This is a genomic window from Paracoccus cavernae (assembly GCF_042430175.1).
Lineage (GTDB): Bacteria > Pseudomonadota > Alphaproteobacteria > Rhodobacterales > Rhodobacteraceae > Paracoccus > Paracoccus cavernae.
This window is the reverse complement of the sequence record NZ_JBHMDZ010000001.1, coordinates 443544-499711: the sequence shown is the minus strand read 5'-3', so window position 1 is coordinate 499711 and position 56168 is coordinate 443544. Positions and strand designations below refer to the sequence as shown.

General features: G+C 64.6%; 53 protein-coding genes (2 of these 53 cut by a window edge). 40 read left to right on the top strand and 13 right to left on the bottom strand.

Features of this window, described 5'->3' with window-relative positions; all coding sequences use genetic code 11:
- Positions 1-103 carry the beginning of a VOC family protein gene (locus ACFFUC_RS02465; protein ID WP_377683187.1) on the bottom strand. 773 nt of this gene lie to the left of the window's left edge, so only the first 103 of its 876 coding nucleotides appear in the window; the start codon lies at positions 101-103; its stop codon lies beyond the left edge, outside the window.
- A gap of 12 nt (positions 104-115) precedes the next feature.
- Positions 116-823: an SDR family oxidoreductase gene (locus ACFFUC_RS02460; RefSeq protein WP_377683186.1), complete on the bottom strand. Its 708-nt coding sequence runs from the start codon at positions 821-823 to the stop codon at positions 116-118.
- Between the two features lie 230 nt (positions 824-1053).
- On the opposite strand from ACFFUC_RS02460, the gene ACFFUC_RS02455 reads away from it, so the two are divergent.
- From ACFFUC_RS02455 to ACFFUC_RS02420, 8 genes are all read left to right on the top strand, one after another.
- Positions 1054-2649, top strand: a complete 1596-nt coding sequence (locus tag ACFFUC_RS02455; protein WP_377683185.1) for an ABC transporter substrate-binding protein — start codon at positions 1054-1056, stop codon at positions 2647-2649.
- 79 nt (positions 2650-2728) lie between these two features.
- Positions 2729-3718 (top strand): ABC transporter permease, encoded by a 990-nt coding sequence (locus ACFFUC_RS02450; protein WP_377683183.1) that lies wholly within the window; start codon positions 2729-2731, stop codon positions 3716-3718.
- Positions 3715-4590: an ABC transporter permease gene (locus ACFFUC_RS02445; protein ID WP_377683181.1), complete on the top strand. Its 876-nt coding sequence runs from the start codon at positions 3715-3717 to the stop codon at positions 4588-4590. Before ACFFUC_RS02450 ends, ACFFUC_RS02445 begins: the two co-directional genes overlap by 4 nt.
- On the top strand, positions 4587-6230 hold the full coding sequence (locus ACFFUC_RS02440; RefSeq protein WP_377683179.1) for an ABC transporter ATP-binding protein: 1644 nt from the start codon (positions 4587-4589) through the stop codon (positions 6228-6230). Before ACFFUC_RS02445 ends, ACFFUC_RS02440 begins: the two co-directional genes overlap by 4 nt.
- A 24-nt stretch (positions 6231-6254) precedes the next feature.
- Positions 6255-7559 carry an NAD(P)/FAD-dependent oxidoreductase gene (locus ACFFUC_RS02435; RefSeq protein WP_377683177.1) on the top strand — a complete coding sequence of 435 codons (1305 nt, stop codon included), beginning with the start codon at positions 6255-6257 and terminating at the stop codon, positions 7557-7559.
- Between the two features lie 51 nt (positions 7560-7610).
- Positions 7611-8105 (top strand): L-2-amino-thiazoline-4-carboxylic acid hydrolase, encoded by a 495-nt coding sequence (locus ACFFUC_RS02430; protein ID WP_377683175.1) that lies wholly within the window; start codon positions 7611-7613, stop codon positions 8103-8105.
- Between the two features lie 16 nt (positions 8106-8121).
- Positions 8122-9294, top strand: coding sequence for a M20 aminoacylase family protein (locus ACFFUC_RS02425; protein WP_377683173.1), 1173 nt, complete (start codon positions 8122-8124; stop codon positions 9292-9294).
- Between the two features lie 104 nt (positions 9295-9398).
- Positions 9399-10535: a PLP-dependent cysteine synthase family protein gene (locus ACFFUC_RS02420; protein WP_377683172.1), complete on the top strand. Its 1137-nt coding sequence runs from the start codon at positions 9399-9401 to the stop codon at positions 10533-10535.
- Positions 10536-10538: 3 nt separating this feature from the next.
- Here ACFFUC_RS02420 and epmA read toward each other — a convergent pair whose 3' ends face one another.
- Positions 10539-11606, bottom strand: coding sequence for an EF-P lysine aminoacylase EpmA (epmA, locus tag ACFFUC_RS02415; protein WP_377683170.1), 1068 nt, complete (start codon positions 11604-11606; stop codon positions 10539-10541).
- Between the two features lie 116 nt (positions 11607-11722).
- Between epmA and efp the strand changes: the two genes are divergently transcribed.
- Together efp and ACFFUC_RS02405 are read left to right on the top strand one after the other, a co-directional pair.
- Entirely contained in the window at positions 11723-12289 is a 567-nt protein-coding gene (efp, locus tag ACFFUC_RS02410; protein ID WP_377683168.1) for an elongation factor P, read from the top strand.
- 138 nt (positions 12290-12427) lie between these two features.
- A complete protein-coding gene (locus ACFFUC_RS02405; protein WP_377683167.1) occupies positions 12428-12820 on the top strand; it encodes a VOC family protein in 393 nt (130 codons plus the stop codon).
- Here ACFFUC_RS02405 and ACFFUC_RS02400 read toward each other — a convergent pair.
- Together ACFFUC_RS02400 and ACFFUC_RS02395 are read right to left on the bottom strand one after the other, a co-directional pair.
- Complete coding sequence (locus tag ACFFUC_RS02400; RefSeq protein ID WP_377683165.1) at positions 12817-14208, bottom strand: sensor histidine kinase; 1392 nt, start codon at positions 14206-14208, stop codon at positions 12817-12819. The two genes, ACFFUC_RS02405 and ACFFUC_RS02400, sit on opposite strands and share 4 nt — an antisense overlap.
- Positions 14205-14876, bottom strand: coding sequence for a response regulator transcription factor (locus tag ACFFUC_RS02395; RefSeq protein WP_377683163.1), 672 nt, complete (start codon positions 14874-14876; stop codon positions 14205-14207). Before ACFFUC_RS02395 ends, ACFFUC_RS02400 begins: the two co-directional genes overlap by 4 nt.
- Positions 14877-14925: 49 nt before the next feature.
- On the opposite strand from ACFFUC_RS02395, the gene ACFFUC_RS02390 reads away from it, so the two are divergent.
- The 5 genes from ACFFUC_RS02390 to ilvD all read left to right on the top strand — a co-directional run bounded on the left by ACFFUC_RS02390 (position 14926) and on the right by ilvD (position 21382).
- Positions 14926-16062 (top strand): ABC transporter substrate-binding protein, encoded by a 1137-nt coding sequence (locus ACFFUC_RS02390; protein ID WP_377683161.1) that lies wholly within the window; start codon positions 14926-14928, stop codon positions 16060-16062.
- A 240-nt stretch (positions 16063-16302) separates the two neighbouring features.
- A complete protein-coding gene (locus ACFFUC_RS02385; RefSeq protein ID WP_377683159.1) occupies positions 16303-17250 on the top strand; it encodes a tripartite tricarboxylate transporter substrate binding protein in 948 nt (315 codons plus the stop codon).
- A complete protein-coding gene (locus ACFFUC_RS02380; protein WP_377683157.1) occupies positions 17247-17726 on the top strand; it encodes a tripartite tricarboxylate transporter TctB family protein in 480 nt (159 codons plus the stop codon). Before ACFFUC_RS02385 ends, ACFFUC_RS02380 begins: the two co-directional genes overlap by 4 nt.
- A gap of 10 nt (positions 17727-17736) precedes the next feature.
- Positions 17737-19254 carry a tripartite tricarboxylate transporter permease gene (locus ACFFUC_RS02375; protein WP_377683155.1) on the top strand — a complete coding sequence of 506 codons (1518 nt, stop codon included), beginning with the start codon at positions 17737-17739 and terminating at the stop codon, positions 19252-19254.
- Positions 19255-19543: 289 nt separating this feature from the next.
- Positions 19544-21382, top strand: a complete 1839-nt coding sequence (ilvD, locus tag ACFFUC_RS02370; protein ID WP_377683153.1) for a dihydroxy-acid dehydratase — start codon at positions 19544-19546, stop codon at positions 21380-21382.
- A gap of 148 nt (positions 21383-21530) precedes the next feature.
- On the opposite strand, the gene ACFFUC_RS02365 is transcribed toward ilvD, so the two are convergent.
- Positions 21531-21827: a hypothetical protein gene (locus tag ACFFUC_RS02365; protein WP_377683151.1), complete on the bottom strand. Its 297-nt coding sequence runs from the start codon at positions 21825-21827 to the stop codon at positions 21531-21533.
- A 123-nt stretch (positions 21828-21950) separates the two neighbouring features.
- On the opposite strand from ACFFUC_RS02365, the gene ACFFUC_RS02360 reads away from it, so the two are divergent.
- From ACFFUC_RS02360 to pdxY, 9 genes are all read left to right on the top strand, one after another.
- The gene (locus tag ACFFUC_RS02360; RefSeq protein ID WP_377683149.1) at positions 21951-22835 is read left to right on the top strand and encodes a LysR family transcriptional regulator; all 885 of its coding nucleotides are present in this window, start codon (positions 21951-21953) and stop codon (positions 22833-22835) included.
- Between the two features lie 196 nt (positions 22836-23031).
- A complete protein-coding gene (locus tag ACFFUC_RS02355) occupies positions 23032-23994 on the top strand; it encodes an AAA family ATPase (RefSeq protein ID WP_377683147.1) in 963 nt (320 codons plus the stop codon).
- Between the two features lie 4 nt (positions 23995-23998).
- Positions 23999-24886: a DUF58 domain-containing protein gene (locus ACFFUC_RS02350; protein ID WP_377683145.1), complete on the top strand. Its 888-nt coding sequence runs from the start codon at positions 23999-24001 to the stop codon at positions 24884-24886.
- Positions 24873-25253 carry a hypothetical protein gene (locus tag ACFFUC_RS02345; RefSeq protein WP_377683143.1) on the top strand — a complete coding sequence of 127 codons (381 nt, stop codon included), beginning with the start codon at positions 24873-24875 and terminating at the stop codon, positions 25251-25253. The genes ACFFUC_RS02350 and ACFFUC_RS02345 overlap by 14 nt, the downstream gene beginning before the upstream one ends.
- Positions 25250-26176: a VWA domain-containing protein gene (locus ACFFUC_RS02340; RefSeq protein ID WP_377683141.1), complete on the top strand. Its 927-nt coding sequence runs from the start codon at positions 25250-25252 to the stop codon at positions 26174-26176. Before ACFFUC_RS02345 ends, ACFFUC_RS02340 begins: the two co-directional genes overlap by 4 nt.
- On the top strand, positions 26173-27054 hold the full coding sequence (locus ACFFUC_RS02335; protein ID WP_377683139.1) for a VWA domain-containing protein: 882 nt from the start codon (positions 26173-26175) through the stop codon (positions 27052-27054). The genes ACFFUC_RS02340 and ACFFUC_RS02335 overlap by 4 nt, the downstream gene beginning before the upstream one ends.
- Positions 27051-27677 (top strand): hypothetical protein, encoded by a 627-nt coding sequence (locus tag ACFFUC_RS02330; RefSeq protein WP_377683137.1) that lies wholly within the window; start codon positions 27051-27053, stop codon positions 27675-27677. The genes ACFFUC_RS02335 and ACFFUC_RS02330 overlap by 4 nt, the downstream gene beginning before the upstream one ends.
- Complete coding sequence (locus ACFFUC_RS02325; protein WP_377683135.1) at positions 27671-28918, top strand: hypothetical protein; 1248 nt, start codon at positions 27671-27673, stop codon at positions 28916-28918. Before ACFFUC_RS02330 ends, ACFFUC_RS02325 begins: the two co-directional genes overlap by 7 nt.
- 135 nt (positions 28919-29053) lie before the next feature.
- Positions 29054-29893, top strand: a complete 840-nt coding sequence (gene pdxY, locus ACFFUC_RS02320) for a pyridoxal kinase (protein WP_377683133.1) — start codon at positions 29054-29056, stop codon at positions 29891-29893.
- Positions 29894-29942: 49 nt separating this feature from the next.
- Here the strand turns inward: pdxY and ACFFUC_RS02315 are convergent, their stop codons facing one another.
- On the bottom strand, positions 29943-30419 hold the full coding sequence (locus ACFFUC_RS02315) for an Lrp/AsnC family transcriptional regulator (protein ID WP_377683131.1): 477 nt from the start codon (positions 30417-30419) through the stop codon (positions 29943-29945).
- On the opposite strand from ACFFUC_RS02315, the gene ACFFUC_RS02310 reads away from it, so the two are divergent.
- The 6 genes from ACFFUC_RS02310 to ACFFUC_RS02285 all read left to right on the top strand — a co-directional run bounded on the left by ACFFUC_RS02310 (position 30397) and on the right by ACFFUC_RS02285 (position 37327).
- Positions 30397-30834, top strand: coding sequence for a hypothetical protein (locus ACFFUC_RS02310; RefSeq protein ID WP_377683129.1), 438 nt, complete (start codon positions 30397-30399; stop codon positions 30832-30834). The genes ACFFUC_RS02315 and ACFFUC_RS02310 overlap by 23 nt on opposite strands.
- 122 nt (positions 30835-30956) lie before the next feature.
- Entirely contained in the window at positions 30957-32210 is a 1254-nt protein-coding gene (locus ACFFUC_RS02305; protein WP_377683127.1) for a 3-methyl-2-oxobutanoate dehydrogenase (2-methylpropanoyl-transferring) subunit alpha, read from the top strand.
- Between the two features lie 3 nt (positions 32211-32213).
- The gene (locus ACFFUC_RS02300; RefSeq protein WP_377683124.1) at positions 32214-33230 is read left to right on the top strand and encodes an alpha-ketoacid dehydrogenase subunit beta; all 1017 of its coding nucleotides are present in this window, start codon (positions 32214-32216) and stop codon (positions 33228-33230) included.
- Between the two features lies 1 nt (position 33231).
- Complete coding sequence (locus tag ACFFUC_RS02295; RefSeq protein ID WP_377683122.1) at positions 33232-34527, top strand: dihydrolipoamide acetyltransferase family protein; 1296 nt, start codon at positions 33232-33234, stop codon at positions 34525-34527.
- A gap of 1 nt (position 34528) precedes the next feature.
- Positions 34529-35917, top strand: coding sequence for a dihydrolipoyl dehydrogenase (gene lpdA / locus ACFFUC_RS02290; protein WP_377683121.1), 1389 nt, complete (start codon positions 34529-34531; stop codon positions 35915-35917).
- A 96-nt stretch (positions 35918-36013) separates the two neighbouring features.
- Positions 36014-37327: an alpha/beta fold hydrolase gene (locus ACFFUC_RS02285; RefSeq protein ID WP_377683119.1), complete on the top strand. Its 1314-nt coding sequence runs from the start codon at positions 36014-36016 to the stop codon at positions 37325-37327.
- On the opposite strand, the gene ACFFUC_RS02280 is transcribed toward ACFFUC_RS02285, so the two are convergent.
- Positions 37324-38745, bottom strand: a complete 1422-nt coding sequence (locus ACFFUC_RS02280; RefSeq protein WP_377683117.1) for a cyclopropane fatty acid synthase — start codon at positions 38743-38745, stop codon at positions 37324-37326. The genes ACFFUC_RS02285 and ACFFUC_RS02280 overlap by 4 nt on opposite strands.
- Before the next feature lie 439 nt (positions 38746-39184).
- Here ACFFUC_RS02280 and ACFFUC_RS02275 point away from each other — a divergent pair, with 439 nt between their 5' ends.
- The 5 genes from ACFFUC_RS02275 to ACFFUC_RS02255 all read left to right on the top strand — a co-directional run bounded on the left by ACFFUC_RS02275 (position 39185) and on the right by ACFFUC_RS02255 (position 45930).
- Entirely contained in the window at positions 39185-41221 is a 2037-nt protein-coding gene (locus ACFFUC_RS02275; protein ID WP_377683606.1) for an oxidoreductase, read from the top strand.
- A gap of 151 nt (positions 41222-41372) precedes the next feature.
- Positions 41373-42320 carry a calcium-binding protein gene (locus ACFFUC_RS02270; RefSeq protein WP_377683116.1) on the top strand — a complete coding sequence of 316 codons (948 nt, stop codon included), beginning with the start codon at positions 41373-41375 and terminating at the stop codon, positions 42318-42320.
- A 199-nt stretch (positions 42321-42519) separates the two neighbouring features.
- Complete coding sequence (gene rpsO, locus ACFFUC_RS02265) at positions 42520-42789, top strand: 30S ribosomal protein S15 (RefSeq protein ID WP_377683114.1); 270 nt, start codon at positions 42520-42522, stop codon at positions 42787-42789.
- Positions 42790-42891: 102 nt separating this feature from the next.
- On the top strand, positions 42892-45033 hold the full coding sequence (pnp, locus tag ACFFUC_RS02260) for a polyribonucleotide nucleotidyltransferase (protein WP_377683112.1): 2142 nt from the start codon (positions 42892-42894) through the stop codon (positions 45031-45033).
- A gap of 159 nt (positions 45034-45192) precedes the next feature.
- Positions 45193-45930, top strand: a complete 738-nt coding sequence (locus tag ACFFUC_RS02255; protein WP_377683110.1) for a glycosyltransferase family 25 protein — start codon at positions 45193-45195, stop codon at positions 45928-45930.
- A 54-nt stretch (positions 45931-45984) separates the two neighbouring features.
- Here ACFFUC_RS02255 and ACFFUC_RS02250 read toward each other — a convergent pair whose 3' ends face one another.
- Positions 45985-46647 carry a peroxiredoxin gene (locus ACFFUC_RS02250; RefSeq protein WP_377683108.1) on the bottom strand — a complete coding sequence of 221 codons (663 nt, stop codon included), beginning with the start codon at positions 46645-46647 and terminating at the stop codon, positions 45985-45987.
- A 156-nt stretch (positions 46648-46803) separates the two neighbouring features.
- On the opposite strand from ACFFUC_RS02250, the gene ACFFUC_RS02245 reads away from it, so the two are divergent.
- Together ACFFUC_RS02245 and kduD are read left to right on the top strand one after the other, a co-directional pair.
- On the top strand, positions 46804-48255 hold the full coding sequence (locus tag ACFFUC_RS02245) for an aldehyde dehydrogenase family protein (RefSeq protein ID WP_377683107.1): 1452 nt from the start codon (positions 46804-46806) through the stop codon (positions 48253-48255).
- 95 nt (positions 48256-48350) lie between these two features.
- Positions 48351-49073: a 2-dehydro-3-deoxy-D-gluconate 5-dehydrogenase KduD gene (gene kduD / locus ACFFUC_RS02240; RefSeq protein WP_377683106.1), complete on the top strand. Its 723-nt coding sequence runs from the start codon at positions 48351-48353 to the stop codon at positions 49071-49073.
- A 70-nt stretch (positions 49074-49143) separates the two neighbouring features.
- Here the strand turns inward: kduD and ACFFUC_RS02235 are convergent, their stop codons facing one another.
- From ACFFUC_RS02235 to ACFFUC_RS02220, 4 genes are read right to left on the bottom strand one after another with little or no spacing between them, the layout of a single operon-like run.
- Complete coding sequence (locus tag ACFFUC_RS02235) at positions 49144-49878, bottom strand: SDR family NAD(P)-dependent oxidoreductase (RefSeq protein WP_377683105.1); 735 nt, start codon at positions 49876-49878, stop codon at positions 49144-49146.
- Complete coding sequence (gene denD / locus ACFFUC_RS02230; protein ID WP_377683103.1) at positions 49875-50849, bottom strand: D-erythronate dehydrogenase; 975 nt, start codon at positions 50847-50849, stop codon at positions 49875-49877. Before denD ends, ACFFUC_RS02235 begins: the two co-directional genes overlap by 4 nt.
- A gap of 42 nt (positions 50850-50891) precedes the next feature.
- Positions 50892-52037, bottom strand: coding sequence for a fumarylacetoacetate hydrolase family protein (locus ACFFUC_RS02225; RefSeq protein ID WP_377683102.1), 1146 nt, complete (start codon positions 52035-52037; stop codon positions 50892-50894).
- Positions 52037-52948: a dihydrodipicolinate synthase family protein gene (locus ACFFUC_RS02220; RefSeq protein ID WP_377683100.1), complete on the bottom strand. Its 912-nt coding sequence runs from the start codon at positions 52946-52948 to the stop codon at positions 52037-52039. Before ACFFUC_RS02220 ends, ACFFUC_RS02225 begins: the two co-directional genes overlap by 1 nt.
- A gap of 252 nt (positions 52949-53200) precedes the next feature.
- Between ACFFUC_RS02220 and ACFFUC_RS02215 the strand changes: the two genes are divergently transcribed.
- The 3 genes in view from ACFFUC_RS02215 to ACFFUC_RS02205 are tightly spaced (at most 33 nt apart) and all read left to right on the top strand, a layout consistent with a single transcriptional unit that may run on beyond the window.
- On the top strand, positions 53201-54982 hold the full coding sequence (locus tag ACFFUC_RS02215) for an IlvD/Edd family dehydratase (protein WP_377683098.1): 1782 nt from the start codon (positions 53201-53203) through the stop codon (positions 54980-54982).
- 33 nt (positions 54983-55015) lie between these two features.
- A complete protein-coding gene (locus tag ACFFUC_RS02210; RefSeq protein ID WP_377683096.1) occupies positions 55016-55753 on the top strand; it encodes an SDR family oxidoreductase in 738 nt (245 codons plus the stop codon).
- Positions 55754-55767: 14 nt separating this feature from the next.
- Positions 55768-56168, top strand: the 5' portion of a protein-coding gene (locus ACFFUC_RS02205) for an SDR family oxidoreductase (protein WP_377683094.1). It continues 361 nt past the right edge of the window; only the first 401 of its 762 coding nucleotides appear in the window; its start codon is at positions 55768-55770; its stop codon lies off the right edge, out of view.

The following is a 56168-nucleotide window of genomic DNA, read 5'->3' as shown; positions in this document are numbered from 1 at the left end:
GCGGCGAGAGTGTAAAGCCCAGCTTGCGGTAATGGGCTGCGCTTTGGTCGAGGTCCTCGACCAGAAGGAAGACGTGATCGACGCCCGAAACGGGATGGGTCATGGCAGGGTCCTTTCAGTTGGCGGCAGCACGCAGGACCGGTGCCAGCGTGATTTCATGGATGGCGATATTGGGATTGGCTTGGGCGACATGCAGCGCGAGGTCGGCCATGTCTTCGGGTTGTATCATGTATGCCGCGCTCTCGGGATCAAAGCCCGGCCGGCGCAGCAAAAGCGGGGTTGCCACTTCTCCGGGGTGGAGCGCGGTCGAGCGGATCCCGTTCGCGCCTTCTTGCGCGTTCAGGCTGGCGCTGAGGTCGGTCAGCGCATGTTTCGACGCGCCATAGGGCACGCCCGCGACCGGCGCGTGGAATCGGCCCGCCCAGGAGGAGGTATGGATGATGACCCCGTCGCGTTGTGCCCGCATGTAAGGCAGCACCGCCGCAATAACATTGATCGCGCCTTTGATATTGGTATCGAGGATCGCATCCCATTCCGAGAACAGGATATCGTCCCAGCGCCGGTGTGGGGTATTTAATCCCGCATTGTTGCAAAGAACGGCAATTCCGTTCCGCCAACCGGCAATTTCCTGGGCAGTTTTCACTATTCCCTCGCGGTCGAGCACATCCATCGCAAAAGCTTTGGATATACCACCTTTGGCGGAGATACGGTCGCAGATTTCTTGCAGCGCATCGCCCGATCGGGCACTGACTGCGACATTATATCCCGCCTCGGCGAAGCGCATTGCCATGGCCGCGCCGATGCCCGAACCGGCGCCGGTCACCCATACTGTTCTGCTTTCGGTTGAACTTTTGGATGAATTTCCCATCATTTGCTTCCAAAGTAGTATGAATTATTCAACATCGGCAAAATAAGCGGATGAGGACACACAGTAATTGGCTTTATCGTAGAAGTTTATTATTGACTTATCTAGGATTAATGTAAGCAAATCGATCGCAGAAATCCGAGACAGGGGCTAACCCTGTGCGAATGAATCGGTGGGAGAAGTCTCGAATGCTGAATGCAAAAGCTCGGTCCGTGGTGATCGGCGCGATGGTCTCGGCGGTGGCGCTGGCAGCGCCTGCCCTGGCTCAGGAAGAGGTCAAACGCGGAGGAACCGCGCTGATCCACATGAATACCGAGCAGGGCGTTCTCAACCCCGCCTTGCGCGCCTCGACCGGTGTCTACCAGATCACCGGCAAGTTCATGGAACCGCTGATCGACCGCACCTATGACGGCTATGTCGGTGTGCTCGCGACCGAGTGGTCCTCGTCCGAGGACGGCAAGACGATCACCTTCAAGTTGCGCGACGGTGTGCGCTGGCATGACGGCCAGACCTTCAGCTGTGACGATGTCGCCTTTTCGGCGATGGAGCTGTGGAAGCCGATCCTGAACTATTCCTCGACGCTGCAGGCCAATCTGGAATCGGTGGATTGCCCCGATCCGCTGACCGCCGTCTTCAATTACTCCAAGCCGATGCCGCTTGAATTGCTGGTCGCGGCGATGCCCGATCTTGGTCATCCCGTGCCCAAGCATCTTTACGAGGGCACCGATTATCTCAAGAACCCCTATAACCAGGCTCCGGTCGGGACGGGTCCGTTCAAATTCCAGGAATACGAGCGCGGCCAATATATCATCGGCGTGCGCAACGAGGATTACTGGCGCGGGGCTGATTATCCCTATCTCGACCGCGTTGTCTGGCGCTTCATCCCCGATAAGGCGGCGGCTGCCGCGGCATTGGAAGCGGGCGAGCTGCACGAATCCGGTTTCATCGGCATTTCGATGGCGGATATGGAGCGTCTTGGCAAAGAGCCGCAATTCGACATGGGCCCCAAGGGCTTTGAAAGCAACGTCGCCCATTCGACCATCGAGTTCAACCAGCGCAACCCGATCCTTGCCGATCTGCGCGTGCGTCAGGCGATCTATCACGGCCTCGATATCGACTTCGCGATCAAGACCATCATGCGCGGCTATGCCAAGCCGGGCCGCGGTCCGATCCCGAGCGTCGGCGGCGCGAATTACACCGACGACGTCCAGACCTATCCCTACGACATCGAGAAGGCCAAGGCGCTTCTGGACGAGGCGGGCTATCCGGCCGGCCCCGACGGGATCCGTTTCAAACTGCGCCACCGTCCCGCACCTTGGGGTGAATATACCCAGCTCTGGTCGGAATATTTCGCGCAGGCGATGAAAGAGATCGGCATTCAGGTCGAGCTCATCACCAACGATGCGCCGGGCTTCCTGAACGGCGTCTACCGCGACCACGACTTCGACACCGCGAACGGCTGGCACCAGTTCCGTTCGGACCCTGCGGTTTCGACGACCGTCTGGCTGCGTTCGGGCATTCCGGCGGGTTCGGCATGGACCAACCAGTTCGGCTATGAAAGCGCCGAGATGGACAAGCTGATCGACGATGCTGCGGCAGAGCTCGATCCGGCGAAACGTGCCGATCTTTACCACCAGATCCAGAAGCTCGAGATGCAGGAGCTGCCGGTCATCTTCGCGATCGAGCATCCCTTCCTCGGCATCACCAACAAGAAGATGATGAACCACCACAATACGCCGCGGTGGGATTCTTCGAGCTGGTATGATCTCTGGATCAACGAATAAAAACGGTCGCAAGGCATAACGGCGGGGCGGTTTCACGATCGCCCCGACCCAATCAAGAAGAAGCGGAGTCCGAGGCAAGATGAGCCTGCACTTACCCCCGATCCTGACCTTCACCCTGAGACGGGTCATTCAGGCAATCCCCGTCATCTTGCTGATCATGGTCGGCAGCTTCCTTCTGATCAAACTGGCGCCCGGCGATACGGTGGACGCCCTTGTCGGCGATATGGGGGGCGCGGACGCCGCCTATGTCGAAAGGCTGCGGCTGGAATACGGGCTCGACCAGCCCGTCTATGTGCAGCTCTGGTCCTATCTGACCAAGCTCGCGACGCTCGATTTCGGCTGGTCCTATGTCTACGAGCAGCCGGTGCTGACGGTGCTGATGTCGCGGCTCGGCACGACGCTCTTGCTGATGGTCACCTCGCTCAGCGCGGCTTTCGTCTTCGGTGTGGCGCTTGGCGCCTTTGCGGCGCGGCGGGCCTATTCGCTGACAGACAACGTGATCTCCACGTTGGGGCTGGTGTTTTACGCCATGCCGTCCTTCTTCCTCAGCCTGCTGATGATCCTCGTTTTCTCGGTCAAGCTGGGCTGGCTGCCGGTCGGCGGCATCAAGGATGTCGCGGCTTTCCATACCGGCTGGGCCAATGTCGTCGATATCGCGGTCCATCTGATCATGCCGGCGGCGGCGCTGTCGCTGATCTATCTGGCTTTCTACATGCGGTTGATGCGGACCTCGGTGCTCGAGGTCATGGACCTTGATTTCGTGCGTACCGCGCGTGCCAAAGGGGCCAGCGGGCCGCGTCTGATGTTCCACCACATCATGCGCAACGCGCTTTTGCCGGTGGTGACGCTTTTGGGCCTGCAGTTCTCGACCGTGCTCGGCGGTTCGGTGGTGATCGAGACGATCTTCTCGCTGCCGGGCCTTGGCCAGCTTGCCTATACTTCGGTGATCAAGCGCGACCTCAATACGCTGATGGGGATCATCTTCCTGTGTTCGATCCTCGTGGTGATCGTGAACATCCTGACCGATATGGTCTACGCATGGCTGGACCCGAGGATCGAGTTGAAATGAGCCTGACCGATACCAACCAACTGCCGGCGCAGGTCTCGCGCGCAACCGTGATCTGGCGCCGCTTCAGCCGCAACCGAGCGGCGGTGCTGGGGCTGATCCTTTTCATCGCGGTCGTCGTCATGGCCATTCTGGCGGGCGTCATCGCGCCCGGTGATCCGCTGCGCCGCGTCGGCGATCCGCTGACATGGCCGATGGTGGACCCGAACGCGCCTTTGGGCACCGACCAGCTGGGCCGCGACATCCTTGCGGGGATCATGCATGGCGCGCGGATTTCCTTGATGATCGGGGTGGTGGCGACGCTGATCTCGATCACGATCGGCGTGCTGATCGGCGCGGTCGCGGGCTATTTCGGCGGCTGGATCGACGATATCCTGATGCGCGTGACCGAGGCCTTCCAGACCATCCCCAACTTCGTGCTGCTGCTCGCGCTTGTGGCGATCTTCGGCTCGACCATCGAAAACATCGTTATCGCGATCGGGGTGGTGTCCTGGACCGCGCCCGCGCGCATGGTGCGGGCGGAATTCCTGACCCTGCGCCAGCGCGAATTCGTCGATGCGGCGCGCAATCTGGGCGTGGGCACTGGCTCGATCATCTTCCGCGAGATCCTGCCCAACGCCTTGCCGCCGGTCGTGGTCTTCGCCTCCGTCGTCATGGCGACCTCGATCCTGATGGAAAGCGCCTTGGCCTTTCTGGGGCTCGGCGATCCCAACTACGCTAGCTGGGGCAATATGATCGGGCAGGGCCGCGCCGTCCTGCGCACCGATTGGTACTGCTCGGTCATTCCGGGCGTGGCGATCCTGCTGACCGTCCTCTCCTTCAGCCTGATGGGCGAAGGGCTGAACGATGCGCTGAACCCGAGGCAGAAGAAATGACCGACGCACCGAAAAAGCCGCTTCTGGAAATCGAGAACCTGCGCATCTCCCTGCCCAAAGGCGGCGACCGTCCCTTTGCGCTCGAAGGGCTGAACCTGACCGTCAACGAAGGCGAGATCGTCTGCCTTGTCGGCGAGAGCGGCTCGGGGAAATCGCTGGCGGCGGGGGCAGTGATGCGGCTTCTGCCCGAGCCCGCGGTCCATATCTCGCAAGGCTCGATCCGGCTGGACGGGCAGGACATCTATGCGTTGTCCGAGCGCGAGATGCGCGATCTGCGCGGCGACCGGCTGTCGATGATCTTTCAGGAGCCGATGACCGCGCTCAATCCGCAAAAGACCGTGGGCTGGCAGATCGACGAGGTTTTGCGCCTCCACAGCGATCTCGACCGCAAGGCGCGCCGCGCCCGCGTTCTGGAGATTCTGGGCGATGTGCATATCCCCGATCCGGAATCGGCGTATAACGCCTATCCGCACCAGATTTCCGGTGGCCAACGCCAGCGCGTCATGATCGCGATGTCCTTGGTGATGAACCCGCGCCTGATCATCGCCGACGAGCCGACGACCGCGCTGGATGTGACGACGCAAAAGCAAATCCTCAAGCTGATCAAGGATCTGCAAAAGACCAACCGCACCGGCATCCTCTTCATCACCCACGACTTCGGCGTGGTGGCCGAGATCGCCGACCGCATCGCGGTCCTGCGTCTGGGCGAGCTGGTGGAACAAGGCCCGGCCGAGCAGATCCTGAACAACCCTCAGCATCCTTATACCAAGGCGCTGATCGGCGCGGTTCCGGCCCTGACGCCGCCGCCCGAAAAGGCGCTGTCGGATGCGCCGGTGGTCCTTAGGGCCGAACATCTGGTGAAAACCTTCGCGGCGCGCGGCGGTTTGCTTTCGGGCAAGCGCAAGGCAGTCGCGGCGGTCAAGGACCTGAGCTTCGAGCTGCGCCGTGGCGAGACGCTTGGCGTTGTCGGCGAGAGCGGCTCGGGCAAGACCACGGTGTCGCGCATCGTCACGCGCCTGCTGGAAGCCGATAGCGGCAAGGTGCTGATCGACGGGCGCGATCTGATGGCGGCCTCGAAATCCGAGATGCGGGCCTTGCGCAAGGATATCCAGATGGTCTTCCAGGACCCGATGGCATCCCTGAATCCGCGCAAACGGGTGATCGACCTGATCGCCCAAGGCCCGATTGTTCACGGCGTGCCCAAGGCCGAAGCCCATGCCCGCGCCCGCGAGCTTTTGAAGCTGGTCGAGCTGACCCCCGCCGCCGCCGACCGTTTCCCGCATGAATTCTCGGGCGGCCAGCGCCAGCGCATCGGCATCGCCCGCGCCATCGCGATGGAGCCACGTGTGATCGTTGCGGACGAACCTGTCTCGGCGCTGGATGTCTCGGTTCAGGCGCAGGTGCTCAAGCTTCTGGCCGATCTGCGCGACCGCTTGCAGCTGTCCTTGCTGTTCGTGACCCATGACCTGCGCGTTGCGGCCCAGCTGTGCGACAAAGTCATCGTCATGCAGAAGGGCGAAATCGTCGAGGCCGGCCCGACCGCCCGCATTTTTGCCGCGCCCCAACACCCCTATACGCAGGCTTTGCTCTCTTCGATCCCCGGACGGGATTGGGAGCCGCCAAAGCTGACCGCGGCCTGAGCGGCCCGAAGAAGGACGAAGATGATGACCGAGGTGGTCTTTCCGAAATCGATCTGGGCCGCGACCGCGCCCGCCCGCACACCGGCCCCCGCGCTGGATCATGACCGCGAGGCCGATACCGTCGTGATCGGCGGCGGCTTTACCGGCCTGTCTGCCGCGCTCGAACTGGCGCGGGCCGGTCAGGATGTCGTCGTGCTGGAAGGGCAGGCGGTCGGCTGGGGTGCCTCGGGGCGCAACAACGGCCAAGTCATCCCGACCATGACCGCCGCCGAGCCCGAGGCGATCGCCACGCGCTACGGACCGGCGGGCGAGCGTTTCGCCAAGCTGATCGGCAATTCGGCCTCGGTTCTGTTCGACATCATCCGCCGCGAGGATATCGCCGCCGAGGCCGAGCAGAACGGCTGGTTCCAGCCCGCCCATTCGCCGGGCCGCACCGCTTTGTCCAAGCGCCGCGTGGCTGCTTGGCAGAAATTCGGCTTTCCGGCGGAATATCTCGACCGCGAGGCGACCTCGGCGCTGCTCGGCACCGATTTCTGGTATGGTGGGATGCTGAACCCGACCGGCGGTCATATCAACCCGCTGGCCTTGGCGCGGGGGCTGGCGAAAGCCGCCGAAAGCCATGGCGCGACCATCTATGAGACGACGCCCGTCGCCGCTTGGATGCGCGAGGGCGAGCATTGGGTCGTGACCGCGCAGAACGGCCACAAAATCCGCGCGCGCCACATGATCTTGGCCACGAACGCCTATACCGGCGAGCTGGTCCCCGGCCTTGCGCGCCGCCTGTCCCATACGATCGTGCCGGTCCTGTCGTGGCAAATGGCGACGCCGGTTCTGTCCGACGACCTGCGCGCGACCATCCTGCCGGGCCGTCAGGCGGTCTCGGACACGCGCGGCGACCTGCGCTTTTTCCGCTATGACGCGCGCAACCGCCTGATCACGGGCGGCGTGGTGATCGGTAACCATAATGTCGCCGAACGAGTCGCCAAAAAGGCCGCGAACAACCTGATCGAGGCCTATCCCGCGCTGAAAGGCACCGAGATGACGCATGTCTGGTCGGGCTATATCGGCATGACATGGGACCGTTTCCCGCGCGTCCACCAGCTTGGGCCGGACGCATGGACATGGATCGGCTGCAACGGTCGCGGCGTGGCGCTTGGCGTGTCCTTGGGCCGCGAGATGGCGCGCGCCGTCTCGGGCCATGCGCTGGATACGCTGGCGCTGCCGGTCTCGGACCCCAAACCCTTGCCCTTCCATGCGATCGCACGCCGGATCGCGCCGAATTATCTGGCATGGCTGCGCCGCAAGGATCAGGTCGAGATGAAATCCTGACCCCATGCCCGCAGCCCTGAACCACCCTTTGCACAGCCGAAAGCCAATGCGATGACCAACCAGCTTCCCATTCTCGAACGCCGCCGGATCGAGGCGATGATCCTCAAGAACGTCCATCAGGTGATCGAGGAACGTTCCGGCACCGCCGAGGCCGATGCCGTTCTGGGCGAGGCGGTAACGCGCTCGGCCATCGATCAGGGCAAATCCTTTGCCGACGAGCTGGGCCGTACGCCCGATCTTCAGGATTTCGCCGATATTCTGCCCTTGTGGACGCATGGCGGATCGCTTGAAATCGAGACGCTGAACGCCTCGAAAGACCAGCTCGAATTCAACGTCACGCGCTGCCGCTATGCGGAAATGTACCGCGAGATGGGGCTGGGCCGGATCGGGCATCTGCTGTCGTGCAACCGCGACGGCGATTTCTGCATCGGCTATAATCCCGATATGGAACTGACCCGCACCCAGACCATCATGAGCGGCGCGAGCCATTGCGATTTCCGCTACAAGCTGCAGCCCGCGCAAGATGCCGCTGCGGAAGAAAAATAAGAAAAGGACCCGAACCATGCCCGTCGAGAACTGGATTGCCGATCATCTGGACCGTCTGGTGGCGTTCCGCCATGACCTCCACCGCAACCCCGAACTGCTTTACGACTTGCCGCGCACCGCGAACAAAGTGGCCGAGGCCCTGCGCGCGGCGGGTGTCGACGAGGTTCACGAAGGCATCGGCAAGACCGGCGTCGTCGGCGTGATCCGCGGCAAGACCAACACCTCGGGCCGCGCGATCGGGCTGCGCGCCGATATGGATGCGCTGCCGATCATCGAGGCGACGGGCAAGCCCTATGCCTCGGAAATCCCCGGCAAGATGCATGCCTGCGGCCATGACGGCCATACGACCATGCTGCTTGGTGCCGCGATCGGTCTGGCCGAAAGCCGCAACTTCGACGGCACGGTCATCGTGATCTTCCAGCCTGCCGAAGAGGGCGGCGCCGGTGCGCGCGCCATGATCGAGGACGGTCTCTTCAAGCGCTTCCCCGTTCAGGAAGTCTACGGCATGCACAACCGCCCGAACCTTGCGGTCGGCGAATTCACCATCTCGGCCGGTCCGATCATGGGCTCCGTCGACATGTTCGAGATCGAGATCGAAGGCGTCGGCGGCCATGCGGCCTCGCCCCATGCGACCGTCGATCCGATGCCGGTTGCCGCTGCCCTGATCCAGGCGGTGCAGACGATTGTCGCGCGCAATGTCGATCCGCTGGATTCGGCGGCGGTCTCGATTACCACGGTCCACGGCGGCGATGCCTTCAACGTCATCCCCCAGACCCTGCGCATCACCGGCACCGTGCGCACCCTGCGCGAAGAAGTCCGCGATCTGGTCGAGGAACGCCTGACCCGTCTGGTCGAGACCCTGCCCGCCGCTTTCGGCGCGACGGGCCGCATCGACTATGGCCGCCACTATCCGGTGACCGTGAACCATGCCGCAGAGACCGAGCTGGCCGCCTTGGCTGCCGAATCCGTGGCCGGTGTCGGCAAGGTCAGCCGCGACATGCCCGCGACTTTGGGCGGCGAGGATTTTTCCTTCATGCTCAACGAAGTGCCGGGCGCGATGATCAATATCGGCAACGGCCCGAGCGCGGGGCTCCACCATCCCGCCTATGACTTCAACGATGACGTCATCGCTTGGGGCACCTCGTATTGGAGCCAGCTGGTCCGCGACCGTCTGCCCACGACGAACTGAGACCGGCCCGTCCCTGCCGCACGGATAGCGGCGGCACGGCCCATTCTTTCCGCTTCCCGCGTCGCCTTGATGCGGGAAGCGCCATGATTTCAGAAGGCGCGAACATGTCGGATCACAAGATGCAAACCCTTCATGCCGAGGCGAGCCAGCTGCCGCCCCTGCCGGAATGTCGGGAGCGCGAATGGGCGCGCAAGGCGGTGCGGCTGTTGCAGGGCGACGGCTACCGCTCGGCGGATACCCATCTGGTCAAGCCGATGTTCGCGGGGCTTCGCGGGATCTCGGTCTATCTCAAGGATGAAAGCACCCATCCGACCGGCAGCCTCAAGCACCGGCTGGCGCGCTCGCTGTTCCTTTACGGGATCTGCAACGGCAAGATCCGGCAGGGCACCACGTTGATCGAGGCATCCTCGGGTTCGACCGCCGTCTCCGAGGCCTATTTCGCGCGGCTGCTGGATCTGCGTTTCATCGCGGTGATGCCCCATTCGACCAGCCGCCAGAAGATCGAGGCGATCCTGAGTTTCGGTGGCGAGTGCCATTTCGTCGACCACCCCGGCGAGGTCTATTCCGAGGCGGCTCGTCTGGCGTCGGAAACACGCGGCCATTACCTCGACCAGTTCACCAATGCCGAACGCGCAACCGATTGGCGCGGCAACAACAATATCGCCGAAAGCATCTTTGCGCAGATGGCCCACGAAGAAGAGCCCGTCCCCGCATGGCTGGTGATGAGCGCGGGCACCGGCGGGACCTCGGCGACTTTGGGGCGCTATATCCGCTATCGCGGCTTTGCCACGCGGCTTTGCGTCGTCGATGTCGAGAACTCGGCCTTTTACGACGCGTGGCGCTTGGGGGATGCGGGGATTACCGCGAAGGGCTCGCGTATCGAGGGGATCGGGCGGCCGCGGGTCGAGCCCTCCTTTGTGCCGGGCGTGATCGACCATATGCTGCGCATCCCCGATGTCGCTTCGATCGCGGCGATGCATGTGCTGTCGGAACGGCTGTTCCGCCGTGTCGGCGGCTCGACGGGGACGAACTTCTTCGGCCTGTGCTCGGTCGCCGAAGGGATGATGTCGGCAGGGCAGGGCGGGTCGCTGGTCTCGCTGATCTGCGACAGCGGCGACCGTTACGGCGCGACCTATTACAACCCCGAATGGCTGGCGGCGCAGGGGCTGGATATCGAGCCGTGGAAGCGCTCGATCAACGCTTTCCTCGACGGCAAAGGCCCGCTGTTCCCCGCGCTTTAAGGGTCAGGGATAATCCGCGACCGGCGTCCACAGCACCTCGTTGATGCGCGGTGCGCCGGTTGCCAGCATGACCAGCCGGTCAAAGCCGAGCGCGCAGCCCGAGGCGGGCGGCATATGCGCAAGGGCTGCAAGGAAGTCTTCGTCCAAGGGATAGCGCTCGCCGTAGACACGGGCTTTTTCGTCCATCTCCAACCCGAAGCGGCGGCGCTGTTCGACCGGATCGGTCAGCTCGCCAAAGCCGTTCGCCAGCTCGACCCCGCAAGCGTAGAGCTCGAACCGTTCGGCCTCGCGCGGGTCGTCGGCGGCGCGGCGCGCAAGGGCGGCCTCGGGGGCAGGGTAGCGGTCGAGGATTAGCGGACGGGTATGGCCGAGATGGGGTTCGACCTTCTCGACCAAAACGCGCGAGACCATATCCGACCATGTGTCGTCATCGGAAAGCCGGATCCCCTTGGCCTCGATCTGCGCCCGCAAAGCAGGGGCGTCGGTGACGATCCCGTCGGTCGTGGCCAAAAGGTCGATCCCCGCATATTCGGCGAAACCCTCGGCAACCGACATGATTTCGGGCGCGGCATAGGGGTCGCAGGTCGCGCCGCCGGAACGGAAGACCTCGGCCCCCGCCGCTTCGGCCGCCAGCCGCATGAAGGCCGCGCAATCGTCGAACAGCACGCGGTAATCCGCGCCCGCGCGATACCATTCGAGCATGGTGAATTCGGGGCTATGGGTGCGGGTATGTTCGCGGTTGCGCCAGACATGGGCGAAGGTGAAAATCCGCTCCTCGCCCGCCGCCAGCAGCTTTTTCATCGCGAATTCGGGGCTGGTGTGCAGATACATCGCCCGCGCCGATCCGTCATTGCCGATCTGGCGCGTCTCGAAGGCATGAAGATGCGCCTCGTTGCCGGGGCTGATCGCAAGCGCCGCCGGATCGACATCGAGAAAGCCGTCCGCCTCCAGCCAATCGCCGATCGCGCGCCGGATGCGGTTCCTTGCCAGCAGCAGCGGGCGGCGTCCGGCATGGCGGTCGCGGTCCCACCACGGGCTTGCGGTCGGGGCAGGGATCGGCGGGCGGGACATGGCAAACTCTCTTGCGGCTGGCGATTTGACGCGGAATGCGTTAAGGGACGGCACAATCGCCGGCCCAATTGTCGCGCCGGCCACGGTTTATCAAAATTGCAGCCAAGGGAAACACCTTGAAAGTCATCGCTTCAAGCCTCCGCAAGGGCAATGTCGTCGAACTCGACGAAAAGCTCTATGTCGTTCTGACCGCCGCCAGCTTCCACCCCGGCAAGGGCACGCCGACCACGCAGGTCGACATGCGCCGCATCTCGGACGGGGTGAAGGTTTCGGAGCGTTGGAAAACCACCGAACAGGTCGAGCGCGCCCATGTCGACGAGCGTGAATACGACTTCCTTTACGAAGACGACGAAGGCTTCCACTTCATGGAGCCCGCGACCTACGAGCAGCTGGTTGCCCCCAAGGATGTGGTCGGCGACGACAACGTCTTCCTCGGCGAAGGCGTGCGCGTTTATCTGCGCGTCTATAACGGCATTCCGATCGCGATGGAGCTGCCGCAGAAAGTCGTCGTGGAAATCGCCGAGACCGAGCCGGTCGTCAAAGGCCAGACCGCATCGTCGAGCTACAAGCCCGCGCTGGCGACCAATGGCGTGCGCGTCATGGTTCCGCCCCATATCGATGTCGGCACCAAGGTCGTGATCAACACCGAAGATCGTTCCTACGTCGAACGCGCGAAAAGCTGATCGCGGCCCTTCGGGGCAAACCGCATTTTCAGGGCCGTCCGCTTCGTCGGGCGGCCTTTCCTTTTGGCGCGCGGCCTTTCGTGCTATCGCGGGGCAAAGCGGCATGGCGCCGGCATTTCAGACCGAAAGGGCCCCCCTATGGCCAAGATGATCCATTCGATGATCCGCGTCGCGAACGAGGCGCGCTCGCTCGCCTTCTACAAAGCGGCTTTCGGCCTCGACGTTGCCGAGCGGCTGGATTTCGAGAGCTTCACCCTGATCTATTTGTCCAATCCCGAAAGCACGTTCGAGCTGGAATTGACCGTGAACAAGGGGACCGAAAGCTATGATCTCGGCAATGGCTACGGCCATCTCGCGGTTTCGGTCGAGGATGTCGCCGCCGAACATGCCCGCCTGACCGATCTGGGTCTTGCCCCGCGCAAACTGGTCGACTTCGCGCCTGCGGGCGAGGTGATCGCGCGGTTTTTCTTCATCAAGGACCCAGACGGCTACGAGATCGAGGTCTTGCAACGCGGCGGTCGCTATCTCTAGGCGCTCTCGGCTGCGGGCGCTGGGAAGGTCAGCCGGACCCGCAACCCGCGCCCCTCGGCGCCTTCGCTCAGGGACATCTGCGCCTCGAAAAGCGCGGCGATTTCCTGCACGATCGCCAGCCCCAACCCCGTGCCCGGCATCGATGTCTCGCCGCGAGCAAAGCGGTTGATCGCGGCCTCGCGGGCAGGGGCGGGAATGCCGGGGCCGTTATCCTCGACCTCGAGACAGATGCCTTCGGCGCAGCCCAGAGTGCGCACCGTGACGATTGCCCCCGCGCCCGCGTAAAGCAGCGCATTGGTGATCAGGTTGCGCAGCGCCTCGCCCAAAAGCAGAGGTTCGGCGGTGACGGTCAGCGGGTCCTCTCCCTCGAAACCCAGATCGATGCCGCGATCCAGCGCCTCGGGCACGAGATCGGCGGTCAGCGCGCGGGCGAAGGCGCTCAGATCCAGCGGCGCGGTGCGCGGCCCGTCGCCCCCCGTCGCTTCGACCCGCGCCAGAAGCAGAAGCTGGGCGAGGATCTGCTGGGCACGGGCAACGGCCTCGTCGGCCTTGGCGGTGGCGGCACGGGCCTCGGCGGGGTCCTCGGCGCGGCTGGCCAGCGCTAGCTGCATGCGCACCACCGTCATCGGCGTGCGCAGCTGGTGACCGGCATTGCCGCTGAAGTTGCGCAGACCCGCGACCGCCGATTGCAGGCGGCGCATAAAGGAGTTGACGGTCTCGACCAGCCCGCTCACCTCGGTCGGAACCGGCGTCTCGATCGGGCGCAAATCGTTGAAGCTGCGGGCCGAGATCTCTTCGCCCAGACGGTAAAGCGGGCGCAGCGAGACGGTGACGGCGATCCATGCGATCAGCGCCGCCCCCGCGATCATCCCCAAAAGCCTGAGCGCCGAGCGCCACAGGATGGTGCGGGTCAGTTCCTGCCGCGCCTGCGTGGTCTCGGCGAGGGTCACGACAAAGGGCAGCTCGTCGATGCCGGTCGAGGCGGCCCGCGTCAGGCTGGCCACGCGCACGGTTTCGCCCTCGAACAGCCCGTCCGAAAAGGCGGGCGGGCCGTCCAGTACCGCGGCCGCGACCGGCAGCGAGGCATAGCCGGTGATCAACGTGCCGGGCGGGCTGTCGACGCGGTAGAAGACGCGGTCCTGCGCGGCGGAGCTGAGCATTTGCAGCGCGCCATAAGGAATGTCGATCAAAAGCGTGCCGTCGGTATCAAGCGCCGCGCGCTCGGCAATCACGAGGGCCGAGCCCGCCAGCACGCGGTCGGCCAGCGCATTTGCCGTCCGCACCGCCTCGCGCCATGTATCGATCAGCGCCAGCACGCCCAGTACCGCGGTTGCCAGCAAAAGCCACGCCAAAAGCCTGTTGCGGAGCGAGAAGCTGCGGCCCCTCACCTTGCGTCCCGGTCGAGAAAGTAGCCCAGACCCCGTGCCGAGCGGATGGTCAGCCCCAGCGGTGCAAGGCGTTTGCGCAGGCGGCTGGTATATTGCTCGATCGCATTGGCAGAGAGCTCGTCGTCCAGCGAGGTCAGCGATTGCACGATCGCGTCGCGCGTCACCACGCGGCCCGCCTTGACGATCAAAAGCTCCAGCAGATCCCGTTCGCGCGCGGGCAGATCGAGCGGCGCGGTCTGGGTGGAAAAGCTGCGGGTCGTCAGATCGAGCGTCAGCGGGCCGAAGCTCACGCTCGAGGTCTTGAGCCCCGCCTGACGGCGCAAAAGCGAGCGGACGCGGGCCTCGAACTCGCCGATATCGAAGGGTTTGATCAGATAGTCGTCCGCCCCCAGATCCAGCCCTTTGACACGCTCTTCGGGCGCGCCGCGCGCGGTCAGGATCATCACGGCGGCAGCGTTTTTGCGGCTGCGCATGGCGCGCAACACATCAAGGCCGTCCATCTGCGGCAAGTTGAGGTCCAAAATCACCAGATCGAAGCTTTCGGCCGCAGCCAAAGCCTCGGCCGAGGCGCCGTCATGGACCATATCGACCGCATAGCCCGACTGGCGCAAAAGCGCAGCCAGACCATCGGCGAGGGCCAGGTTGTCTTCGACCAGCAGGATGCGCATGGGTCCTCCGTTCGCCTGTATCCTAGCGGTATCGCAAAGACTTGTGCAAATGCTTGTGCGGCGGGCGGGCCTCGGGCAGAGTTTCGCCATGCGCCTGTTTCCGACCCTCTTCGGCCTTGCTCTTTGCTGTCTGGCCCCGCTTGCCGCGCGGGCCGAGCCCAGCCTGTTCGCGGCGCGGGACGCGGGCGGCGAAACCCGTCGGCTGGTGATCTATTCCTCGCTCGATACCGGTCTCGCGCGCCCGCTGATCGAGGCTTTCCAGCAGGGCAATCCCGATGTCGCGGTCGTCTACGAGGATCTGCTGACCGGCACGCTCCATGACCGCATCGTTGCCGAAAGCAGACAGGATGGCGCGACGGGGGGCGTTACCGCGGATTTCGCCTTTTCCTCGGCGATGGATTTGCAGGTGAAACTGGCCAATGACGGCTTTGCCCAAGCGGTCGAGACCCCCGATACCGCCGATTGGCCCGATTGGGCGAACTGGCGCGATACGGCCTATGCGCTGACCTACGAGCCTGCGGTTTTCGCCTATCATATCCCCAGCTTCGCGGGGATCGCGCCGCCCTCGACCCGTGCCGAGCTGGTGGCATGGATTTCGGGCCGTCCCGAACAGGCGGCGGGGCGGATCGGGACTTACGATATCGCGCGCTCGGGGGTGGGCTATCTTTTTCTTGCCCGCGATCAGGAGCTTTTCCCCAAGATCTGGGAGATCGTCGCCGCAATGGGCCAAGCGGGTGTTCAGCAATTCCCGACCTCGGGCGAGCTTCTGGCGCGGATCGGCGACGGGCGGCTGGCCTTGGGCTATAACCTTCTGGGCTCTTACGCCGCCGAGGCCGCACGGCAGAACCCCGATATCGGCCTGATCCTGCCGCGCGATTTTACGGTGGTGGTCTCTCGGGTGGCCGTGGTCCCCAAGGCCGCGCGCTCGCCCGAACTCGGCGGCGCGTTTCTGGCCTTCCTGATGTCGCCCGAGGGCCAAAGCCTTCTGTCGCAAACCCTGCGCCTGCCCGCCGTCAGCCTTGAGGTTGCGGGCCAACCCGGCCCTGCGGGCGGCTTGGGCGATCTGTCGGGGCTGCGCCTCAAGCCGGTGCCGGTCAGTCCGGGGCTTCTGGCCTATCTCGACCAGGCCTCGCGCAAGCGCTTGATCGAGCGCTGGAACCGGACGCTCGCCGCCAAGCCCCGGTAGGCCGCCTGCAAGACCCAAGCAGGACCGGCGCGGGACGGGGTCATTTTCGTTGTGGCCGGAATTCGGGCAGGGGTGCTGAAAATTTATCCCATTATGTCAGGTCTGTGACAGGATTCTATGTGCAAACTTGGACATGGCCCGAGAGGAAGGGTCGATTCCGTCGGCTTTGGGAGAAGCGGCGGGCAGCTCGAAACAAAGGACAGGCAGTCAAATCTGCCGCCCATGGGAGGAAGTTTACGCATGATCCGTATTTCACTGGCAGCGGCAGCGGTTTCGGCGGTTCTCGCCACGCAGGCATTCGCGAATGACTATACGATTACCGCGCCCGCCGCGCCGGGTGGCGGCTGGGACCAGACCGCGCGCACCATGCAGACGGTGCTGCAGCAGGAAGGCATCTCGAAATCCGTGCAGGTTGTGAACGTTCCGGGCGCGGGCGGCACCATCGGTCTGGCGCAATTCGCCGCGCAAAACAGCGGCAACGACAAGGCGCTGATCGTCGGCGGCTATGTCATGGTCGGCGCGATCCTGACCAACGCCTCGCCGGTTTCGCTTAAAGACGTCACGCCGATCGCGCGTCTGACGGGCGAATACGAAGCGGTCGTCGTTCCGGCTGCCTCGGATATCAAAACCATGGCCGATCTGGTCGCGAAGCTGAAAGCCGATCCGGGCGCGGTCAGCTGGGCCGGCGGTTCGGCAGGCGGCACCGACCATATCGCGGCGGGGCTGATCGCAAAAGCGGCCGGCGTCGATCCGACCAAAATCAACTACATCGCCTATTCGGGCGGCGGCGAGGCTCTGGCCGCGATTCTCGGCAGCCAGGTGACGGCTGGTATCTCGGGCTACGGCGAATTCGAGGCACAGGTTCAGGCCGGTGCGCTGCGTCTGCTCGCGATCACCTCGGACGAGCGGGTCGAAGGGATCGACGCGCCGACGCTGAAGGAATCGGGCCTTGATACCTCGATCCAGAACTGGCGCATGGTTGCCGCCGCTCCGGGCATCAGCGCCGAGCAGAAAGCCGCAATCACCGCCGATATCGAGAAAATGGTGAATTCGGCCAGCTGGAAAGAGCAGCTCGCGACCAAAGGCTGGGCGAATACCTATCTGGCAGGCGACGCTTTCGACGCGCAGCTCGATGCCGATATTGCCTCGACCGAGACCATCCTGAAAGACATCGGTCTGGTCAAATGAGCACAAGCCCTGTCTCGCGCCGCCCCGATTGGGCGGCGCTTGGCGTGGCCGTCTTTCTTGCGGCCGTCGCCATTGTCATCTTGATGGACATGACGCGCCTCTCGAGCGCGGCGGGCTATTCGCAGGTCGGTCCCGCGACGGTTCCGCGCTGGATTGCCTATGTGCTTTTGCTGCTGGCGGCCCTGACGGGGTATAATGCCTTCAAAGGCACCGCCCAGGCCGAAAAGATCCAGTCCCCCGCCGCGGTCGGCTGGATCGTTCTGGGGCTGGTCCTGCAGATCGTCTTGCTGAAAACGGCGGGCTTCACCATCGCGACCGGCCTGATGTTCGCCTGTGTCGCACGCGCCTTCGACGAGAAACGCTGGCACCTCTCGCTCCCTGTGGGTTTCGGTCTGTCCTTCTTTGTTTTTGCGGTCTTTTCGCAGCTTCTCAGTCTGACTCTCCCTGCGGGTTGGCTGGAAAACCTGATCTTCTGAGGAGAAGCCGATGGATACATTCTCCTATCTCTTTCATGGTCTCGGCTCGGCGCTCCAGCCGTGGAACCTGCTTTATGCGCTGATCGGCGTGACGCTCGGTACGGCGGTGGGCGTTCTGCCGGGGATCGGTCCGGCGCTGACCGTGGCGCTTTTGCTGCCGGTGACCTACCAGCTCGACCCGACCGGCTCGCTGATCATGTTCGCGGGCATCTATTACGGCGGGATGTACGGCGGCTCGACCACCTCGATCCTGCTCAACACCCCGGGCGAGAGCGCCTCGATCATCACCGCGCTTGAGGGCAACAAGATGGCGCGCAAGGGACGCGGCGGTCCGGCGCTGGCGACGGCGGCCATCGGCTCTTTCGTGGCCGGCCTGATCGCGACGCTTGCCTTGGCCTTCATCGCGCCCTTCATCGTGAAATTCGCGCTCCTGTTTGGTCCGCGCGAGTATTTCGCGCTGATGGTGCTGGCCTTCGTCACGGTTTCCGCCGCATTCGGCGATTCCGCCTTGCGCGGCCTGACCTCGCTTTTCGTCGGACTTGCGCTGGCGATGATCGGGATCGACCAGCTGACCGGTCAGGCACGGCTGAGCTTCGGCCAGCCCATCCTGCTTGACGGGATCGAGGTCACGACCTTGGCCGTCGCCATGTTCGCGGTGGGCGAGGCGCTTTACGTCGCCTCGCGCGGGCCCGCCGGTCAAGAGCATGTCGAGGCCGTCAAAGGTTCGGTCATGATGAACCGCGAGGATTGGAAGCGCTCGTGGAAGCCTTGGCTGCGCGGCACGGCGATCGGCTTCCCGATCGGCGCCATGCCCGCCGGCGGGGCCGAGATCGGCACGTTCCTGTCTTACGCCACCGAAAAGAAGCTGAGCCCCAATCCCGAGGAGTTCGGCCATGGCGCGATCGAAGGTGTCGCCGGTCCCGAGGCCGCCAACAACGCCTCGGCGGCTGGGACTTTGGTGCCGCTCCTGACGCTCGGCCTGCCGACGACCGCGACGGCCGCGATCATGCTGGCGGGTTTCCAGCAGTTCGGCTTGCAGCCGGGTCCGCTTCTGTTCGCGACCAATCCGACGCTGGTCTGGGGGCTGATCGCCTCGCTTTTGGTGGCCAACCTGATGCTGTTGGTCCTGAACCTGCCGATGATCGGGCTTTGGGTGCGTCTTTTGACCATTCCGCGCCCCTGGCTTTATGCGGGCATCCTGCTTTTCGCGACGCTCGGTACGATCGGGGCCAACCCCTCGCTTGGCGAGCTGACGATGCTGCTGGTCTTCGGGATCATGGCCTTTGTCATGCGGCTGATGAACTATCCGATTGCGCCGGTGGTGGTCGGGCTGATCCTTGGCCCGATGGCCGAGCAGCAGTTGCGGCGGGCCTTGTCGATCTCGCAGGGCGATGTCGGCTATCTCTTCGCCAGCCCGATTGCGGCGGTTCTGCTGATCGGCGCGACGCTGGCACTGGTGGTTCCGATGTATCTGCGCTGGCGCGGACGCGGCGACACCCTGTCGGCTTTGGCCGCCAACGAGGATTGAGGACAGCCACAAGGCCGCACCCGCTACTCAGAACAAGAAGAACGAGGGACAGGGTCCGGCAGAAGGAGAAAGCCCCGCGCGCGACGCGGGGCTTTCTTTTGCCGCAAAGGTCGCGATGCCCGCTGCTGGTATGCAGTTTGCGACGGATTGTTGCGCAAATATTTCACCAAAGTTGTAGATATTACAAAAAAGGCCCGAGAACCTGTCATAACCGCGTCAACTGGTGTTGCAATTCCCGGCGCAAATCCCCACAACCTGTTCCGCACGCCAGTCCGAGAGGTTCAGCCCAATGCCCGCATATCGTTCCCGTACCACCACCCATGGCCGCAATATGGCAGGCGCTCGGGGGCTTTGGCGTGCAACCGGCGTCAAGGACAGCGATTTCGGCAAGCCGATCATCGCCATCGTCAACAGCTTCACCCAATTCGTACCCGGCCACGTCCACCTCAAGGATCTGGGCCAGATGGTCGCCCGCGAGGTCGAAGCGCATGGCGGCATCGCCAAGGAATTCAATACGATCGCGGTCGATGACGGCATCGCGATGGGCCATGACGGCATGCTGTATTCGCTGCCCTCGCGCGAGCTGATCGCGGACTCGGTCGAATATATGGTCAATGCCCATTGCGCCGACGCGATGGTCTGCATCTCGAACTGCGACAAGATCACCCCCGGCATGCTGATGGCCGCGATGCGCCTGAACATTCCGGTCATCTTCGTCTCGGGCGGCCCGATGGAAGCGGGCAAAGTCACGCTCGGCGACGGCCGCACGGTTGCGATGGACCTCGTCGATGCGATGGTTGCCGCCGCCGACGACAAAATGAGCGACGAGGATGTGCTCGCGATCGAGCAGAACGCCTGCCCGACCTGCGGCTCGTGCTCGGGGATGTTTACCGCCAACTCGATGAACTGTCTGACCGAGGCGCTCGGCGTCTCGCTGCCGGGCAACGGCTCGACTCTGGCGACGCATGGCGCGCGCAAGGCGCTCTTCCTCGAGGCGGGCCGGCGCATCGTCGGTCTGGCCAAGCGCTATTACGAGGGCGACGACGCCTCTGTCCTGCCGCGCAACATCATGAACAAGGCCGCGTTCAACAACGCGATGGCTTTGGATATCGCGATGGGCGGCTCGACCAATACGGTTCTGCACATTCTGGCTGCGGCGCAGGAAGGCGGCATCGATTTCGACATGGACGATATCGACGCTTTGTCGCGCAAGGTTCCCTGCCTGTGCAAAGTCGCACCGAACAAGGCCGATGTGCATATGGAAGACGTCCACCGCGCCGGCGGCATCATGTCGATCCTGGGCGAGCTGGACCGTGGCGGCCTTTTGGACCGCAACTGCGCGACCGTGCACGCGCCGACACTGGGTGCGGCGATCGACCAATGGGATATCGCGCGCTCGAACGACACCACTGCGCGCGAACTGTTCCTTGCAGCGCCGGGCGGCGTGCCGACGCAGGTCGCTTTCAGCCAGAATTCGCTCTGGCCGAGCCTTGATACCGACCGCGAGAACGGCGTGATCCGTTCGGTCGAACATGCCTTCACCAAGGATGGTGGTCTTGCGGTGCTGAAAGGCAATATCGCGCTGGACGGCTGCGTGGTGAAAACGGCGGGCGTCGACGAGTCGATCCACGTTTTTGCCGGTCGTGCCAAGGTCTACGAGAGCCAGGATGCTGCCGTTTCCGCGATCCTGACCGGCAAGGTCGAGGCGGGCGACGTCGTCGTCATCCGCTACGAGGGGCCGAAAGGCGGGCCGGGCATGCAGGAAATGCTGTACCCGACCTCTTATCTGAAGTCGAAAGGTCTGGGCAAATCCTGTGCGCTGCTGACGGACGGCCGTTTCTCGGGCGGGACTTCGGGTCTTTCGATCGGTCACGTCTCGCCGGAAGCGGCGGCTGGCGGCGCGATCGGTCTGGTACGCGACGGCGACCGGATCGAGATCGACATCCCGAACCGCACCATCCACCTCGCCGTGCCGGATGCCGAAATGGCCGCCCGCCGTGCCGAACAGGATGCGAAAGGCTGGAAACCGGCCGCGCCGCGCCAGCGTCAGGTCACGACCGCGCTCAAGGTCTATGCGCAGTTCGCATCCTCGGCCGACAAGGGCGCGATCCGCGTTCTGCCGGAATAAGCGTCACGGCGATCAGAAAAAGAAAAGGCTGCAGAGAAATCTGCAGCCTTTTCCTTTTGCCTGACAGCAGCATGTGACGAGGCTGCCGAGGCAAGAAAAAGGCGCGCAGCCGTCAGGCCGCGCGCCGTTTTCCCGACATTCGGGAGGATTAGTTGTCGTGGCCGCGACGGCTGTTCAGAGCGCTCAGGCCGAAGTAGTTGGTGGTGCTGTCGTCGGCGACGGCTTCGTTCACGCCACGAGCGCGCTGCTCGAGGATGTAGCGGGCGCGGGCTTGTTGTTTGACCGAACCTTTTTCGCCGACGATGTCGCCGAGCTCGCTGGTGTTGAATTCGTTGACGTCAACGTTCACGAGGCGGGCGATCATGGCGTTGCCCGGGTTGGTGTCGGCGAAAGCCGGAGCGGCAACGGTCAGGGCAAGGGCAGCAACTGCAAGTTTAGCAAACATATCAAATCTCCAGGTTAACAGGCGTTAATGCCGTTTTTGTTTGTTCTGGGTCCTATATGTTCACAAAACTTTCGCGTTAAATTGCCCCGAGCAAACAGTGACTGTGCACGAGTGAGATGAACTATGAGGCTAAACCTCTGGACAGAAATCAGAACAGCCTCTTTGGTGGCCCAACTGGGGCGAGTAAGCGCTGCCGCACAAGCGTTGGGGATGCACCATTCGACGGTTATCCGCCATATCGACGCGCTTGAAGAACGCCTGCATACCAAGCTATTTCAAAGACATGCGCGGGGATATACCCCGACGGAGGCCGGACAGGAGCTGCTGCGGACCTCGAATCTAGTGATCGACCAGCTGACGCAGATGCTCGACCGTATCGAGACCTCGCGCGAAGAGGTGGCGGGTCAACTGATCGTGACCGCAATCCCGATCATGAGCCCCTTGGTTCTTCCGGTCATCAAGACGTTTCAGGATAAATTCCCTTCGGTTCAAGTGCTTTACCACTCGGACGTCCGTACCTTCCATCTGGCTTACGGCGAGGCCCATGTCGCATTCCGCGCAGGAACCGAGCCGACGCATCCCGATAATGTCGTCGTTCCCTTGATGGATTTCCGTGTCGGATTGTTTGCCTCGCGCGAATATATCCGCAAACACGGCCGCCCGAGAACCGTTGCCGACCTTGCCAAGCACCGTTTCGTGGTCTTCGAGGTCGACGACGACCGCGCGCCCTTCCATTTGTGGCTGCTCGAACGCGTGCCCGAGCAGAATGTTGTCCTGCGCACCGCCCAATCAAGCTCGGGCTGGTCTGCGGTGAACAACGGCATGGGGATCGGCTTTTTGCCGCTGGCTTTGGCCTCGGACGATATGGTCGAGCTCTTTCCCGACGAGCATCCGCCCGAATGGGAGGTCAAGATCTGGCTCGTGACCCATGTCGATCTTCACCGCTCGCTGAAGGTGCGCAGCTTCACCAAGATCGTGCAGGAGGCGGCGCGGGGCTGGGTGCGCTAGCCCGTCGCGCGGCACCATCGGGCCGGTCGCGTTGACCGGCGGCGTTGACTGGCCGCATCGGGCCGGTCTTGTCGGGACGATGCGGCCTTTTCCTCGCGCGGGTGCGGGCAAATTTCCCCAGACTAAGGTCTGAGAGGGCCGCTTTTCCATTAGGTTTCAGTCCCCGACCGGCGTGAACCTTGGGCGGGGGGACAAGATGACACATCACGAACGGATTGCCGGACATCCGGTTGCGCAGCTGGTGGCCGATGTCGCAGCGGGGCTGGTCGGGCACGAGCGCATGGCCGAGCGGCTGGTGATCGCGCTTCTGGCGGGCGGGCATGTCCTGCTCGAAGGGCCGCCCGGCATCGCCAAGACCCGCGCGGTCAAACGTCTCGCGGCCCATTTGCCCGGAAAATCGGCGCGGATCCAGTGTACGCCCGACCTTCTGCCCTCGGATCTGACGGGAACGCAGATCTTCCGCGCCGATCAGGGCGGGTTCGACTTCGTGCCGGGGCCGCTTTTCCATTCGCTGGTGCTGGTCGATGAAATCAACCGCGCGCCGCCCAAGGTCCAATCGGCCCTGCTCGAGGCGATGGCCGAACATCAGGTCACCACCGGCGGCGTCACCCGCGCTTTGCCCGATCCGTTCATGGTCGTCGCGACCCAGAACCCGATCGAGCACGAGGGGACCTTTCCGCTGCCCGAGGCTCAGATGGACCGTTTCCTGCTGCATCTCGCGCTGGATCTGCCCGGTGCCGAGGCCGAACGCGCGATCCTCGATCTGGTCGAGGCCGAAAGCCAGACGCCTCCCGCACAAGACGCCCGCATCATTGCCGAGGCGGATATCCATGCTGCCCGAGCGGCCGTGGCTTCGGTCCATCTCGCGCCCGCGCTCAAGGATTACATCGTGCGGTTGGTGATGGCGACGCGCGCGGGCGGGCTGGTGGCCGAATGGGTCGAGCATCCGGTTTCGCCGCGCGGCACACTGGCTTTGGCCTCGGCCGCCAAGGCGCGGGCATGGCTTGCGGGTCGCGACCACGCCTTGCCCGAAGATGTCGAGGCCTTGGCCGAGGACGCGCTGGCCCATCGCATGGTTCCCAATTGGCAGGCGATCAGCGAGGGGCGCACGGGTCGGCGTCTGGTCGCCGAGGTTCTCGCCGGGGTCCGGCCTTGGTAGCACGATGAACGCGCCGGTTTCGTCCAATGCGGGGCTGAAGGGCTCCGCTCTTGATCACGCCGGTCTGCGCCTGACCGCGGCCGAACTGATCGCTTTGCGCCCCGCGCCGCGGCCAGCCCGGCACCGCCCCGCCAGCCGCCGCCCCGGCGCGATCGCCGCGCGGGTAGCGGGGCAGGGGATGGATCTGCGCGAGATCCGTGCCTTTTCCGACGGCGACGATCTGCGCCGCATCGATCCGGCGGCGACGGCGCGTACCGGCCAGCTTCATGTCCGCAGCTTTTTCGAGGACCGCGACGACACCACGCTGCTTATCGCGGATTTCCGCCCCGCGATGCTGTGGGGCACGGGCAACAGCCTGCGTTCGGTCCGTGCGGGCAGGCTTTTGGCGCGGCTCGGCTGGGAGGCGGTGGGGCGCGGCGGCTCTGTCGCGCTTCTCGCGGCGGGTGGCGAGGCGCCGTTTTCGCGCGCGGCGGGCATGGGGGCGGAGCAGATGCAGGCGCTCGCGCTGGTGCTGGCGCAGGCCCATGACGCGGCGCTGTTGCGGCAGATGGCGGCGGGGGCTGGGCCCGTGCAAGCCCATGATCTTTCGGCCATTCTTGCGCAGGGGCAACGCATGGTGCCGCCGGGCGGGCAGATCCATCTCGCGACCGGTCCCGAGGGGCTGGGTTCGGGCGATGCGGCGCTTTCGCGTCTGGCCAAGGGTCGCGCGGTCACCGTCCATCTGCTGCTCGACCGCGCCGAAACCGCCCCGCCGGAACCCGCGCTTTCGGTCAGCGACGGGCGCGCCTCGCGCTTTGGCCGACTTGGCGGATATGATCCCGCGCCCCTTCTGCGCCATCTGCGCAGCCTCGGGGCCGAAGCCGTGATGGTCGAGGCCGATGACGCCGGATGAGCTGATCGCAACCCTGTCGCCCAGCCGCCTGCCGCCCTCGGTTCTGGTGCTGGATTGGCGCGCCGCGCTGGCGCTGGTCGGGCTCGGCCTGCTGGCGGGGCTTGTGCTCTTGTGGCTGGCATCTCCCTTCCTGACGCGGCGGCGCTCGCGCGCGGCGCAACTGCGCGCCCTGTTGCACGACACCAAAGCCCAAGACGGGGAAGAGCGTCTTCTGGCTCTCGCGCGTCTGATCGGCCAGCTCCCCGAGGGACTGCGCCCCGCCGCCTACGGCGCGGCCCCCGTCCCCGACGATGCGGAGATCGTGCGGCAGGCCAAAGCCGCCGGCCGCAGCCGTTCCGCCGCCCTTTCCGCAAGGAAGCGCGGATGAATTTTGCCTTCCCTCTCGCGCTTCTTTTGTTGCCTGCGGTCCTTCTGCTGCGCCTTTTGCCGCCGCTACAGGCGCAGGGCGGCTTGCGCCTGCCCGAACATCTTTTCGCGACTCTGACGCCCGAGCGGCGCGCGGGCGGGCGATTTGCCCTTGCGGCGTTGGCATGGGTGCTTTTGGTCGCGGCGCTGGCCGGTCCGCAGATCAGCCGCCAAAGCGCGATGCTGCCGGCTTCGGGGCGCGATATCGTGCTGGTGATCGACCTGTCCGGCTCGATGCTGAAAGAGGACTTCCAGCTCGACGGTCAGGCGATCTCGCGGCTCGATGCGGTCAAAACGGTGGCGGCGCGCTTTGTCGCGGCGCGGCGGGGCGACCGGATCGGGCTGGTGATTTTTGGTGATCGCGCCTATTTCGCCCAGCCCGTGACCTTCGATGTCGATGCCGTTGCCCGCGCGATCGCCGAGGCCCAGATCGGCATATCCGGTCGCGCAACGGCGATTTCGGACGGGCTCGGCCTCGCGATGAAGCGCCTGAGCGCGAGCGATCAGACCAGCCGCGTCGTGGTGCTCTTGTCGGACGGGGTTGATACCTCGGGCAAGGTTCCCGCCGTCGATGCCGCGCGGCTGGCCGCCGAACACTGGATCCGCATCCATACGATCGCGCTTGGCCCCGAGGATCTGGAGAACCAGCCCAAATCGCGTGATGCGGTCGATGCCAAGACCCTGCGCGAGATCGCCGAGACCAGCGGCGGCGCGACCTTCCGCGTGCGCGGGATGGAGGATCTCATGGCGATGGCGGCAACGCTCGACCAGATCGAGCCGAACCCTTCGACCCGACCGCCGATGATGTATCAGCAACCGCTCTGGATCTGGCCGGCGGGTGCGGCGCTCTTTCTGTTGGGCCTGATCGGCTGGAGGCGGCGATGATCCTGTTGCGGCCCTATTGGCTTTTGGCGCTGCTGGCTTTGGCGGCTCTGGCCGTTCTGCGTTGGCGGCGCGGCCCCGATGCGGGCGGATGGGAGGCCGTCCTGTCGCCCGTGATGCTGGCGGGTCTTGCGGCTTTGGGCCAGCTCGGTACCGGCGGCAAAGGGGCGGCGCGGTTTTTGCCCTATGCCCCGATCGCCGGCGCGGCGGCGCTAGTTGTGGGTCTTGCCGGTCCGGCCGTGCCGCGCGCCGATGCGCCGGTTTTCGCGCAAAGCGATGCCGTGGTGATCGCGATCGACATGTCGCCCTCGGTCGCCGAAGGTCCCGCGCTGGAGGATGCGCAAGCCGCTGCCGCAGGCCTTCTGGGCGCGCTGGCCGGTCGTCCGGTCGGGCTGATCCTTTATGCGGGCGAGGCCTATTCGGTCGCCGCCCCCACCGCCGATCCCGCGACGCTCGAAAGCCAGATCGCGGTCCTCTCGCCCGAGACGATGCCCGATGAAAGCTCGCGGCCTGCCGCGGCGATGGCGATGGCGGGGCAGATGCTTGCGGGGCTCAAACGGGCCGATCTCGTGTTGATTTCGGACGGCGGCGGGATCGACGACGCCGCGCTGGCCGAAGCGGCGCGGCTTCAGGCGGCAGGGGTGCGGATCTCGGCGCTGAGTGTGGCGGGCAATCCGGCCAGCGATCTGTCGCGGCTTGCCTTGGTCGCGGATGGCGCGGTCTCGGGGCACGAGGCGCCCGCGCCGGTGGTGCGCGCTCTGGCCGGTTCGGGACGCGAGCGCGACGCGGCCATGACCGCGCTGCAATATCGCGATCTCGGGCCGTTTTTCGTGCTGTTCGCGCTTTTGGGCCTTCTGCCCCAGCTGCGGAGGCAGGCATGAAGCGCCGTTTGATCCTTTTGCTGGCGCTGGCGGTCTTGTGCCTCGGGGTGGCGGGACCTGCGGCTTTGGGACGGCTCGCGCTGGTTGCGGGCCTGCCTTCACTGGCCGTGCCGCTTCTGGCCAGTCCGCTGGAGCGGGGTGTCGCGCTTTATCGTGCGGGCGACTACGCGGCTGCCGATGCAGCCTTTGCCGAGGCGGGGCGCAGCCAGACCTACAACCGCGGCCTCTCGCTGGCGGCGGTCGGGGAGTACCCGCTTTCGGTCGCCTATTTCGACGCGGTACTGTTCGTCAATCCGGCCGATGCCGAGGCGCGCCGCAACCGCGAGCTGGTCCTGACCATGTATCCGCCCCATCAGGGCGACAGTGTCGTGCCGGGCCGGATCTCCGGTCATGGCGGGCTGGAGGGGGCGGCGGGCACACCGACGGTCATGCTCAATGCCGCGGGCGCGCAAGAGCCCGAATGGCAACGCGCGATCGAGGCGCGCGGGATCGCGGCCAGCGACGACTGGCTGGCGACGATCTCGGACGATCCGGGCGAATTTTTGCAACTTCGGCTCAAGGCGGAATACGACCGCCGCGCCAGTCAGGGCCTGATCCGCCCGCGCGAGGCGGAACCATGGTAAAGCTGCGCCTGCTGATCGTCCTGTTCGTCGCGCTTTTGCCCGCGCTTGTCCGGCCGGTCATGGCCGAAGATACCCTGCGGCTCGTCATCCCCGACATGCGCCCCGTGGTGGGCGAGATGATCCCCGTCACCATCAGGGGCGAATATACCGGCGCAATCTCGCTGTCCTCGATCACCTTTCCCGACTCCCCCGCTTATGACTGGATACAGGTCGCCCGCGACCGTTGGGCGCAAGAGCGGGTCGAGGGGCGTCTGGTCGGCGTCTTCGAGCGCCGCATCGCGGTTTTCCCGCGTGTTTCCGGCAGTTTGACCATCGGCCCCGTCACCCATCACCTGACCAAGGCCGAGGGCATGACCCGCCCGACTTTCGATGTCGTGGCCGGAGCGGTCACGCTGACGGTCGCGCCCTATCCCGGCGCGGGTCGCCCCTTGGCCGCGCGACACTTCACGGTGCAGGACGAGTTCTCCAAGGATCCCGCCGAGTTGCGCGAGGGCGAAACCCTGACGCGGCGCATCACCCTGACCGCCGAGGGCACGATGGCGCATCTGCTGCCCGCGCGCCCCGAGATCCGCGAGCCCTGGCTGATCAGCTTCACCGCCCCCGAGATCCGCGAGACCCGCTTGACCGCCGAAGGCCCCGTCGCCGTCGCGATCTGGGAATGGAGCATGCGCCCCCATACCGGCGAGGTCGGCTCGCTCATGCCGATCCAGTTCCCGTGGTTCAACACGCTGATCCGCGAGATGCGGGGCGCTGTGACCTTGCCGGTCCAGATCGGGCTGGGCGGTTTCGGCGACAATATGGCGGGGGCCGCCGCGCCGCCCGCCCGTTTCGGGCTGAATGCGGGTCTGGCTTTGGCGGGCGGGTTGATCCTCGCGCTGCTGGTCGCCCTTCCGGGCCAAAGGGCGGGCGGTTGGCGTCAGGCTCTACGCGGGCTGAAGGCGCGCTTTCCCAATCCCAATCTGCGCGCGCTCAAGGCTGCGGCGGCGGGCGGCGATCTTGCGGCTTTGCGCCATGCCGCGCGCGATTACGCCGCCCACGAGCGCGCGTTTGGCCGCGCGGTCGACGAAGGGGCCTTGGCCGATCTCGACCGCGCGATCTACGGGCCGCAGGCGGGGGGTACCCAGTTTGCCGGTGCCCAGTCTGCCGGTGCCCAGTCTGCGGGCAACCCCGTGAAGGGCGAAGGCGGCACGGCCTTTGACCGCGCGGCCTTCCTTGGCCGGATCATGGCGCGCGGCGCCTAATGCGGAGCCGCCGCAGGGCTTTGGCGCAAGGCGCTGCCGTTAACGATTGAACCTTCCCTGCACTGGCGCTTTAACCTAGGCGCAAATGGCCGGGTTCGCCCTGCCTGCCAACACGATGCGGGAAGGAAAAGGGCCATGAGCCGTCCGGAATTGGTAATCTCGATCCAAAGTCAGGTGGTCTACGGCCATGTCGGCAATTCGGCGGCGGTTTTTCCGATGCAGGCCGTGGGGATGGAGGTCGCGCCGATCCCGACGGTGATCTTGTCGAATACCCCCAACCATCCGACCCTGCGCGGCCGGGCCATGCCGCCCGATTTCTTTGCCGATCTGCTGCTGGGTGCCGAGGAACGCGGACTGCCCGAACGCGCGAAATATCTGGTCACCGGCTATATCGGATCGCCCGAAGTGGCGCTTCTGACCGCCGATTTCATCGAAAGGGCCAAGGCCGCCAATCCCGCGCTGATCTATCTGTGCGATCCGGTGATGGGCGATACCGGCACCGGCCTTTACGTCCCCGAATCCATCGCCGCGATCTTCCGCGACCGGTTGCTGCCGCTGGCCGATCTCGCGACGCCCAACCAGTTCGAGCTGGCCTATCTCGGCGGGATCGAGGTTGCCGCCCTCGCCGATTTCGAGGGCTTGCGCGAAAGGCTGAACGTGACCGAGGGTGCGCGCATCATCGGCACCGGCTGCGTTCTGGCCGAGACCGAGGCGGGCATGATCGAAAGCGTCATCCTCGGACCCGAGGGCATCAGCCGCCACCCCGCGCGCCATCTGCCGGTGGCCCTGTCGGGGACGGGCGATCTGTTTACCGCGCTGGTCGTGGCCGGCCTTGGTCGCGGCCGCAGCCTCGGGCGGGCGGTGGACGAGGCGCAGGCCCTGACCGGCATGGCGATCGCCGATGCGCAGGCCTTGGGCACGCTCGAAGTCCAGATCGGCGGGCGGTCCTTCCGCGAGGCCCTGCTGCGCGACTGAGCGCGCAACCGGCCGGCCCCCGATCCCGATCCCGACCCCGATCCCGATCCTAGTCCGGAATCGGCGCGCCGCCCTGTTTGAGGCAACGTAAAGCGAAGCTCGACCGCGAATGGCGGATGCCGGGGATGCGGTAGAGCTTGTTGCGCAGGAACTCCTCGTAGCCCTTGGTGCCGTTTACCGCGACCTTGATGAAATAGTCGTATTCGCCGCTGGTCAGATAGACCTCGAGCACCTCGGGCAATTCGGCCATCGCGCGCCCGAGATTGTCGAGCGCGGCCTCGTCATGGCGGTCCATCATGATGTCGATGATCACCGTCTCGGGCGCGCCGAGCTTTTCCTGATCGAGAAGCGCGGTATAGCCACGGATATAGCCCTCGGCCTCGAGCCTGCGGGTACGCTGCCAGCAGGGCGAGGGCGACAGACCGACCTCTTCGGCGAGCTGGTTGTTCGACAGGCGCCCGTCGCGGCGCAACGCGCGGAGAATCTTGCGGTCGATCGCGTCGATGGGCTTGGTTTCTGACGGCACAGGATTTCCAGATTTTGCAGTTTCACAGCAGATATTTTTGCATGAAGGTCAAAAATTCAAAAGAACGAAAAGAAATTTTGTGAAAGCTAGGGCAGGATTGCTGCCATGGTTTCGTGTTTTGGCGGGGCCATGGGGGGAGCAGTCAGTGCATTTCATTCATTTCCGATCCGACATACCATTGGATCATCTTTCTCGTGGGTTGGACGAGTTGCGACGCGTAGGCTTCGGACTTTGTGCAGTATCCGTCTCGGTCGGCGACGCGCCTTTTGACGGGCGGGACGCGCCGGCAGAGACATTGGCCGACATCCGCATCGACTTCCGACCCGAAGGGGCGCTTTCGCCCCGATTGCTGCTTGAACGCATCGCCCGCATGCCGGGTGTGCGCGACATTCGGGACGGTCCGAGCGCCGCCTGACGGGCGCCGCGAGGGCGGTGTCCGGACGATCGCGCCCACAATCACGACGGTGGCGCGGCCCTTGCCGCGTCCAAGCAAGACCACGACCCAGCACGACGACCACGGTAAAGGAGGAGATACCGATGGATGACCGCTCGGAGGGTGAATTCGCACCCCTTAGCCTGAATGTCCCCGAACCCGAGGTGCGCCCGGGCGGGCAGCCGGATTTCTCCAAGGTGCAGATCCCCAAGGCGGGCACGGTGCGCCGCCCGCCGGTCGATGTCGATCCCGAGGAGATCCGCGACCTCGCCTTTACCATCATCCGCGTGCTCAGCCGTGACGGACAGGCGGTCGGGCCTTGGGCCGAGGGGCTGGATCTCGACAATGACACGCTGCTCAAGGGCTTGCGCGACATGATGACCCTGCGCGCCTTCGATGCGCGGATGCTGATGGCGCAGCGCCAGCAAAAGACCTCGTTCTATATGCAGCATCTGGGCGAAGAGGCGGTCTCCTGCGCCTTCCCGCTGGCGCTGCGCAAGGGCGACATGAACTTTCCGACCTACCGTCAGGCGGGGCTTTTGATCGCGGGCGGCTATCCGCTTTCGACCATGATGAACCAGATCTATTCCAACGAGAAAGATCCGGTCAAAGGCCGCCAGATGCCGGTGATGTATGCTTCGCAGGAGTTCGGCTTCTTCTCGATCTCGGGCAATCTGGCCACGCAATATGTGCAGGCGGTGGGCTGGGCGATGGCCTCGGCGATCTCGAGCGACCACAAGATCGCTGCGGGCTGGATCGGCGACGGCTCGACTGCGGAAAGCGATTTCCACGCGGCGCTGGTCTTTGCCTCGACCTACAAGGCGCCGGTGATCCTGAACATCGTGAACAACCAATGGGCAATCTCGACCTTTCAGGGGATCGCACGCGGCGGCGCGGGAACCTTCGCGGCGCGTGGTCTGGGCTTCGGCATTCCGGCGTTGCGGGTGGACGGCAACGATTACCTTGCCGTCTGCGCGGTGGCGCGTTGGGCGGCGGAACGGGCGCGGCGCAATCTCGGCCCGACGCTGATCGAATATGTGACCTATCGCGCGGGCGGGCATTCGACCTCGGACGATCCCTCGGCCTATCGCCCCGCCGAGGAAAGCGCGGCCTGGCCGCTTGGTGATCCGATCCTGCGCTTCAAGAACCACCTGATCGCGCGCGGTATCTGGTCCGAAGACCGCCATGCGCAGGCCGAGGCCGAGATCATGGCCTCTGTCACCGCCACCCAAAAAGAGGCCGAGGCGATCGGCACCCTTCATCACGGACAGCGCCCCAGCCCGCGCGACATGTTCGAGGAAGTCTATGCCGAAATGCCGCCGCACCTTTTGCGTCAACGCCATGAAGCGGGGTTCTGAACCATGCCCAGCATGACCATGATCGAGGCCATCCGCGACGCTTTGGACACCGCCATGGGTGCCGATGACCGCGTCGTCGTCTTTGGCGAGGATGTCGGCTATTTCGGCGGCGTCTTCCGCGTCACCGCCGGCCTGCAACGCAAATACGGCAAGACCCGCTGTTTCGACGCGCCGATCAACGAAAGCGGCATCGTCGGTGCGGGGATCGGCATGGCGGCCTATGGCCTGCGCCCCGTCGTCGAGATCCAGTTCGCCGATTACGTCTACCCCGGCTACGACCAGATCGTCTCGGAGGCGGCGCGTCTGCGCTATCGCTCGGCGGGGGAATTCACCTGCCCGATGGTGATCCGCATGCCGTCGGGCGGGGGGATCTTCGGCGGCCAGACCCATAGCCAGTCCCCCGAGGCGCTTTTCACCCATGTCACGGGGCTGAAAACCGTAGTGCCCTCGAACCCCTATGACGCCAAGGGGCTGCTTTTGTCGGCAATCGCCGACCCCGATCCGGTGATCTTCTTCGAGCCGAAGCGTCTTTATAATGGCCCCTTCGACGGCCATCACGACCGCCCCGTCAGCTCGTGGAAGGGCCACGAGCTGGGCGAGGTCCCCGAGGGGCATTATCAGGTCCCGCTCGGTCGCGCCTTCATCCGCCGTTTCGGCAAGGCCGCGACGATCCTGACCTATGGCACGATGGTCCATGTCGCTTTGGCCGCCGTCGCCGAATCCGGCATCGACGCCGAGGTCATCGATTTGCGCACGCTGGTCCCGCTGGATCTGGAAACCATCGTGACCTCGGTCAAGAAAACCGGCCGCTGTCTGGTTTTGCACGAGGCGACGCAGACCTCGGGTTTCGGTGCGGAACTGGCCGCGCAGGTGCAGGCGGAATGTTTCTTCCAGCTGGAGGCGCCGGTGCGCCGTGTCGCGGGTTGGGACACGCCCTATCCGCATGTCCATGAATGGATCTATTTCCCCGGCCCCGCCCGCGTGGCCGAGGCTTTGCGCGAACTGGTCGAGGAGGTCTGAGATGGGAATCCATTCGATCCGCATGCCCGATATCGGCGAAGGCATCGCCGAAACCGAAATCGCCGAATGGCTGGTCGCGATCGGCCAGACCATCCGCGAAGACGACCCGATGGTCGCGGTCATGACCGACAAGGCGACGGTCGAGATCCCCTCGCCGGTGACCGGAACCGTGTTGTGGCAGGCCGGCGCGCCGGGCGACAAGATCGCGGTCGGCGCCGAGCTGATCCGGCTCGAGGTCGATGGCGCGGGCAATGTCGCGGGTGACGGGACCGCTGCCGCGCCGGTTGCCGCGAAAGCGCCCGAGGCGAAAGCCGAAGCCACTCCCGAGCCCCCAGTGGCGAAGCCCGAACCAATTGCCCCCGCTGCTCCGGCCCCGAAGGCCGAGGCGAAAGCGGCCGCGACCTCTCTGCCGCCGACCGCACCTTTGCGGGCCGAGGGCGAAAGGCCGATCGCCGCACCTTCGGTGCGCGGGCGGGCCCGTGACGGCGGGATCGATCTGCGTCTGGTGCGCGGCTCCGGTCCGGCGGGTCGCATCACCCATGAGGACCTTGACGCTTTCATCGCGACGGGCGGTCTGCCGCAAGCCAGCGGTCCGCGCGCCGACAACCGCATCGAAGAGGTCAAGGTCATCGGCCTGCGCCGCCGCATCGCCGAGCGGATGGAGCAAGCCAACCGGATCCCCTCGATCACCATTGTCGAGGAGGTCGACGCTACCGCGCTCGAGGATCTGCGTGCGCGGATGAATGCCGCCGACAAGAGCCAGAAGCTCACGCTTTTGCCTTTCATCGCCCGCGCGCTGACCCGCGCCTTGCGTGATCATCCGGTAATCAACCAGCATTACCTGCCCGATGAAGGCATCGCGCGGCGCTTTGGCGCGGTCCATCTGGGCATTGCGACCCAGACGCCGAACGGGCTGATGGTGCCGGTCCTGCGCCATGCCGAGGCGCTTTCGGTCCGCGATACCGCCTCGGAAATCGCGCGGCTGGCCCAAGCGGCCCGCGACGGCAGCGCCAAGCGCGAGGAGCTGTCGGGTTCGACCATCACCATCACCTCGCTGGGGCCTTTGGGCGCGATTGCGACGACGCCGATCCTCAACCCGCCCGAGGTCGCCATTCTGGGCATCAACCGTCTGGCGGTGCGGCCCTTCTGGAACGGAACCGCCTTTGAACCGCGAAAAATGATGAACATTTCCAGTAGCTTCGATCACCGCGTCATTGACGGCTGGGATGCGGCCGTCTTTGTCCAGCGTCTGAAAGAGTTGCTGGAAACCCCTGCTTTGATCTTCGTGGAGGCCTGAGATGCGCGAGATTTCCTGCCGCCTTCTGGTGATCGGTGCCGGCCCCGGCGGCTATGTCTGCGCGATCCGCGCGGGCCAGCTCGGGGTCGATACGATCATCGTCGATCCGCAGCCGCCGGGGGGGACCTGCCTCAATATGGGCTGTATCCCGTCGAAGGCGCTGATCCATGCCGCCGATGAATTCCACCGCATCACCACGCTCTCCGCCGCGCCCGAGATGGGGATTTCGGCCAAAGGCGCCTCGGTTGATCTGGGCGCGACGGTCGGCTGGAAAAACGGCATTGTCGAGCGCCTGAACAATGGCGTCTCGACCCTGCTGCGCAAGGCGGGCACGCGGCTGATCACCGGCACGGCGACGCTGCGCGACGGCAAGACCGCGCTGGTCGACACCCCCGAGGGGCCGGTTCTGGTGCGCGCCGAGGCCGTGGTTCTGGCTACCGGCTCCGCGCCGGTCGAGTTGCCGCCGCTGCCCTTCGGCGGGCGGGTGATTTCCTCGACCGAGGCTTTGACTTTGACCGAAGTGCCCAAAACCCTCGCCGTGGTCGGCGGCGGCTATATCGGGCTGGAGCTGGGCACGGCTTTCGCCAAGCTCGGCTCCGAGGTGACGGTGCTTGAGGCCGGACCGCGCATCCTGCCGCAATATGACGCCGAGCTGACCCGTCCCGTGGCGCAGCGCCTGCTGGCTTTGGGGATCAAGGTCATGACCGGCGCGCGCGCGGGCGGTCTGTCGGATCAGGGCGCGCTGCGCGTCGCCGTCACCGATGCCGCCATCGAGATCGCGGCCGAGAAGATCCTGGTCACCGTCGGGCGGCGTCCCCTGTCGCGCGAGGCGGGGATCGAGGCGCTGCAACTGGCGATGAACGGGCCTTACCTTGCGGTCGATGACCATTGCCGGACCTCGATGCGCGGGGTCTTTGCGATCGGCGATGTCACCGGAGAGCCGATGCTTGCCCATCGCGCCATGGCGCAGGGCGAGATGGTCGCGGAAATCGTCGCGGGGCACCGCCGCGCATGGGATCACCGGGCCATTCCGGCGGTCTGTTTCACCGACCCCGAGATCGTCTCGGTCGGGTTGTCGGCCACGGAGGCGCAGGCGGCGGGGCACGAGGTCATCACCGGCCAATTCCCCTTTGCCGCCAACGGCCGTGCCATGACTGCCGCGCGCGAGGATGGTTTCATCCGCGTCGTCGCCCGCAAGGACAACGAGGAAATCCTCGGCATCCAGGCCGTCGGCGCGGGGATTTCCGAATTGGCCGCAGGCTTCGCGCTCGCCTTGGAAATGGGCGCGCGTCTGGGCGATGTCATCGGCACGATCCACGCCCATCCGACCCGCGGCGAGGCCTTGCACGAGGCCTGTCTCAAGGCGCTGGACCGCGGGCTGCATCTGTAGCCGCGACGGCCACGACCGACGAAAGGCGCGCGGGGAGTTTCGACATTCCCGCGCGTCTGCGTTATGGCGGGGCAAACCCACCACCGGAAAGCCGCCATGTCCGCTGCCGAAAGCACCCCCGAATACCGCATCCCCGGCCTTTGCCTGCGTGACCATACCGTCACCGTCCCGCTTGACTGGTCCGCCCCCGGGGGCGCGACGATCCGCGTCTTCGCGCGCGAGGTCGCGGCAGTCGGGCAGAAGGACAAGGATCTGCCGGTTCTGGTCTATCTTCAGGGCGGGCCGGGGGGTAAATCGCCGCGTCCCGCAGGCGGCGCGCCGTCATGGCTGGCGGTCGCGCTCAAACGCTACCGCGTCCTGTTTCTCGACCAGCGCGGCACGGGGCGGTCTTCGCCGGTGCAAGGCCGGATGATCGGCGCGATGGGGGGCGCGGAAGGCGGGCGCTACCTGTCGCATTTCCGTGCCGACAGCATCATCCGCGATGCCGAACATATCCGGAAAACCCTTTTTGGCGGGCGCAAATGGGCGACGTTGGGGCAAAGCTATGGCGGCTTCCTGACGCTGAGCTATCTCTCCCACGCCCCCGAGGCGCTGTCGGCCTGCTATGTCACCGGTGGACTGGCGGGGATCGACGCTTCTGCGGCCGAGATCTACCGCCACACCTATCCCCGCACCCTCGAAAAGAACCGCATCTATCACGCGCGCTATCCGCAGGATCAGGCGATCCTCGACCGGATTGCGGATGTTGTGGCATCGACCGATGTCCGCTTGCCCGACGGTGACCGGCTCAGCCTGCGGCGGTTGCAATACCTTGGCATGGGGCTTGGCATGTCTGACGGGTTCGAGAGCCTGCATTGGCTTCTGGACGAGGCTTTCGCGGCTGACGGCGGGCTTTCGGACGGTTTTCTGGCCTCCGTCCGCGAGGCGACGGGCTTCGAGCAGAACCCGCTGTTCGGCGCGATCCACGAGGCGATTTATGCGCAAGACGGTCAGGCGACCGATTGGGCGGCCGAACGTGTCCTGTCCGAGTTTCCGGCCTTCGACGCGGCGTGTCGTCCGCTGATGCTGACCGGCGAGATGATCTATCCGTGGATGTTCGACGAGATCCGCGCCCTTCGGCCCTTTGCGCAGGCCGCCGAGGCGCTTGCGCGGATGCCTTTGGACGCGCCGCTTTACGACCGCGCGCGTTTGGCCGCGAACGAGGTTCCGGTGGCGGCGGCGGTCTATACCGACGATATGTATGTCGATCAGGGCCTGTCCTTGCGCACTGCCAAGGGCCTCGGGAATGTCCGTCTGTGGCTGACGAACGAGTTCGAGCATAACGGGTTGCGCGCCTCGCCGCGCGTGCTCGAACGGCTGTTCGCGATGGAGGATGATCTGGCCGGAACCAACGCGTTCAGCCGCCTTTAGGCCCCGTTCGCAGAGGCCTTGCGCCCCTCGCGGCCCAAGGCGTTGTCGGCATTGGCGGCGCTCGGGCGGGCGGGAACCGGCGCTTCGCCAAGCGTCAACTGCCCGTCACCCGCGACGGGCGCTGCGGGGGCAGGGCCCTTGTCTCGACCATCCGGCCAATCCTCGGGCCAGGCGGGGGCGGGGATGCCGTTCACCACCTCGCGCTGGCCGAGGCGCGCCTCTTCTTCGAGCATATAGTCTCGGGTGATCGGGACGTCCTCCACCCGATGCGCCAGCTGGAGCTGGAAGATCGAGAGGCCGCCTTCGCGGAAACTGGCTTCGCTTCCTGCAAGGTAGAATTCCCACATCCGGCAGAAGGCCTCGTCGTAAAGCGCGCGGGCCTCGTCGCGGCGTGCCATGAAGGCCTCGCGCCAAGCCTTCAGCGTCTCGGCGTAATGGAGACGCAGGATCTCGACATCGGTGACGATCAGGCCCGATTTCTCGGCGGAATGCATGACCTCGGACAAAGCGGGGATATAGCCGCCGGGGAAGATATATTTGTGGATGAAGGGATTGGTCGCGCCGGGCGGATCGGCGCGCCCGATCGTGTGCAACAGCATGACCCCGCCCGGCCGCAGCATCGCGGCGGCCTTGTGGAAGAAGGTGTCGTAATGGTTGATGCCGACATGTTCGAACATGCCCACCGAGACGATGCGGTCGAATGTTTCCGTGATGTCGCGGTAATCCTGAAGCCGGAAATCGACGCGCTCCGCCAGCGCCTCGGCACGGGCGCGGCGCTCCGCTACGGCGAGCTGTTCGACCGACAGCGTGACGCCGGAGACATCCGCCCCCGCGACGCGCGCGAGATAGAGCCCCATCCCGCCCCAGCCGCAGCCGATATCGAGCACATCCTGCCCCTCGCGCAGCAGCAGCTTGGCCGCGATATGGCGTTTCTTTGCAAGCTGGGCGTCGGCCAGACCCATGTCGGGATTCGAGAAATAGGCGCAGGAATACTGCATGTCGGGATCAAGAAACATGCGGTAGAGATCGGCCGAGAGGTCGTAATGGCGCTGGACATTGCCTTTGGCGCGGATGCGGGTGTTGAGCTGGTGGAACCGCCGCCAGGCGATGCGCAGATGTTCGAGCGCGCGCATCCACGGAGCCGAGACCAGCTGGCGGCCGGCATTGCGGTAGATCAGCATGATCAGGTCGTAGACCGTGCCGGTCTCGAAATCGATCTCGCCCTCCATATAGCACTCGCCCAGCTTCAGCGCGGGATCGAGCGCGACCGCACGTTCGGCGGCAGCGGATTTGAAGCGCAGGGTGATCGGCGCGCCGGTGCCGTCGCCGATGGTGAAGCGGTCGCCTTGGCAGCCCAGCAGCGTCAGATTGCCCGTGGTGACGGTCTTTTCCAGAAACGAGCGCAATATCGTGTTCATCATCACTCCTGCTCGTGGTCGCGGCTCCGGCCCGTGGCAGATCCGCGGGGGCCTGATGCGGCGCGGGTCTTTGCGGTCGCTCCCGAATGCGGGCGGTCGCGATCCATGCCGCGTGCAAGGCCGTGTGGCGCAATGTCGCAGGTAAAAATTCCCCAGCCGCGCCAAAGTTCCCTTTTTCGGGCTTTCACCCGTCTTTCGGGTGACTTGCGGGGCAAGCACGGGCCGATGAGTCCGCCCCCGAGCCGTCCTCCGCGCGCGAGTGCAGCCGGCATGGGCAGGCCAGCCCGCCACCGGCACGGCCCTGCCTTGTGTACGGGCAAAGCGGGCGGCGCCGTCATATCTTTGGCTGAGACGAAAGGCGGGGGCTTGCGGCAGCGGTGCCGCTTCCGTTTCATGGCTTTAGCCGCCACGAGAGAGCCAGAAAATGACATCGTCCAAGATCACGAACGACCCGTTGTTCCAGCCCTATCAGCTCAAGCATCTGACGCTCAAGAACCGCATCATGTCGACCTCGCATGAACCGGCCTACGGCGAAGAGGGCATGCCCAAGGACCGCTACCGGCTTTATCACCGCGAAAAGGCGCGGGGCGGGATCGCCTTGACGATGACGGCGGGCTCGGCCTTGGTCAGCGCGGACAGTCCGTCGGCTTTCGGGAACCTTCACGCCTATGACGATGCGATCATCCCGTGGATGCGCGCGCTGACCGACGACTGCCACGAGATGGGCTGCGCGGTGATGATCCAGCTCACGCATCTGGGGCGGCGCGGCGGTTTCGCCTCGAACCAGTGGCTGCCGGTCCTGTCGGCCAGCGCGGTGCGCGAGGCGGCCCACCGCTCGATTCCCAAGGCGATGGAGGATTGGGATCTCGACCGGATCGCCGCCGATTACGGTACCGCCGCCGCGCGGATGCAGGAGGCGGGGCTCGACGGGATCGAACTCGAGGCTTACGGCCATTTGCTCGACAGTTTCTGGTCGCCCGCGACCAACAAACGCGAGGATGAATGGGGTGGCGATCTGGACAACCGGCTGCGCTTTACATGGCGCGTTCTGGACGAGATCCGCGCCAATTGCGGGCCGGATTTTCTGGTCGGCCTGCGTCTGGTCGCCGACGAGCAGCTTGAACACGGGCTTGACCGCGAGGACGGGCTCGAGATCAGCCGCAGGCTTGCGGGCAGCGGCAAGGTCGATTTCCTGAACCTCATCCGCGGCCATATCGACACCGATGCCGCGCTGACCAATGTGATCCCGATTCAGGGCATGGCCTCGGCGCCGCATCTCGATTTCGCCGGAGAGGTCCGGCAGGCGAGCGGTCTGCCGATGTTCCACGCCGCCCGCATCCCCGATGTCGCGACCGCGCGCCATGCGATTGCGGCGGGCAAGCTGGATATGGTCGGCATGACCCGCGCGCATATTGCCGATCCCCATATCGCGAAAAAGATCCGTTCGGGCGACGAGGACCGCATCCGGCCCTGTGTCGGCGCGACCTATTGCCTCGACCGCATCTATGAGGGCGGCGGCGCTTTGTGCATCCATAACGCCGCGACGGGGCGCGAAGAGACGATGCCCCACGACATCCCCAAAGCCGCCACGCGCAAGAAGGTCATCGTGATCGGCGCGGGTCCGGGCGGGCTCGAGGCCGCGCGCGTCGCCGCCGAACGCGGTCATGACGTTACCGTCTACGAGGCTGCGGACGAGGCCGGCGGTCAGGTCAATCTGCTGACCCGCCTGCCGCGCCGGCGCGAGATGCACGGGATCATCGCCTGGAGGCTGGAAGAGCTGGAGCGTCTGGGCGTCACCATCCACACCAACCATTACGCCGAAGCCGACGAGATCATCGCCGCCCGCCCCGATGCCGTGGTGATCGCGACCGGAGGCATGCCGCCCGATCTGCCGGTCGCGGGTGGCGAGCTTGCGATCTCGAGCTGGGATCTGATCTCGGGCGCGATCAAGCCCTCGGGGCGGGTGGTGATCTGGGATGACGGCGCGGGCCATGCGGGAATGACGGCCGCCGAAATCGCCGCGGATGCCGGTGCCGAGGTCGAGCTGGTCACCCCCGAGCGCAGCCTTGCCCCCGAGATCGGCGGCATGAACCACGTCCCCTATATGCGCGCCTTCCACCGCAACAAGGTGCGCGTGACGATCAACACGCGGCTGGCCGCGATCGAGCGCGCGGGCAACGGGATCGCGGCACATTTCGGCTCGGATTTCCATGCGGAGCACAGCGAAAGCCGCGAGGCCGACCAGATCTTTGCAGAATGCGGGACGCTGCCGCTCGAGGATGTCTATTTCGACCTCAAACCGCAGAGCAGCAATTTGGGTGCGGTCGATTACGGCGCGCTTTTGCAGGGGCGAAATCCCTTCGAGACACGCAACCCCGAAGGCGGCTTTGTCCTTTACCGCATCGGCGATGCTGTGGCGGCGCGCAATATCCATGCCGCGATCTATGATGCTTTGCGTTTCGGCCTGCATATCTGAGGCGCAGGCGATCAAGGCGGATCGGTGGGCAGATCGCCGGACGCGGGGCACGCTCCCGTCGTCCGGCAGTTAACTCATTCCTAACGAATTCATCGCCGTTTCCCGTAAAGCGGGTATATTTGTGTCATTGCTCGCTTTGAATGGGGTCGCCATGCTGATGGTCGGCGGAATTATCTGTCTGTTGTTGGCCGGAATCGCTTTGGACGCGATCGCGCAGGCCGGCGATGACGAGGATCTGCGGGACGGGGATCCCGAGGACGGCGACGGCGAGGGCGACGGCGAGGGTGAGCCCTCCGGTGATGGGGAAGATGGTGATGGCGGCGGCGAATCTGGTGTCGCGGGCGAAACCATCTCGGGCTCGGCTCAGGGCGACTGGCTTGCCGGAAGCGGCGGCAATGACGCGTTGTTCGGCGGTGACGGGCGTGACGACATGTTCGGCGGTCAGGGCAACGACACGCTCGACGGCGGCGCGGGCGACGACTGGATCCATGGCGACGGCGATTACGGCCCGGGCGGGGACGATCTGCTCGACGGTGGCGCGGGCAACGACATGCTGGCCGGAAATGGCGGCAACGACCGGCTGACCGGCGGTGCGGGCGACGATACCCTGTTCGGCGGCGAGGGGGACGACCGCCTCGAAGGGGGGGCGGGCAATGATTATCTGTCGGGCGGCGCCGGAAACGACACGTTGATCGCCGGTCCGGGCGAGGATGATCTGAGCGGCGATGACGGCGACGACCTGCTGATCGGCTCGTCCGATCCGGCGCGGGCATGGCTGCATGGCGGAGCGGGCGAGGATACGCTGCATGCACGCGATGGCGATTTTGCCGAAGGCGGTGCCGGCGACGATCTCTTTGTCCTTCTGGCCGAACCGGGGACCACGGTGCCGGTGATCGGCGATTTCACCCCCGGCGAGGACCGGCTGGAAATCCGCATCGAAGGCCTTGCCGACGGCGCGCGCCCCGAGATCCGTTTCGAGCGCGACGGCGACGGCATGACCCTGATCCGCGTCGACGGGGCGGCAGTCGGTCGTTTGCAGAATGGCGCGATGGTCGATCCGCGTGATGTCATCGTGACGCGGCTGGCGCGCAGCCCATAGGCCCGGTCGGGGGCGATGCTTGATGCTTGCGCATCCTTCTGCCGCTCCGGAGGGCATTGGCATAAAAAGTCTTCCAATTTTTGGCGATTCTGGCTATAGGCCACCATCCGTCGGCACGAATCCGGCGGTTTCTGCGGACCCGTGCTGGACGACATCCCGGCCGGAGCCTGATTTTTCTCTAATCCGAAAGGAGATCCCGATGTCGATCACTCTTGAAGAAAAAGCCCGCGTCATGACCGAATTCGCTACGGCGAAAGGCGATACCGGCTCTCCGGAAGTTCAGGTCGCAATCCTGACCACCCGTATTGTCGCTCTGACCGAGCACTTCAAAACCCACAAAAAAGACAACCACTCGCGTCGTGGTCTGCTGAAGCTGGTTGCAACCCGCCGCAAGCTTCTGGACTACCTCAAGGGCAAAGACGAAGCGCGTTACACCGCGCTGATCGGCAAGCTGGGTCTGCGCCGCTAAGACGCTACGCGCCCCCTTCGCGGGGCGCGTTTCTTTTACGCGTCCGGCAATGGGGCTGGATGCTGCATGACGTGGCAGGGGCCGCGTCGAAAAGGATAACCGATGTTTCATGAAGTGAAAAAATCGATCCAGTGGGGCCAAGAGACCCTGACGCTGGAAACGGGCAAAATCGCCCGTCAGGCGGATGGCTCGGTCATCGCGACGCTGGGTGAAACCAGCGTCATGGCGAACGTGACCTTTGCGAAGGAACCGAAGCCCGGCCAGGACTTCTTCCCGCTCACCGTTCACTACCAAGAAAAATACTATGCCGCCGGCAAGATTCCGGGCGGCTTCTTCAAGCGCGAGGCACGTCCTTCCGAAAAGGAAACGCTGACCGCGCGCCTGATCGACCGTCCGGTCCGTCCGCTGTTCGCTCCGGGCTTCAAAAACGAAGTTCTGGTGATGTGCACCGTGCTGTCGCATGATCTGGTCAACGATCCCGATATCGTCGCCATGATCGCCGCTTCGGCTGCGCTGACCATCTCGGGCGTTCCCTTCATGGGCCCGATCGGTGCGGCACGCGTCGGCTTCGTCGACGGCGCCTATGTGCTGAACCCCGAAGTCCAGGACATGGACCATCTGCGCAACAACCCCGAGCAGCGCCTCGATCTGGTTGTCGCCGGCACCAAAGACGCCGTGATGATGGTCGAATCGGAAGCCTACGAGCTGACCGAAGAGGAAATGCTGGGCGCCGTCAAATTCGGCCACGAGCAGATGCAGCCGGTCATCGACCTGATCATCTCGCTTGCCGAAGACGCCGCGAAAGAGCCCTTCGAGTTCAAATCGCCGGACTATTCCGCGCTTTACACCCGCGTTGCCGCCATCGGTGAAGCCGATATGCGCGCAGCCTACGGCATCCGCGACAAAGCGGCCCGTCACGATGCGGTCGAAGCGGCGAAAGCCAAAGTCAAAGCCGGTCTCTCGGAAGAGGATCTGGCCGATGCGAACCTTGGTTCCGCGCTCAAGAAGCTGGAATCGGGCATCCTGCGCGGCGACATCATCAATGGCGGCGCACGCATCGACGGTCGCGACAACAAGACCGTGCGCTCGATCGTGAGCGAAGTCGGCGTTCTGCCGCGCACCCACGGTTCGTCGCTGTTCACCCGCGGTGAAACGCAGGCGCTGGTCGTGACCACGCTCGGCACCGGCGACGACGAACAGATCATCGACGCGCTGCACGGCAATTCGCGTTCGAACTTCCTGCTGCACTACAACTTCCCGCCCTATTCGGTTGGCGAAGTTGGCCGCGTGGGTTCGCCGGGCCGTCGTGAAATCGGTCACGGCAAGCTGGCATGGCGCGCGCTTCAGGCGGTTCTGCCGGCTGCGACCGACTTCCCCTACACGATCCGCGTCGTCTCCGAGATCACCGAATCGAACGGTTCGTCCTCGATGGCTTCGGTCTGCGGCGGCTCGCTGGCGATGATGGATGCGGGCGTTCCGCTGAAAGCTCCGGTGGCAGGCGTTGCGATGGGTCTGATCCTCGAAGGCGAGAAATGGGCGGTCCTGACCGACATTCTCGGCGACGAAGACCACCTCGGCGACATGGACTTCAAGGTTGCGGGTACGTCGAACGGCATCACCTCGCTGCAGATGGACATCAAGGTTGCAGGCATCACGCCCGCGATCATGGAGCAGGCTTTGGCTCAGGCCAAAGACGGCCGGATGCACATCCTCGGCGAGATGGCCAATGCGCTGACCGAAGGCCGCAACGAATTCTCGGCTCATGCTCCGCGCATCGAGACCATGACCATCCCGACCGACAAGATCCGTGAAGTGATCGGTTCGGGCGGCAAGGTCATCCGCGAAATCGTTGAAGTTTCGGGTGCAAAAGTCGACATCAACGACGACGGCGTCATCAAGATTGCTTCGGCCAATGCCGATTCGATCAAGAAGGCTTACGACATGATCTATTCGATCGTGGCAGAGCCGGAAGAAGGCAAAGTCTACACCGGCAAAGTCGTGAAACTCGTCGATTTCGGCGCTTTCGTGAACTTCTTCGGCAAGCGCGATGGTCTGGTCCACGTCAGCCAGATCGCCAACAAGCGCCTGACCCATCCGAACGAGATCCTCAAAGAGGGTCAGGAAGTCAAAGTCAAACTGCTTGGCTTCGACGACCGCGGCAAAGTCCGTCTCGGCATGAAGATGGTCGATCAGGAAACCGGCGAAGAAATCGCCGAGCCGAAAAAAGAAGACCAGGCCGAGTAATCGCCGACCTTTTGACTGGAAAGGCCCCGCATCGCGGGGCCTTTTTCATAGGAACCCACTCGTCGTCCGAACAGAAGGCGCGTGAGCTTTATTATTCTTGTCTTCTGCAATCTATGGCATAGACGTGATGGTTGAATTCAATCTTGGCGGATTGCCCTGATGCAAGATGATTGGCCAATTTTCATCCTGTCGCTGGCCGGCGACGAGCAGCGCCGCCAGCCTTTGCTGGACCAACTTGCGGAAGCGGGTCTTGAATGGCGCATCATTCTTGGCGTGGACGGGCGGCGTGGCCTGCAAGAGCATTGCCTTGCGCTGATCGACCGCGAAGCTGCCTCGAAACGTCTGGGCTATGCGATGGTCGATGCCGAATTCGCCTGTGCCCTGTCGCATCGCCAGATCTATCAAACCGTGCTGGACGAGGGGCTCTCGGGCGCCGTCGTGCTCGAGGATGATGCGATCCTGACCCCCGATTTCGCGGCTTTCCTGCAAGCGGGCCATCACCGCGTGGCGCGGATCGCTTTGCTGGATTATCGTTTCGGACGCGCGCTCTTGTGGCAAAAGCGCGCTCTGGGCCGCTGGTGCGCTTACCGCGCGGCGCAAAGGGCGACGCTGACTTCGGGCTATTCCATCTCGCGCCACGGGGCCGAGGATCTTCTGGCGGCGGCGACTCCGGTCAGTTTTGTCGCGGATTGGCCGATCGATCTGTACGAGTTCGGGGCGGAACTGATCGTGCCGCGCGTGGTCCTGCACAATCCGCCCGGCGTGGGGCCGTCGCATCTTGATGCGGGCCGCAGCACGGTTTCCAAACGTCTCGGCAAGGATCCGATGCGTTATCTGCGGTCAGAGTATTGGCGCTGCCTGCTGCGGCGCAAGCTGTCGCGGCCGGTCGGGCGTTAAGGCGCTAAAAGGCGCAACGGAAAAGGGCCGTCAATGACGGCCCTTTCGTGTGGATCACCCGTTTTTCGGGTCTTTGGCAAAGCGCAGATAGGGCAGCTTTTTGTCGAGAGCGCCGTATTTCGCCTCGGCCGCCGCGTCGTCGAGCGCCAGCGCCACGATCACGTCCTGACCCGGAACCCAGTTCGCGGGGGTGGCCAGCGGCACGCCGTCGGTCGTCTGGATCGCGTCGAGCGCGCGGATGATTTCCGCGAAGTTGCGGCCGACCGACATCGGATAGGTCATGGTCAGACGAACCTTTTTGTCCGGCCCGATGATGAAAACGGTGCGCACGGTCGCCGAATGGGCAGGGGTGCGGCCTTCGGTCGGGAGGTAGAACTCCGCCGGCAGCATGTCATAGGCCTTGGCGACGGCCAGCGAAGTGTCGTCGATGATCGCGAAATTCGCGGGGGTGCCGGCGACGGTTTCGATGTCGCGCTTCCATTTTGCGTGATCCTCGACGCTGTCGACCGAGACACCGAGAACCTTGGTGTTGCGCTTCTCGAAATCGGGGACGAGCTGGGCAACCGCGCCGAATTCAGTGGTGCAGACCGGCGTGAAATCGCGCGGATGCGAGAACAGGATCGCATAGCTGTCGCCGATCCAGTCGTGCAGACGGATCTCGCCTTCGGTGGAGTTGGCGGTGAAATCGGGCGCGATATCGTTGATGCGCAGGGACATTGGTCCTCTCCTCTGTAGGTCTGGCGTTAACATAAAGATCGGGCGCATGATTGCCAGTCTCTCCTTCGCCGCGAAGCAGCAAGAAAATTCTCTGCTGCTTGCGTTGCGCGGCATTGGGTGCCAACCTGTCGCCGATTGAAAACAGGGGGGCAGCGAATGTCCGGTCTTGCCGACAAGCGCAAATTCTACATCAACGGGCAATGGGTTGATCCGGTCACGCCGAATGATCTGGACGTGATCGATCCCTCGACCGAGGAGCCCGTCGCGGTGATCTCGCTCGGGGATCAGGCCGATACCGATGCCGCAGTCGCCGCCGCGAAAGCCGCTTTTCCCGCATGGTCGGAAACCGCTCCGGCCGAGCGCCTGAAACATGTCGAGAAGATCCTCGAGGTCTACAAGCGCCGCGCGCCCGATATGGCCGAGGCGATCAGCCACGAGATGGGCGCGCCTGCCGATATGTCGCTCAATGACCAGACCGAGGCGGGCACCTACCACATCGAGAACTTCATCGAGGCGTTCAAGAGCTTCGAATTCATCCGCCCGCTGGGTCCGCAATCGCCCAGCTCGATGGTCGCATGGGAGCCGGTCGGCGTCGTCGGCCTGATCACGCCCTGGAACTGGCCGATGAACCAGGTCACGCTCAAGGTCATTCCCGCGCTTCTGGCGGGCGATACGATCGTGATGAAACCCTCGGAAATCGCGCCGCTTTCTTCGATGGTCTGGAGCGAGATCATCGACGAGGCGGGTCTGCCCGCGGGCGTTTACAACATGGTCAACGGTGATGGCGCGGGCGTTGGCACGCAGCTTTCGACCCATCCCGATGTCGATATGATTTCTTTCACCGGCTCGACCCGCGCCGGTATCGCGATCACCAAAGCGGCAGCCGATACCGTGAAGAAGGTCATGCTCGAACTCGGCGGCAAGGGTGCGAACCTCGTCTTCGCCGATGCCGATGAAAAGGCCGTTCTGCGCGGCACGCGGCATGTGTTCTATAACTCGGGCCAGTCGTGTAACGCGCCGACGCGGATGCTGGTCGAGCGTTCCTATTACGACAAAGCCGTCGAGATCGCCAAAAAGGTCGCCGAGGAAACCGCGGTTGCCACGGCGCACCAGCCCGGCCGCCATATCGGCCCCGTTGTCAGCAAGCGCCAGTGGGACCAGATTCAAGGCCTCATTCAGGCGGGCATCGACGAGGGTGCACGTCTGGTTGCAGGCGGCACCGGCCTGCCCGAGGGCGTGAACCGCGGCTATTTCGTGCGTCCGACGGTCTTTGCCGATGTGAACAACGACATGACCATCGCGCGTCAGGAAATCTTCGGCCCCGTCCTGTCGATCATCCCCTTCGACACCGAAGAGGAGGCCGTCGCGATCGCCAACGACACGATCTACGGCCTGACCAACTATGTCCAAAGTCAGGACGGCGCGCGCCGCAACCGTCTGGCGCGCAAACTGCGTGCCGGCATGGTCGAGATGAACGGCGTCAGCCGCGGCCGCGGCTCGGCCTTCGGGGGCGTCAAAGCCTCGGGTCGCGCGCGCGAGGGCGGCGTCTGGGGCATCGAAGAGTTCATGGACAGCAAGCAGATCTCGGGCTGGGATACCGAAGCCTGAGAAGCCGCGAAGACCAACGGGCCGCCAGCACAACTGGCGGCCTTTTTCATTCGACCGCCGCCATGATGGATGCGGCCCCTGTACGAGAGAATGCGATGACTCCCTTTTCGCTCGCGGGCAAAGTGGCGCTGGTGACCGGCGCGAATTCCGGCATCGGTCAGACGATTGCGGTCGCCATGGCGCAGGCGGGAGCGCATGTGATCGCTGCGGGCCGCTCGAGCTGCGCCGAAACCGTGGCCCTGACCAAGGGCGAGGAATTGCGCATCGAAATGTCCGATCCCATGGCCGCACAAGAGGTGTTTGCGGCACGTCGGATCGACATTCTGGTCAATAACGCGGGCACGATCCGGCGGTCGAAGGCGCTGGATGTGACCGAGAAAGACTGGGACGACGTGATGGATCTCAACCTTAAATCGGTGTTTTTCACCGCGCAGGCTTTCGCCAAGGCGGCGCTGCCGCGCGGCTCGGGCAAGATCGTCAATATCGCCTCGCTTTTGTCCTTTCAGGGCGGGGTCGAGGTCGGGGCCTATACGCCCGCGAAACACGGCGTCGCGGGGATCACCAAGCTCTTGGCGAACGAGCTCGCGGCCCACGGCATCAACGTCAATGCGATCGCGCCGGGCTATATCGAGACGCCGAACACCCGCCCGCTCCATCAGGACGCCACCCGCGCCGAGGCGATCCGCGCCCGCATTCCCGCCGGTCGCTGGGGTCGCCCCGAGGATATCGCACAGGCTGCGGTTTTCCTTGCCGCTCCGGCTTCGGATTACGTCAACGGCGCGGTTCTGAATGTCGATGGGGGATGGTTGGCGCGTTAAGCGGCTACCGCGCGATACACGCCGCGCGAGGTCCGGCCCCGCCGCTGTAACGCGGCAGGGCCGAAAGGCATCAATAGGTTGCGCGGCCGCCCGAGATGTCGAAGACCGCGCCGGTCGAGAACGAGCATTCCTCGGACGAGAGCCAAGCGATCATGCCCGCGATTTCCTCGGTTTCAAGGAAGCGGTTCAACGGGATTTTCGACAGCATATAGTCGATGTGCTCTTGGCTCATCTGGTCGAAAATCGGGGTGCGGGCGGCGGCAGGCGTGACGGCATTGGCGATGACGCCGGTGCCCGCCAGTTCTTTGCCGAGCGATTTCGTCAGCGCCATGACCCCCGCCTTCGAGGCCGAGTAATGCGCGGCATTGGGGTTGCCCTCTTTGCCCGCGATCGAGGCGATATTGACGATGCGGCCATATCCGCGCGCGATCATCCCCGGCACCAGCGCGCGGCAGGTCAGAAACGGCGCCTCGAGGTTGACGGCCATGACCTGACGCCAGACGGCCGGATCAAGATCCCAGGTCTTGGCATTGCCGCCGGTGATGCCGGCGTTGTTGACGAGAATATCGACCGTGCCCGCCGCTTTGGCCGCAGCCGAAACCGCCGCTTCGTCGGTCAGATCCAGCGTCACGCCGCTTGCGCCCGCGCCCAGTTCGGCCACGGCTTTCGCCAGCGCATCGCCGTTCACGTCCCACAGGACGACCTCGGCCCCGCTGGCGAGAAAACGGGCGGCGGTGGCGAAGCCGATGCCCTGCGCGCCGCCGGTGATGACGGCATGGCGGCCTTTCAGATCAATCTGGTTCATGCCTTTTTCCCCGCCTGGGTGTCGCGGATATGGGCGCGCACGATGCTTTGGAAATCGGCATCGGCGGTGAAGCCCAGCTCGATCGCGCGGGCGGGGTCGAAATCTTCGGCCCAACCCGAGACGATGGTGCGGATGGTCTCGTCGGGCTGACGCTTGATGCGGGCGACGACCTCGTCACCGGCGACGGCGCGCAGGCCCTCGATCATTTCGCCGACCGAAAGGCAGATCCCCGGCATGTTCAGGCAGCGGCGCGGCCCGACGGGCGCGAGGTCCATCGTCGCCGCATGGAGCAGAAAGCCCACCGCCGCATCGGGCGAGGCCAGCCAGTGACGCACGCTGTCGTCGACCGGCAGAATCGCCTCGAGACCGGCCAGCGGCTCGCGGATGATTCCCGAGAAAAAGCCCGAGGCCGCCTTGTTCGGCTTGCCCGGACGCACGACGATCGTGGGCAGGCGGATGCCGATGCCGTCGAAGAATCCACGGCGCGAATAGTCGTTCAGCAGCAGCTCGCCAATCGCCTTTTGCGTGCCGTAGCTGGTCATCGGCGCGCTGAGGAACGTGTCCGAGATCTTGTCCTCGAAGGGTGCGCCGAAGACCGCGATCGACGAGGTAAAGACCACGCGCGGGCGATAGTCCTTTTGTTGGCGGATGGTTTCGAACAGCAGGCGGGTGCCGTCGAGGTTGATGCGGTAGCCCTTGTCGAAATCGGCCTCTGCCTCGCCCGAGACGATGGCGGCCAGATGGAAGATCACGTCGGGGCGGTCGGCGATCAGGCTTTCGATCGTGGTCGGATCGGCGATGTCGCCCGCGATATCCTCGATGCGGATCGTGTCGCTGTGGATTTCCGACGGGAAGACGTCGAAGGTGGTGATGCGGTTGATCGCGGTGCCGCCAAGCGCGCCGTCGGCGATGAGTTTCTTGGTCAGACGACGCCCGACCATGCCAGCCGCGCCAAGAATGAGGATGTTCATCTTTGCTTCAATCCCTTGTGTTTAACTGCTGTGGCGGGGCGCTTACAAAAGCGCCCGGCTGGCGAGGTTGCGCATCAATGCCGTCGTGCCAAAGCGCCATTCCGGGCATTCCGTCGACAAGGCGACTTCATTGATCAAAGCGCCCAGTTTGGGTTCCGCGATGGTGACGATATCGCCCTGATGATGGGTAAAGCCCTGCCCGGGCTCGCCGCGATCCTGCGTCGGCGCGAACAGCGTCCCGAGGTACAGCAGTGCGCCGTCGGGATATTGGTGGTGGCGCCCGATCATTTGCGACACGAGATCCTCGGGGTCGCGGCTGATTTGCGACATCGAGGAGCGCCCGTCCATAACGAAACCGTCGCGGCCTTCGACGCGCAGGGTCAGCTCGGCCTGCCGCATGTCGTCGAGCGTATAGCCCTCGTCGAACAGGCGGATGAAGGGGCCGATCGCGGCGCTGGCATTGTTGTCCTTGGCCTTGCCGAGCAGCAGCGCCGAGCGCCCCTCGACGTCGCGCAGGTTCACGTCATTGCCCAAAGTCGCGCCACGGATACGGCCCTTGGAGCTGACGGCCAGCACGATTTCCGGCTCGGGATTGTTCCAGCGCGAGACCGGATGCAGCCCGACCTTCGCGCCCCAACCCACCGCGGAAAGCGGCTGGGCCTTGCTGAAGATCTCGGCATCGGGGCCGATTCCGACCTCAAGATACTGCGACCAGAGCCCCTCGGCCTGAAGCGCGGCCTTCACCGCCGCCGCCTGCTCCGAGCCCGGCACGATTCCTTTGAGGCTGGCGCCGATGGTTGCGCCGATGCGGTTACGGATCGCCTCGGCCCGGTCGGGATCGCCGGCGGCCTGTTCCTCGATCACGCGCTCGACCATCGAGGCGGCAAAGGTCACGCCGGCCGCTTTGATCGCTTGGAAATCCGACGGGGCCAGCAGCCGCAAAGCGTCGGGATCGTCCGAGGGGGTCTCGAAATCGGAAAGCGGGCCGATCGGCTCGCCGCTGTGTCGTGCCAGATGGGCGGCGATGTCTTCCAGCTCGAGCAGGTCGCGCATGGTCGGCGCCTCGATCGAGGTGATGTCGTGGACCACGCCGTCGCGCACCACGACCAGCGCGGGGCCGATGCCCGGACGCCAGACGCGGCCGACGAAAGTGCCGTCTTCGGGCAGGGAAAGCGAAAAAGCGGCCATCACTTGCCCCAGTTCAGTGCAACGGGATCAAGCGGGCGCACCAGATCAAGCAGCATCGCGCGGGTCGGATCCGACAGCGGCGCAATCGGATGACGCGAGAAGTCGGAGCGGATGACGCCGCCCTCCATCATCACGGCCTTGGCGGCACGGAAGCCGCATTGGCGGTTTTCGTGGTTCACGGCGGGCAGGATGCGGGCATAGCCTGCGGTCGCGCCGGCGCGGTCGCCTGCCTCCCATGCGGTCAGGATCGGCTTGATCTGGTCGGGAATCATCGCCGAGGTCATCGTCCCCGTCGCGCCCGCGTCAAGATCGGCCAGAAGCGTGATCCCCTCTTCGCCGTCAAAGGGGCCTTCGATCGCATCGCCGCCCTCGGCGATCAGCGCGCGCAGTTTCGCCGCTGCGCCTGCGGATTCCATTTTGAACAGCTTCACCATCTCGATCTCGCGGGCCATTTTGACCAGCAAGGGCACGGTCAGATCGGTGCCCGCCATCGGCGCGTCCTGCACCATGATCGGGATGCCGGCATCGCCCGCGCTGGCGAATTGCTCGAAGATCTGCTCGGGCGTCGCGCGCAAGGTCGCGCCGTGATAGGGGGCCATCATCATGACCATATCCGCACCGAGCGCGCGCGCCAGTTTCGCCCGCTCGACCACGATCGGGGTCGCGAAATGGCTGATCGTCACGATCACCGGCACGCGGCCCGCGACATGGTCAAGGGACAGCCGCGTCAGATGTTCGCGCTCGGCATCCGAGATGAGGAATTGTTCCGAATAGTTGGCGAGAATACAGATCCCGTCGACGCCCTGATCGATCATGCAATCGAGGATGCGGCGCATGCCCTCATCATCGACCCGTCCGTCATCGTGAAACGCGACCGGCGCGACCGGCCAGATTCCCTTGTACTTCGCCATAAGCTCCTCCTCGGATTTGCGCGGATGGTATACCAGATTTTCGCGCATGCAATGGCCGGATTTACGCCCGCGAAAATTATGCGCGCCGGTTTTCCGGGGCAGGGCGACCTTTGGCGGAGGCCCGCTCAGACCTTTGTCGCAAGCCTGCAGCGTCGGTTCTGGCGGCTCCACCTTCGCTCTTCCCAAGTGCCTTTCTTTTGGTATACCAAGTTCAAGCCAGCCGTATCGGCACCGCCAGGAGGAGTGACTGCAATGAGCGATACCCGCGCGAACAAACGGTTCAGATCGCAGGAATGGTTCGACAATCCGAACAATCCGGGGATGACCGCGCTCTATGTCGAGCGTTACCAGAATCAGGAATATACCCGCGAGGAGCTGCAGTCCGAAAAGCCGGTGATCGGCGTGGCGCAGACCGGCAGCGACATTTCGCCCTGCAACAAGATCCACGTTTTCCTGATGGACCGGATCAAGGCGGGCATCCGTGCGGCGGGCGGGATTCCGATGGAATTTCCGGTCCATCCCATTCAGGAAACCGGCAAGCGTCCGACGGCGGCGCTCGACCGCAACCTTGCCTATCTGAGCCTTGTCGAGGTGCTGCACGGCTATCCTCTGGACGGTGTTGTCCTGACCACGGGTTGCGACAAGACCACGCCCGCGATGCTGATGGGTGCGGCGACCGTCGACATTCCGGCGATCGCGCTGAACGGCGGGCCGATGCTGGACGGCTGGTGGCAGGGCAAGCGCGCAGGTTCGGGCACGATCGTCTGGGAAAGCCGCCGCCTGCTGTCGGAAGGCAAGATCGACTACGAGGAATTCATGGAGCGCGTCTGCGCCTCGGCCCCCTCGCTCGGCCATTGCAACACGATGGGCACGGCCTCGACCATGAACGCGATGGCCGAGGCGCTCGGCATGTCGCTGACCGGCAACTCGGCCATTCCCGCGCCCTTCCGCGAGCGTATGGCCATGGCCTACGAGACGGGCAAGCGCATCGTCGAGATGGTCTATGCCGATCTGAAGCCCTCGGACATTCTGACGCGCGAAAGCTTCGAGAATGCGATTGTCGTGAATGCGGCGATCGGCGGTTCGACCAACGCGCCGCCGCATCTTCAGGCGATCGCGCGCCATGCCGGCATCGAACTGGACGTGAAGGACTGGGAAGATATCGGCTTCGAGATCCCGCTTCTGGTGAACATGCAGCCCGCCGGTGAATATCTGGGCGAGGGCTTCTTCCGCGCCGGTGGCGTGCCTGCGGTGATGGGCGAGCTGATGAAGGCGGGCAAGATCCGTCAAGGCGCGATGACCGCGACCGGCAAGACCATGGGCGAGAACCTGACCGGCTGGAACAGCGTCGATCAGGATGTCATCCGCCCCTATGACAACCCGTTGCGGCCGAATTCGGGCTTCCTCGTGCTGTCGGGCAACCTGTTTGACAGCGCGCTGATGAAGACCTCGGTGATCTCCAAGGATTTCCACGACCGCTTCCTGTCGGACAAGGGCAACGAGGGCATCCACGAGGCCCGCGCCATCGTCTTCGAAGGCCCCGAGGATTACCACAACCGCATCAATGACGGCGAATTGCAGATCGACGAGCGCTGTATGCTGTTCATTCGCGGCGTGGGCTGCGTCGGCTACCCCGGCAGCGCCGAGGTGGTGAACATGCAGCCGCCGGATTCGGTCCTGAAACAGGGCATCAAGCACCTGCCGACGGTCGGTGACGGTCGCCAGTCGGGGACGTCGGAAAGCCCCTCGATCCTGAACGCCAGCCCCGAATCGGTGGTCGGTGGCGGTCTTGCCTATCTCCAGACCGGCGATATGGTACGGCTCGATCTCAATGCGGGGACGCTGAACGCGCTGGTCTCGGATGCGGAATGGCAGGCGCGCAAGGATGCCTGGGTTGCGCCGGTGCTGGAAAACCAGACGCCGTGGGAAGAGATCTACCGCTCGACGGTGGGCCAGCTTGCCCAAGGTGGTTGCATCGAGCTTGCGACCAAATATCAACGGGTTGCAAACAAGCTGCCGCGCGATAACCACTAATCGCGCGGAACCACAGGGCAGAGGGGGGAGAGCATGTCCAAGACAATCCTGATCACCGGCGGCGGCAGCGGCATCGGGCGCATCACCGCGCGGCGCTTTCTGGCCGAGGGCTGGCGCGTCGGTCTGATCGGCCGCCGCAAGGATGCGCTGGAGGAGACGGCGCAGGGTCATGCCAATGCGCTGATCCTGCCTTGCGATGTCACCGATGAGGCGGCGGTCGATCAGGCCTTCGCCACGGCGGCCGCCGCATGGGGCCGGTTGGACGTGCTCTTCAACAATGCGGGGGCGGTGCTGATCTCGCAGTTGATCGACGAGATCTCGGTCGCCGAATGGAAGCGCGTGACGGATGTGAACATCACCGGCATGTTCCTGTGCGCCCGCGCCGCCTTCCGCCAGATGCGCAACCAAAGCCCGATGGGCGGGCGCATCATCAACAACGGCTCGGTCTCGGCGAGCGCGCCGCGGCCGGGCTCGGTGCCCTATACCGTGTCGAAGCATGCGGTCTCGGGCCTGACCAAGACGCTGAGCCTTGACGGGCGTCCTTTTGGCATCGCTTGCGGCCAGATCGATATCGGCAATGCGCTGACAGATATGGCGGTGGCGATGACCAAGGGCGTGCCGCAGGCCGACGGCTCGGTCAAGGTCGAGCCGGTGATGGATGCGGCGCAGGTTGCCGATACCGTCTGGTTCATGGCGACCATGCCCGAGGGCACCAATATCCAGACCGTGACCGTCATGGCGACCAATATGCCCTTCGTCGGGCGCGGGTGATGGCGGCTTTCGCGATGTCCCGCTTCGATCTGGGCGGCAAGCGCGCGCTGGTGACCGGTTCCGCACAGGGGATCGGTTTCGCGCTTGCGCAGGGGCTTGCCGCTGCGGGGGCGGCGGTCGTTCTGAACGGCCGCGACCCCGCCAAGCTTGCGCTTGCGGCGGACCGCCTGCGTCAAAGCGGGTTCGATGTCGAGACGCTGCCCTTCGACGTGACCGATCACGACGCCGCCCGCGCCGCAATCGACGGTTTCGAGGCGGGCTCGGGCGCGATCGACATTCTGGTCAACAATGCCGGAATGCAGCATCGCGCGCCGTTGGAGGAGTTTTCCGCGCAGGCCTTTGACCAGCTGCTCCAGACCAATGTCGCCAGCGTTTTCCATGTCTCCCAAGCCGTCGCGCGTCATATGATTGCGCG

What these genes read in the sequence shown, in the direction of transcription:
- ACFFUC_RS02455 (WP_377683185.1), top strand. Translation starts at nt 1,054, where the DNA reads ATGCTGAATGCAAAAGCTCGGTCCGTGGTGATCGGCGCGATGGTCTCG.
- ACFFUC_RS02450 (WP_377683183.1), top strand. Translation starts at nt 2,729, where the DNA reads ATGAGCCTGCACTTACCCCCGATCCTGACCTTCACCCTGAGACGGGTC.
- ACFFUC_RS02445 (WP_377683181.1), top strand. Translation starts at nt 3,715, where the DNA reads ATGAGCCTGACCGATACCAACCAACTGCCGGCGCAGGTCTCGCGCGCA.
- ACFFUC_RS02440 (WP_377683179.1), top strand. Translation starts at nt 4,587, where the DNA reads ATGACCGACGCACCGAAAAAGCCGCTTCTGGAAATCGAGAACCTGCGC.
- ACFFUC_RS02435 (WP_377683177.1), top strand. Translation starts at nt 6,255, where the DNA reads ATGACCGAGGTGGTCTTTCCGAAATCGATCTGGGCCGCGACCGCGCCC.
- ACFFUC_RS02430 (WP_377683175.1), top strand. Translation starts at nt 7,611, where the DNA reads ATGACCAACCAGCTTCCCATTCTCGAACGCCGCCGGATCGAGGCGATG.
- ACFFUC_RS02425 (WP_377683173.1), top strand. Translation starts at nt 8,122, where the DNA reads ATGCCCGTCGAGAACTGGATTGCCGATCATCTGGACCGTCTGGTGGCG.
- ACFFUC_RS02420 (WP_377683172.1), top strand. Translation starts at nt 9,399, where the DNA reads ATGTCGGATCACAAGATGCAAACCCTTCATGCCGAGGCGAGCCAGCTG.
- epmA (WP_377683170.1), bottom strand. Translation starts at nt 11,606, where the DNA reads ATGTCCCGCCCGCCGATCCCTGCCCCGACCGCAAGCCCGTGGTGGGAC.
- ACFFUC_RS02405 (WP_377683167.1), top strand. Translation starts at nt 12,428, where the DNA reads ATGGCCAAGATGATCCATTCGATGATCCGCGTCGCGAACGAGGCGCGC.
- ACFFUC_RS02395 (WP_377683163.1), bottom strand. Translation starts at nt 14,876, where the DNA reads ATGCGCATCCTGCTGGTCGAAGACAACCTGGCCCTCGCCGATGGTCTG.
- ACFFUC_RS02390 (WP_377683161.1), top strand. Translation starts at nt 14,926, where the DNA reads ATGCTTGTGCGGCGGGCGGGCCTCGGGCAGAGTTTCGCCATGCGCCTG.
- ACFFUC_RS02385 (WP_377683159.1), top strand. Translation starts at nt 16,303, where the DNA reads ATGATCCGTATTTCACTGGCAGCGGCAGCGGTTTCGGCGGTTCTCGCC.
- ACFFUC_RS02380 (WP_377683157.1), top strand. Translation starts at nt 17,247, where the DNA reads ATGAGCACAAGCCCTGTCTCGCGCCGCCCCGATTGGGCGGCGCTTGGC.
- ACFFUC_RS02375 (WP_377683155.1), top strand. Translation starts at nt 17,737, where the DNA reads ATGGATACATTCTCCTATCTCTTTCATGGTCTCGGCTCGGCGCTCCAG.
- ilvD (WP_377683153.1), top strand. Translation starts at nt 19,544, where the DNA reads ATGCCCGCATATCGTTCCCGTACCACCACCCATGGCCGCAATATGGCA.
- ACFFUC_RS02365 (WP_377683151.1), bottom strand. Translation starts at nt 21,827, where the DNA reads ATGTTTGCTAAACTTGCAGTTGCTGCCCTTGCCCTGACCGTTGCCGCT.
- ACFFUC_RS02360 (WP_377683149.1), top strand. Translation starts at nt 21,951, where the DNA reads ATGAGGCTAAACCTCTGGACAGAAATCAGAACAGCCTCTTTGGTGGCC.
- ACFFUC_RS02355 (WP_377683147.1), top strand. Translation starts at nt 23,032, where the DNA reads ATGACACATCACGAACGGATTGCCGGACATCCGGTTGCGCAGCTGGTG.
- ACFFUC_RS02350 (WP_377683145.1), top strand. Translation starts at nt 23,999, where the DNA reads ATGAACGCGCCGGTTTCGTCCAATGCGGGGCTGAAGGGCTCCGCTCTT.
- ACFFUC_RS02345 (WP_377683143.1), top strand. Translation starts at nt 24,873, where the DNA reads ATGACGCCGGATGAGCTGATCGCAACCCTGTCGCCCAGCCGCCTGCCG.
- ACFFUC_RS02340 (WP_377683141.1), top strand. Translation starts at nt 25,250, where the DNA reads ATGAATTTTGCCTTCCCTCTCGCGCTTCTTTTGTTGCCTGCGGTCCTT.
- ACFFUC_RS02335 (WP_377683139.1), top strand. Translation starts at nt 26,173, where the DNA reads ATGATCCTGTTGCGGCCCTATTGGCTTTTGGCGCTGCTGGCTTTGGCG.
- ACFFUC_RS02330 (WP_377683137.1), top strand. Translation starts at nt 27,051, where the DNA reads ATGAAGCGCCGTTTGATCCTTTTGCTGGCGCTGGCGGTCTTGTGCCTC.
- ACFFUC_RS02325 (WP_377683135.1), top strand. Translation starts at nt 27,671, where the DNA reads ATGGTAAAGCTGCGCCTGCTGATCGTCCTGTTCGTCGCGCTTTTGCCC.
- pdxY (WP_377683133.1), top strand. Translation starts at nt 29,054, where the DNA reads ATGAGCCGTCCGGAATTGGTAATCTCGATCCAAAGTCAGGTGGTCTAC.
- ACFFUC_RS02310 (WP_377683129.1), top strand. Translation starts at nt 30,397, where the DNA reads ATGGGCTTGGTTTCTGACGGCACAGGATTTCCAGATTTTGCAGTTTCA.
- ACFFUC_RS02305 (WP_377683127.1), top strand. Translation starts at nt 30,957, where the DNA reads ATGGATGACCGCTCGGAGGGTGAATTCGCACCCCTTAGCCTGAATGTC.
- ACFFUC_RS02300 (WP_377683124.1), top strand. Translation starts at nt 32,214, where the DNA reads ATGCCCAGCATGACCATGATCGAGGCCATCCGCGACGCTTTGGACACC.
- ACFFUC_RS02295 (WP_377683122.1), top strand. Translation starts at nt 33,232, where the DNA reads ATGGGAATCCATTCGATCCGCATGCCCGATATCGGCGAAGGCATCGCC.
- lpdA (WP_377683121.1), top strand. Translation starts at nt 34,529, where the DNA reads ATGCGCGAGATTTCCTGCCGCCTTCTGGTGATCGGTGCCGGCCCCGGC.
- ACFFUC_RS02285 (WP_377683119.1), top strand. Translation starts at nt 36,014, where the DNA reads ATGTCCGCTGCCGAAAGCACCCCCGAATACCGCATCCCCGGCCTTTGC.
- ACFFUC_RS02280 (WP_377683117.1), bottom strand. Translation starts at nt 38,745, where the DNA reads ATGAACACGATATTGCGCTCGTTTCTGGAAAAGACCGTCACCACGGGC.
- ACFFUC_RS02270 (WP_377683116.1), top strand. Translation starts at nt 41,373, where the DNA reads ATGCTGATGGTCGGCGGAATTATCTGTCTGTTGTTGGCCGGAATCGCT.
- rpsO (WP_377683114.1), top strand. Translation starts at nt 42,520, where the DNA reads ATGTCGATCACTCTTGAAGAAAAAGCCCGCGTCATGACCGAATTCGCT.
- pnp (WP_377683112.1), top strand. Translation starts at nt 42,892, where the DNA reads ATGTTTCATGAAGTGAAAAAATCGATCCAGTGGGGCCAAGAGACCCTG.
- ACFFUC_RS02255 (WP_377683110.1), top strand. Translation starts at nt 45,193, where the DNA reads ATGCAAGATGATTGGCCAATTTTCATCCTGTCGCTGGCCGGCGACGAG.
- ACFFUC_RS02250 (WP_377683108.1), bottom strand. Translation starts at nt 46,647, where the DNA reads ATGTCCCTGCGCATCAACGATATCGCGCCCGATTTCACCGCCAACTCC.
- ACFFUC_RS02245 (WP_377683107.1), top strand. Translation starts at nt 46,804, where the DNA reads ATGTCCGGTCTTGCCGACAAGCGCAAATTCTACATCAACGGGCAATGG.
- kduD (WP_377683106.1), top strand. Translation starts at nt 48,351, where the DNA reads ATGACTCCCTTTTCGCTCGCGGGCAAAGTGGCGCTGGTGACCGGCGCG.
- ACFFUC_RS02235 (WP_377683105.1), bottom strand. Translation starts at nt 49,878, where the DNA reads ATGAACCAGATTGATCTGAAAGGCCGCCATGCCGTCATCACCGGCGGC.
- denD (WP_377683103.1), bottom strand. Translation starts at nt 50,849, where the DNA reads ATGAACATCCTCATTCTTGGCGCGGCTGGCATGGTCGGGCGTCGTCTG.
- ACFFUC_RS02225 (WP_377683102.1), bottom strand. Translation starts at nt 52,037, where the DNA reads ATGGCCGCTTTTTCGCTTTCCCTGCCCGAAGACGGCACTTTCGTCGGC.
- ACFFUC_RS02220 (WP_377683100.1), bottom strand. Translation starts at nt 52,948, where the DNA reads ATGGCGAAGTACAAGGGAATCTGGCCGGTCGCGCCGGTCGCGTTTCAC.
- ACFFUC_RS02215 (WP_377683098.1), top strand. Translation starts at nt 53,201, where the DNA reads ATGAGCGATACCCGCGCGAACAAACGGTTCAGATCGCAGGAATGGTTC.
- ACFFUC_RS02210 (WP_377683096.1), top strand. Translation starts at nt 55,016, where the DNA reads ATGTCCAAGACAATCCTGATCACCGGCGGCGGCAGCGGCATCGGGCGC.